The following is a 55141-nucleotide window of genomic DNA, read 5'->3' on the forward strand; positions in this document are numbered from 1 at the left end:
CGAGCGCATCCCGCTGGGCCCGCTGCGGCCCGCGCTGCGCGCGGTCGAAGGCCCGGCCGGATTGGAAGCCGCGGTCCTCGCGCCGCCGCTTGCCGTCTACACCGCGGTGCTGCTCAGCGACACCGCAACCCCGACGTGGAACGCCGCCTACAAAGACCTGCCGTTCGTGTTCGCGAGCTCGGCCACCCTGGCCGCGTCGGGATTGGCGATGATCACCACCCCGGTTGCCGAGGCCGGGCCCGCCCGCACCCTGGCCGTCATCGGGGCGGTGAGCGATCTGGTCTCCGCCAGGTTCACCGAACACCGGATGGACCCGGTGACCAGGGAACCGCTGCACCACGGCAGGCCGGGCCGGCTGCTGGCGTGGAGCGAACGGCTCGCGGCGGCAGGCGGTTTGGGCGCATTGCTCGGCGGGAAACACCGCGGCGTCGCCGCCCTGTCCGGGATGGCGCTGCTGACGGCCTCGGCGATGCTGCGGTTCGGGTTCTTCGAGGCGGGGCTGGAGTCCACGCGCGACCCCCGCTACACGATCGAGCCGCAGAAGCGCAGGCTGGCGGCCCGCCGGGCGGCGGGCGTCACGGGAGACTCCATCACCACCGCGGATTAGCCGTTTGCGCCTGCGAGCGTCCGCGAACCGAGCCAGGCTGCGAGTTTCGGCACCGGTTTTCGCAGTGTGGTTGGGCTCGCGAACGTAAGGCGTTACGTCCGCGAACGCGTGGGTATCCAGTCGGCTATGACGAATTTTGGCTACACTTTGATGACCGAGCAGAGTGGACCCAAAGACCTTGTGCGGCATGCAGTTTCAGCCGAAGATCGCGGGTTCGACTTCGAGGTGTGCAGTGACCATTTCTCGCCCTGGCTGGTGTCGCAGGGGCACGCGCCGAACGCCTGGGCGGTACTGGGCGCGGTGGCGCACGCCACCGAACGGGTGGACCTGTACACCTACGTGACCTGCCCGACGATGCGGTATCACCCCGCGATCGTCGCGCAGCAGGCCGCCACCGTGCAGATCCTGTCCGACGGCCGGTTCACCCTCGGCCTGGGCAGCGGCGAGAACCTCAACGAACACGTCGTCGGCAGGGGCTGGCCCACCGTCGAGCGTCGGCAGGACATGCTGCGCGAAGCCATCAAGATCATCCGGGAGCTGTTCGGCGGCGAGCTGGTGAACTGGCGCGGCGAGTACTTCCAGGTGGACTCGGCGCGGCTGTGGGACGTGCCGGACGTCCCGATCGGCATCGGGGTCGCGATGTCCGGGGCGAAGGGCGTCGAGAGGTTCGCCAGGCTGGCCGAACACCTGATAGCCGTGGAGCCCGACGCGGACCTCGTCCGCGAGTGGCACGCCGCGCGCCAGGCCGCCAACCTCGCCGGCGGCGGGCGGGTGGTCGGCCAGATCCCGGTGTCGTGGGATCCCGACCGGGATGCCGCCATCCAGCGCGCGCACGACCAGTTCCGCTGGTTCGGCGGGGGCTGGAAGGTCAACGCCGACCTGCCGACTCCGGCCGGTTTCGCCGGCGCCACCCAGTTCGTGCGGCCCGAAGACGTCGCCGAGTCGATCCCCTGCGGCCCCGACCTGGACGCGATCGTCGAGGCGGTCCGACCCTACTGGGAGGCCGGGTTCACCGACATCGCGCTGGTCCAGATCGGCGGCGAGACGCAGGACCTCTTCCTCAAAGAGGCCGCCCAGCCTTTGCTCGACGCGCTGCGCGACGCGGCCGGTTGATCACAAGTTTGGGCCGTTTCTACCCGGGTATCCGACAGCCAACGTGGGCTTCGGGCGACCACCGGGCAGTTTGACGCATCAACAGGGGCTTAGGGCCGGGGCGGGCGGGAGGCCCGCAAATCTGCTGTGCAGCAGCCATTTTGCGCGCGATTGCGCCCAGCCCGACAAGGGAGTCGACAATGAACGATCGATCCGGCAACACCACGGCGCCGCTGGTAAAGGCGCTCGCCGGCACCAGCTTCGGCCTGGGTCTGGCCGAGCTGGTGGCGCCCCAAAAGGTTGCTGCGATCGCCGGCGTGGACGACACGCGGCTGTCCCGCCGGGTCATCCGCGCGCTGGGGGCCCGCGAATGCGGCCACGGCGCCGCGTTGTCGGTCGGCTCGGACCGGCTGGTCTGGACGCGGGTGGCCGGTGATGTCCTGGATGTGGCGTTGCTGCTGGCCGGGGTGGCCGCGCGGGGCCGCGGGCGCCGGCGCCGGGGCGCGATTTCGGCGGCCGTCCTCGGTGGCGTCGGCGCGGTCGACCTCTACGCCGCGCTGCGCGCCACCCGCGACGGCGGCGCCCGCCACGCCAACGGCGCGCGCAACCGAACCGTGCGCGCCGCGGTCACGGTCCGGCGCCCACCCGAGGACGTGTACCGCTTCTGGCGCGACCTGGAGAACCTGCCCAGCTTCATGCACCACCTGCAATCGGTCACCGCCGGCGACGACGGCAGATCACACTGGGTGGCCAGCGCCCCGGTCGGGCAGCCGGTGCAATGGGATGCGCAGATCACCGAGGATCGACCCGGCGAGCGGATCGCGTGGCAGTCGCTGCCCGGTTCGGGGATCCAAAACGGCGGCAGCGTCGAGTTCACGCCCGCCACCAACGGCGACGGGACCGAGGTCCGGGTCCGGATCGGCTACCAGATGCCGGGCGGTGCCGTCGGCAAGGCCGCCGCCACCCTGCTCGGCGAATCGCCCGACCAGCAGGTCAACGACGACCTGCGGCGGTTCAAGCAAATCCTGGAGACGGGCCAGGTGCTGCGCTCGGACGGCTCGCCGGAAGGCACCGCCGCGGCCCGGCAGCTGCATCAGCAGCCCGCCCAGCCGAACGGTCACAACGGAAAAGGAGCCACCGCATGAAGGCCACGATCTGGGCAGGACGCAACAGCGTTGAGGTGAAATCGGTTCCGGACCCGACGATTCTCAACGAGCGCGACGCCATCGTGCGCGTCACCTCGACGGCGATCTGCGGTTCGGACCTGCACCTCTACGACGGCTACATCCCGACCGTCAAGCACGGGGACGTGCTGGGCCACGAGTTCATGGGCGAGGTCGTCGAGGTCGGCAAGGCGGTGCCCAACCTCGCCGTCGGCGACCGGGTGGTGGTGCCGTTCCCGATCGCGTGCGGGGCATGCTCGGCCTGCGAACGCGACCTGTATTCGCTGTGCGAGAACTCGAACCCGAACGCGGGCATCGCCGAGAAGTTCATGGGTCATTCCCCGGCGGGGCTCTTCGGGTATTCGCACATGCTCGGTGGATTCGCCGGCGGCCAAGCGGAATACGCCCGCGTGCCGTTCGCCGACGTGGGGCCGCTCAAGGTTGAGGACGACCTCACCGACGATCAAGTGTTGTTCTTGTCGGACATCTTGCCGACGGGCTACATGGGCGCCGAGATGTGCGACATCCAACCCGGCCAGGTCGTGGCGGTGTGGGGCGCCGGTCCGGTGGGGCTGTTCGCGATCATGAGCGCGTTCCTGCTGGGCGCATCGAAGGTCATCGCTATTGACCGGGTGCCCTATCGGCTCGAGCTGGCCGAAAAGATCGGCGCGACAACGCTCAACTTCGACGAAACGCCGGTTCTCGAGGGGCTTCAGGACATCACCGCCGGGCGGGGCCCGGATCACTGTGTCGATGCGGTCGGAATGGAGGCGCGCAACGGGTCCACTCCGGTGGACGCCTACGATCGGGTAAAGCAGGCGATGCGGCTGGAAACCGAACGCCCGCATGCACTTCGGGAAGCAGCGATGAGTTGCCGCAACGGCGGCACCATTTCGATCGTCGGGGTTTACGGCGGCCTGATGGACAAGTTTCCCATCGGGGCGATCATGAACCGGTCGCTGACCATCAAGACGGGCCAATGCCACGTGCAGCGCTATATGCGGCCCCTCCTGGAACGGATCCGGAGCGGCGACATCGACCCGACCGTCATCATCACCCACCATCTCGGGCTCGATCAGGCGCCGCACGGCTACGAGATCTTCAAACACAAGCAGGACGGCTGCACAAAAGTCGTCCTCCATCCGTGAAGGAGGTATCGCGATGTCAAATGAGTTGCAAGGGACAAAGGTTGCCATCCTGGCGGCGGACGGCGTAGAGAAGGTGGAACTGGAGCAGCCACGCGCGGCCCTGGAGGAAGCCGGCGCCGAGGTCGAGGTGCTGTCGTTGAAGCCGGGCGAAATCCAGGCTCGCGACCACGATCTCGAGCCCGCGGGTACCTTCCCCGTCGACCGCGCGGTGTCGGACGCGTCGGTGAGCGACTTCGGCGGCCTGGTACTCCCGGGCGGCACGGTGAACCCGGACAAGTTGCGTCTGGACGAGGCCGCGGTCAAGTTCGTCCGCGACTTCGTCGTTTCCGGCAAGCCGGTCGCCGCAATCTGCCACGGACCGTGGACGTTGGTGGAGGCCGGCGTGGCCGTCGGGCGCACGCTGACCTCCTATCCCAGCATCCGCACCGACCTGCGTAACGCCGGCGCCCACGTGGTGGACGAAGAGGTGGTGGTTGACGGCAACCTGATCACCAGCCGCTCACCATCGGACCTGCCGGCGTTTTGCGAGACCATCGTCAAGCAATTCGCCCACGGCAGTGCGGGATAGCCACCGCACCGTTTTAACCCGCAAGTTTGCGGGCATTACACAGGTCAGGCCGTGATCGCCACGGCGATCTCTGTCAGGCTGAGCGAAAGGCCTACGTTGACAACAACCTATCCCGAGCCCGCGATCTCGGTTGCGCACAATGTGTATCGGCCCCAAGAGGATTCCCGATTGCTGGTCGACGCAATGCACCACACCGCCCTCATTCCGGGGCGACGGGTCCTCGACCTTTGTACGGGTAGCGGATTCGTCGCGATCGCCGCGGCCGAGATGGGCTGTGCCAGCGTGACCGCCTGCGACACCTGCCCCCACGCCGTGCGTTGTTCGCGCGGTAACGCCGCCCTGGCCGGCGTGGAGGTGGACGTCCGCCTGGGATCGTGGACCGAAGCCGTCGACTGGGCGCCGTTCGACGTGGTGGTGGCGAATCCCCCTTATGTTCCGGCCCCGCCCCCCGGCGTCGCCGAGCCCGGCGGCGCGATTGCCGGACCCGCGTGGGCCTGGGACGCGGGTCCCGACGGGCGTCTGGTTCTGGATCCGCTGTGCGAGTCGGCGCCAAAGTTGTTGTGCGACGGCGGATCCCTGCTGCTGGTGCACTCGGCGCTCGCCGGCGTCCAACAATCCCTGGACCGCTTGAAATGGGCCGGCCTGAGGGCCGAAGTCATGGCGTCCAAGTGGATTCCGTTCGGGCCCGTCATGTCGGCCCGGGCCAATTGGCTGGAGGAGACCGGGCTGATCCCGCGCGGGCGCCGGGAAGAGGAACTCGTGGTGATCCGGGCGGACAAGCCATGAGCACCACGCGGGTACAGGTGGTGGCCGGAGGACCCGTACTGGTATCCGGGCCGGTACGGGTGGAGACTCCCGGCGGCGACGTCGTCGAGTCCGACCGATTCATGGTGGCGATCTGCACCTGCCGGCGCAGCGACGATTATCCGTTGTGCGACACCAGCCATCGCCGCTGCCGCGGCGTCAAGAAGCAGACGAATTAGTCCAGGGTCCTGCGCAACGACGTCTGGCCCTGCTTCCACGCCCCGATGAGCTTGTCCGCCAAGCGGTTTTCCACCGCCGCGTGCGCACGGATCCCGAAGACGACATCGGAGTCGAGGTGCGGTTCCCGCGCCACGAGGTCGCCGACGACGTCGATACGTACCACCTGTTCGTGCACCGCGTCGGCCTCGACGTGCTCGCTGTAGAAGCCGACGCAGGCCGGCGGCGCATCCATCCTCTGCAAGGCCTGCACCATTCGCCGCGATCCCGGCGGCGAGGTGATCTCCGTCGACGCGAAATGCCCGATCGCGGCGCCCCGCAGCCGACGGTGCAACCCGAACAGCGACATGAGATTCACCACGGCCAGTGCCTCGGCTGGGACGGCGTCGAGGTAGCCCAGATAGGTCGCGTCCAGACCGGCCGCCGTCAACAGGTCCGCGAAGAGTTGCTGGTGCAGGCGCGGGCCCTGGCCTGCGCCGTACTCGTCGAACTCGACGGCGACGAACGCGGCCTTGGCGGTGCCCATCAACCGCGGGATCGCCCACGCGTGCGGGTCGCCCTCTTTGAGGTGATACAGCGACCGGTGCACGAAGTATTCGCGCATCTGCTGCCAGGTTCCCGAGTCGCGCAGGAAATACGACGGCCCGTCACCATCGGCGGGCTCGATGGAAATCGCCTCCATCTCGGCTTGCGCCGTTTGGCCGGGGTCGATGGGACCGACATCGCGTCGCACCCCCGCCAGGAACACGCGTTCCAGTTCCCCGCGCAACCGCAGCAGCGCGGGATTCCACTCCCAGGCGGGGTCGACGCCCGCGAAACCGCGGTAGTGCAGCTCGTAGCACATGCACAAGGCGAGCTGAAGATCCAGGCCGAAGGGGTCGGAGTCCCGCACGGACGCGCCGATGCGGGTGAGGTTGTCGTGTGCGGGGGTTCCGGCCAGCGCGCGGTGGACGGCCGTCGACAGCGGTCCATGCGCCGCCGGCAGGGCAGGCTCGACCGTGATTGATGCGCGAGTCACGCCGATGACTACCCGAGAATCGGGCCAGGCAAACGGAGGCCCCTCACCCCGGGGATTCCGGAATTCGGAAGGTGTTCTCGATGGTTGTGCCGTCCGGGCTGTTGCGCACTTGCATCGTGTCGCTGAGCGCCCGCATCAACACCAGACCGCGCCCGCTGTTGCCCGGGTCGGCGGCCGGCGTCTTCCACGAACCGTCGTCGGTCACCCGCGTCCCGATTCGGCCATCGGTCAATTCCGCTTCGAGCAGCATCGTCCCGACCCGGTGTCCGCGGTAGGCGTGCTCGACGCAGTTGGTGCACGCCTCGTTGACGACCAGCACGATGTCGGCGGCCAGCGCGTTCGGAACCTCGGCGGCGCGCAGCCACGCGGCCAGCCGGTGCCGGACGTCGACCAATTGTTCGGCGACGGCCGCGCTTTCGATGCGCAGTCGCGTCGGCCGATGCCGGTATATCACCATGGCGACGTCGTCGTCATACCCCGATGCCGGGGCCAGCGCGCGGACCACGGTCTGTGGGACGGCCTCCAGAGGCAGCTTCGTCGTCTCGAGCAAAACGTCTGCGGCGCGGGCGATTCCGATGTCGATCGACTCGTGTTTGCGCTCGACCAGGCCGTCCGTATACAGCATCAGTGTCGAGCCCGCCGGCAGCACCCGGGATGCTTGCGGCCGCGGCTCCTCCCGGCGCACCGCGAGCGGCACCGAGGCGGCGTCAGTCACCACCGTTGTGGTCGCGGGCCGCGGGCCGGCGACCATCGCGGGCATGTGGCCGGCGTTGCTGTATTCCAGGACGCCGGTCTCGGTGTCCAGGATCGCGAGAAAGACCGTGGTGCAGTAGGCATTCGGGATGAGCGACGCCGCCAGGTCGAGCTGTTCGAGCACGAGCGCCGGCTGGGCGCCGTTGATCAACAGCGCGCGCGCCGAACTGCGTAGCTGGCCCATCACCGCGGCCGCCGGCAGGCCGCGGCCAACGCAGTCGCCGACGACGATGCCGATGCGGTTGCCGCCGATCGGCAGCACGTCATACCAGTCGCCCCCGATTTCCAAGGGCAGAACGGCCGGCTCATAGCACACGGCGAAGCCGGCGGGCAGCTGCACCGCGGGCAGCATGGCGCGTTGCAGGGTCAGCGAGGTTTCGCGCGCGCTCTCGAACTGGCGCACGTGCTGCATGGCCAGGCTCAGGTGGCCGACGAGCACCGTGACCAGCAGCCGGTCCTCGGCGCTGATCCAACGGGGTGTGAGCAGCTCCAGCCAGAGCGCGAGGTCTCCCGTGTTGGACAGCACCGCCACTAATCCCTGTGCCTTGCCGGGATTCTCGGGCCTGTCCACCGTCTTCGCCGTCAGCGGCAGCTGGTGGCGTGCGTCCTGGAACGTGTCGCGCAGCCAGGGATCCAGTTCGCGCCAGGAGGATTCGGCGGGTTCGCCCGCCACCTGAACGGTCGGTTCGCCCCCGCCTGCGGGCCACGAGACGGCGATCACCCGCTTGACGTCGATCGCCGTGCGGCATTCGTCGAGGGTGATCGACAGCAGCTCTGACACGCTCTTGGCCACGGCCACCGCTGTCGCGAGCCGCAGCACGGCGCTCTCGCGGGCGGCGAACGCGCGCTCCGCGGTGATGTCCCGGATTGTGCCCACGTAGACGTCCCGGTCGCTGCCGGCCTCCTTGACCGCGTTGATGCTGACCATCACCCACGCGAGATGTCCGTCCCGATGCCGAATCGGGGTTTCGTACGCGGCGCTGCCGTTGCTGCGGACCAGGGACTGCTGCTCACGCGCGGTCTTCCTGTCGACCAGCCACGGGTGCGGCCACCGATATGGGAGCCCGTCGGCGGGATAACCGAGGATCTCGATGAAGGCGTTGTTCACTTCCACCACGGAGCCCTCGTGGTCGGCGACGAAAAAGCCCTCCTGCAGCGAATTCACCAGCGCCGTACGGAATTTGTCGCGATCGGCCAACCCCTCGGCCCGGGCCCGCTCTTGCGCGAAGCGCCTGGTGCCGTCGAGGAATCCGCGGGTCGCGACGTCCAGGGGGGCCAGGGTCTGCAACAGGAATTCCAGGGCGATGGGCGCCTCGACTTGATAGTCCTGACAGGTGTCGAGAACCAGCCGAACGTGGTGCTCGATGATTTCGAGCACGCTGATGTCTTCCTCGAGGGCGCGGCGGCCGAGCTCGTGGCCGACGGTCAGGACGTCCTCGTCGCGCGACTCCAGGTAGGCGCGCAGGGCGGCGCGGTACTGCGCGTGGAAGTCGTGGTTGCCGTTCATGTCGATGCTCCCCGGTGCCGCGCGGCCAGCACCATGGCATCGTCGGTTTCCTTGGCGTGCTTGGCCAGGAGTCCTTCGGCGATGACGACGGCGGAAGCCGCGAAGTCGATGTGCTCCAAGTAATCCTCGGCGATGCCGTCGGTCGTCATCACGAGCAGGTCACCGGGGCGGATCGAAACCACCTGGGCGGGCCTGATTTCAGGCATTCGGTAGCCGACGATTCCCCCGGTGAGGCGCGCGCTGGATCGGATCTGGATGCCGGTCGGGGCCTTGGCCACCAGCTCCGCGGTGACGTTGCCCACCCCCGTCCACGACAGCGTGCCGGCCGCAAAATCCACCCGGGCCAGGGTCATCGCGACTCCTCGGGTGCCGTCCAACACGCGGTGGCAGAGCTGCATCAAAACCTCGAGGCGCTCGGAACTCGAGCGCTTGACCACGTCGACGGCGCGCAGCGCGGCCGACGCGGCGTCCGGGCCATGGCCGAGGCCGTCCACCACGCCGAACAGCGCGCCGGCACCGTCGAGGTCGACCGCGATACCGCGGTCGCCGGAGGTGAACTCGCTGGGCATCGGGCGGCCCGCCCTCGCCCACTCGATCGGCCCGAAGCGCCCATTCTCATGCACGGCCGGGGACCCACTTCCACATCTCGATCACCGTTCCACGGCCGAGCGTCGAGTCCACGACCAAGCGGTCCATCAGGCGGCGGGCGCCGGGCAGACCCATCCCCAGTCCGCGACCGGTCGAGTAGCCGTCCTCCATCGCGCGCTCGATGTCGGCGATGCCCGGCCCGTCGTCCTCCGCGCGCACCACCAGGGCCGTGCGCCCGTCCCGTTCGGCCACGGCGATCCGGACGGCCCCGCGCCCCGCGTAGCTGGTGATGTTGCGGGCTATTTCGGAGATCGCCGTGGCGATCATGGTCACGTCGGTCAGCGAGAAGCCGAGATCGAGAGCGAGCTGGTGTCCGGCCTTGCGGGCGGCGACGATGTCGTCGGAGTTGCGGATGTCGACGACGATGTCACCCGCCACCATCGCGCCCGATCGTCGATTTCCCCACTCCGCCTTGGCGATTCAGCAGCGCGAGGCCCTCTTCGAGATCCAGTGCGGTGTTCATGTCGTCGAACTGCAGGCCCAATTGCACCATCGCGAAGGCCACTTCCGGTTGCAGACCCACGATCACCGTGTCCGCGCCGCGCAGCCGGGTCATGTGAGCGATGGTTCGCAGCGAGCGCGCGGCGAACGAGTCCATCACGTCGATGGCGGTGACGTCGACGATGATTCCCTGCGCGCGAAACCGGCTGACCCTTTCCATCAGGTCGAAGCGAAGGCGTTCGGCGTCGGAGTCGGTGAGCGCCGACTGCACCGAGGCGATCAGAATCGCGCCCTGTTTCAGGATCGGTACTGGCATGGGGGGCTCGTGCTAATGGCTGCTATCCGGTCTGCTCGCCGGTACGCGTGACTTCGTAACCGAGCAGCCGTTCGGCTTCTTCGATGCCACCCTGCAGGTCGCCGACGGCGTTCATCTTGGACAGGTCCAGCCCGATGGTGACCAGCGTCAGCGCGATTTCCGACGACAGGCCCGTGATGATCACGCTGGCGCCCATCAACCCCGACGCGTCGACCGTCTGCACCAGGTGGTTCGCCACCGTGGAGTCGATGGTGGGCACACCGGTGATGTCGATGACGACGACTTTCGCGCGGTTCGCGCGGATCGCCCGCAGCAGCTGTTCGGTGACCTGGCGGGCGCGCTGGCTGTCCAGTACGCCGATGATCGGCAGAATCAGCAGCTGCTCGCGCACCTGCAGCACCGGCGTCGACAGCTCGCGGATGGCCTCCTGCTGTTGGCGGATGATGCGCTCGCGTTCCTGCACGAATGACACGGCCACCGTGTTGGCGATGCGGTTGGCCGCCGGCTCGTATGCGTCGAGGACGCGGTTGAGCATCTCGAAGTCGGTCTGATACTTCTCGAACAGCGACCGCGCCAGCACGTCGCGGAGCAGCAGCACGATGCCGACGACCTCGTCGGTTTCCACGCCTCGGGGGATGATGCGTTCCGACAGGTCGCGCGCGTAGTCCTGCAGCGCCTCGACGCTACCGGTCTCGAGCACCTCGACGTAGCTGTCGTACACCGTCGTCGCCTCGGAGAAGATCTCCTCCGGGGTCATCGCGGTGAGCAGCTCGGCCTCGGTGATCCTGCGGGCCCACTCCTCGCGCAGGACGGTGCGGTTCTGGCGCAGGTGTTGGACCAGTTGGGGCAGTAGGCCCTCGCTGACCGTCTGCGCGGCGGTGCTGGTGGTCCCCAAATCCAACGGCGAATCTGACATCTGGCCTCCCATGTGCCGCGTCGCGCTCCGCAGTATGCCTATGGGGGAGACTAGCCTGGACAATCCCGCCCCAACTGTCGAGGGCATATTCTTCTCGCAGTTCGCATGGCAGGCTAGGCTTGCACCACACTCAAGGCCCGGGACAAAGGATCGCCATTGTCAGCTCCTGATTCGATTACCACGCTGGTTACCGACCACGATGGTGTGTCCGTGGTCAGCGTCAGCGGCGAAATCGATCTGGTCACCGCCCCGGCGCTCGAGCAGGCCATCAGCGCCGTGATCGCTGACGGCCCGACGGCACTGGTCATCGACCTTTCCGCGGTGGAGTTCCTCGGCTCGGTGGGTTTGAAGATCCTGGCCGCGACCTACGAAAAACTGGGCAAATCCATCGACTTCGGTGTCGTCGCGCGCGGGCCGGCGACCAGGCGGCCGATCCACCTCACCGGCCTGGACAAGACCTTCCCGCTGTACCCGACGCTGGACGACGCCTTGACAGCCGTCCGGGACGGCAACAGCACCCGCTGACGCGCCTTCGGGGCCCTATCGCATCAGCGAGAAGTTTTGCCAGAAGTTCGCCAGGCTCTCGGTGCCGCCGAAGAGCGTCGTGAAGTTGGTGGAGTCGACCAACACGATGTCGCCGGCCCGGCCCCCGTCGGGCGGCATCCAGATCAGGGCATTGAATTCGGTGTTGCCGGCCTCGGTGAAGGGATGTGGCCGCGTGGGGTCGATTCGTTGGCGCCCCAGCACGCGCAGGGCGGCACTTTCGGGCGCCGTCAATTCGTAGTGCGGCAGGTGGGGATGGAAGTTGAAGGTGGTGACTCGGTCCAGCAGCCCGGGCGCGTCGAGGTCGCGGACGCCCGTCAGCGGCGCGATCTGGCCGTCGGTGGCCGCCGGCCGCAGGCCCCACTTGTTGTAGACGGGTACGTCGAGGGCCTTCATCAGGGAGCGGGTGTATTGGCTGAAGCGCTGTTGGCGGGGGACCAGCGGGTCGCCGTGGTGCAGGAACTCCGTCTGGCGCTGTTTCGCGTCGTCGGTGAAGCCGACGTCGTGGTGCGGCGCCAATAGCAGGCAGGTGCCCTCGCGCTGCAGCCAGGCGCGAATCGCCTCGACCTCCTCGGGCCGCGCCTCTTCCTGCCCGAGCACGTGGTCGAGCCCGAAGACCATGAGGGTGTCGGTGTCGGCCAGCACCCGCTCGTCGATCGGTAGGTGATAGCCGGCCTGGTCGATGCGCTGGAATACCGCGACGGGGTGACCGGTCACCTCGCCGGCCAGTTGCTGGAAGTGCAGCGTCGAGCGGTGGAACAGCTCGAGCGTCCCGGCGATGCCCTGCAGGAAGTGCGCCTCGTCCCATTCCGTGGTCTCGTAGTTCGGCCAGGCCACCCGGCGGACCTCGGTCATCGTGGAGAACCGATTGTCCAGTGCGGCGGGATCGCGTTGGGCCTCCCAGGGGTAACTCCACGTCCAATAGATGCTGATGCGGCGGCGAGCCGGGGTGTGCGCTCGCGATACGTGGTTCTGGTTGTAGGTGCGTGCAGGTGCGCTCACGGTGTCCTCGCAAGGTACTTCAGGCCGTTGATGCCGGGAAGGAAGAAGTAGGCCCCGCCCGTGAGCGTGGTGAAGGCCGGCAGTCCCTTGAGAACTCGCCGGATCGGACGCTTCGGAATCTTGTATTCCAGTGTGCCGTCCTGTGTTCCGCAGATCGGGTCGCGTTCGTTGCCCAGCTCGTGAAAGTTACGATCATTGATCCACACGTTCTGCGCGAACTCGAACTGGCGGACCAGGCTGGCGCAGATGATGAACGCGGCGATGCCCCGGTCCGCGCCGTCGTCGTCGGCGCCCTGCCGAAGCGCCTCGCCGTAGGTGGCGCCGCGGCGGATCATGCGGCGCCGGTTCATGTTGACCGTCGTGTCGCGCGGATTCAGCCGTCGCGCATGGGATCCTAGCGGCACCGCGTACCCGAACGGGTCCATCTCCTTGTAGTTGAAGTCGTTGTTGCGCATGGGGTCCGCGCCGAGTTCGGGGTCGTCGCGCTCGGGCGACAGGACGAGCGGGGCGCCGCTGCGCCACCGTCCCATCAACTTGGCGGCTAGGAGCTCTTGCCCCTCCGGGGTCTGCGCCTGCGACGCCAGGTAATCGCGGAAGAGGCCGACATGCTCGCGCAGGCGCCGGTACGCCATGTAGCTGCCGTTGCGCGACAGTTCCTCGGGCTGCGGCAGTTTCGGGACGACGCCCTCCTCATCCGGGTAGCCGAGGATGAACTCGCCCGGCTTCAACGGCCCGCCGGATCCGGGTGTCGGCTCCTCGCCGCTTCCCTCGATCACCGGTTGCGACAACCGGTCCCGGAACCCGAAATGGTCATGGGCATAGTCGAAGGGTGGCGTCGCATTCAAGTCCAGGAAGGACAGGACGCGCACCCCCGGACACCGCGCGACGAGGTCGGCGTGCACCGCGGTGCAACGCCGGTGCTCGGCGTCGTTGCGCGCGAACAGGATCGCGATCGCGTGCAGGTCGTCACCGGCCAAACCACCCACCCAGTTGCGCGGGTGGTTGGATCCGGTGTCGCCCAAGATGTCGGCGCGCGCCGCCATGCCCTCGCGAAACTCGTCCGGGAAGGTGGCCAGCGAATCGTCGGGAACTCCCAACGCCCGCAGCCCATTCCAGGTGAAAGCGAGCGTAACCCACCGATCGCTGCTGTCCATCGTCCGCCGGACGTCCGCCGCCGACTGGGCCTTGTCCACCAGCTCGCCCAGCCACGCTCGTCCGCCCGCCGGACTGTCGAACGACAAGAATTCGTAGCGTCCCGTCATCGCCGGCGTGCGGGTCACCAGGATGTGCTGGATGTTTTCGAGGTCAAGCATTTACTGCATCTGATCGAGCATGGCGGAGAAGGCGGCCTTCAGGCGCAGCGCCTTTTTGATCTCGTCGGCGGTGACGTAGGGGTACTCGCCGTACTCCAGGAAGCTGGGGAACTGGTGCTCACGTACGAACTTGATGAAGGCGTCCGGGTTGGTCTGCCAATCCTCCGGGAATCCCTCGAGGTTGGTGAAGACGGTGGTGACGCCGGACTGCGAGAACAGCTTTATCGCGTCCTCGGTGTACTTGTCGAAATCGGTGTCGAAGATCCCTTGGTATTGGAAGTGCAGTCCGAAGCCGACGTCGAAAAGGACCCACCGCAGGTAGTGCAGGCGCAGCGGGGCCAACAGATCGGGCTGGGACTCTATCGCCGCCTGGATCGTCTTGCCGTATTCGCGGATCACGTCTTCGCGTCCGGGCTTGACCTTGGCGATGATTGAGAAGCCGTAACAGGCGGGCGTCCGTGGAAAGACGGGGCCGTACCGGCCGCGCTGCAGTTCGAAATATCCCTCCGCGGGGATCGCCATCGCGGCGGGTTTACTCCATTCGTGGTCGATGGTCGGCATCGTGTTCTCCCCGTCGGTCGGACCTGTCGGGTTGATTCTTCACCGCGGCCCGGCCCTTCGGAAGGTCGTTGGCCCGCAAATCAGTTCCGGTGGGATGATCGGTGTTATGGGTGACGACGTCGATCATCCGGAAGATGACCAGCAGTGGGATCGCAGCCAGCGCGGCGAGACCGAAATCGAACGGCTGGACCGCAATTGGAACAGCCTGCTGCAAGAGCTGCGCGTCGTGCAGACGGGCGTCCAGCTGCTCACCGGCTTCCTGTTGACGCTGCCGTTCCAGCAGCGCTTCGACGTTCTCGCCGAACCGATGCGGATCGTGTACCTGGCGACCGTCGGGTGTTCGGTGGGCGCGACGGTGCTACTCGTCGCCCCGGTCGGCATCCACCGGTTGCTGTTCCGGCGGCACCGCCTCCAGGTCCTGGTGTCGGCAGCGCACCGATGCGCCTTCGCCGGGCTCGGGCTGTTGGGCACCGCCCTGACCGGGGTGACGGTCATCGTTTTCGACTCGGTTGCCGGGCGCAGCGCCGGTCTCATAGCGGGAGCTTGTGCGCTGGTGCTGTTTGCGTTCTTTTGGTGGCTCTTACCGCTGTTGCTCCGCACGCGCGGTATGTAGCGCCCCGATCCGGGTGGAGTCCAGATGCTCGAGGAGATCTTGCGGATCCGTGAAAATCGGTGACGCGCCGGCCGACTCCAATTCGGCGCGGGAGATGCCGCCGCTCAAAAGTCCGATGCACGGCAGTCCCGCGGCCGCGGCGGCGTGGGCATCCCACACGGCGTCGCCGACGAACACGGCGTGGTCGGCGTCCACCCCGGCCCGGTCCAGCGCCACCTGCACGATGCCCGGGTCGGGTTTGGCGGTGTCGACATCGCGCGACGACGTCTTCTCGGTGATGACGTCGTCACAATCCAGCGTCTTGAGCAGGGTTTTCAGTTCGTCCTCGGGTGCCGAACTGGCCAGCACTACTTGCAGTCCGAGGGCGGCGACGCGCTGCAGCAGCTCCCGGGCGCCGGGCAAGGGGGCCAGCAGCGGGGTGGCCTCGCGGTAGTAGCGGCTGTGCCCGTTCGCTGAGCCGGTCCTGCACGTCGTCGGGCGCGTCATTGGACAGCGTGCGCACCAGCGTGTCGCCGTCCATGCCGATGCAGCGGTGGATCTGCCAGGCCGCGACCGGCATGCCTTCGGCGTCGAAGGCGCGCTGCCACGCGTAGACGTGCAGATAGTTGGAATCGACGAGGGTTCCGTCCACGTCGAACAGGACGGCGGGGGGTTTGCGCATTCGCGGGGCATACCCGCGGCGGGGCCAGCTGACACGAGCCGTCGTTTGGCCCATGGGGGCGGAGGGTAGACCTCGACGAGGCTTCGGCAGGATCCGCCATGCGAGCAGCGCTGGTACGAAAGCGCTTTCACGAGGAGAGAATTTGCGAACCCCGAAAAGTGACCCAGTTGACCACCACCGTACTTCTCGCCAGCATGCCGGCGAATCGTTGACGCACGCCGCCAATGCCCCCGGCCTCGCGTCGGCGGCCGTCGCCGTCGTCGCCTTGGTGATCGGCCTGTACGCGTTCGCGACCGGGCACCTCCTGGTTGGTTCGGTGGTCGTGCTGCTGGCCGCCGTGTCGGGTGCCGCGGGCGTGGCATGGCTGTTGCAGACGCACCGTAAGGTGCGCGCGGCCGAAGTGCGCTGGCAGGCAATGAATTCCGACGAGCCCGCACCGCCGCCCAGCAGTTGACCGTCGCCCGGCCGAGCCGCCGCCGAAATGTTTAATTTTCGGTCTGACCGGGCATAAGGGGCCCATGCTCGACACGTCCGCCCCGTTGCGTCCCACCATCGCGGGCCGCGTGGCTGCCGCCATCTGGGCGGTCGGTCTGGCGGTTGGCGTTCTTGCGCTGGTCACCGGGCACGCGGGAGCGGCGCTCCTAGCGCTGCTGCTCGCCGTCGTGGCGCCCTGGGTTGGCCTGGCTTTCGTATCGCGGAGCCAGCGCCGGGCCTTCAACGTCGCATTGTTTCTGCACGGCACGCGAGCCGACGGCTCCTTGGCGCACGCCAAGACGCCGATCCGCTGCTGAGTCGGCCCTCCACCGGCAAGGGAGGCGCCCAATTGTCGTCCGCGCAATTTTTTGAGCCGATTAGGTGTTATCGACACGTGATCGGGGTACCGACTCAGCCACGGGTGAGTACAGGCAAGTGCGTCAACCCGTCGTCCAGCAGGGAGGAACAGCCATGACGACCACCAGCGATTACGACGCACGCCGCATACCCGACGTCGAGACCCAGGATGCGTCCGCACTACGCGAACTCGCGGCCACCGGTACGCCCACCGCGGTTGTCGACGAGGACCCCAACGATGTGGTCTTCTTCGAGCTGCCTGGCGCGGACCTTTCCGGCGAGGAATTGTCGGTGACGGTGATACCGCAGCGCTCCGACGAATTCACGTGTTCGAGCTGTTTTCTAGTGCAGCACCGCAGCCGGTTGCGTCCTTCGAGCTCGGGTCTTCCGGTCTGCGCAGACTGCGCGTAACGCCATCGCGGGCGGCCTTGACCATCTAGGCCCGCCGTGTTTCGGTCGTCAGCGTGGCCTCGAGCCGTCCGCCCGGCCTGCCGGCACCGCGCATACTTCGGCCGCTGTTCGCCGCGGCGTATGCCGCCGCCTATCTTGTCGGCGGCGAGCGGCGGATGCTGCGGTTGATCCGCCGATACGGGCCGATCATGACCATGCCGGTGCTCAGCCTGGGCGACGTGGCGATCGTGTCCGACCCCGAACTGGTCAAGCAGGTCTTCACCGCACCGCCGGACGTGCTGCTCGGCGGTGAGGGCGTCGGACCGGCGGCTGCCATCTACGGCTCCGGGTCGATGTTCGTGCAGGAGGAACCGGAGCATCTGCGCCGGCGCAAGCTCTTGACGCCCCCACTGCACGGCGCCGCGCTGAGCAGTTACGTACCGATCATGCAGAACTGCGCCCGCGCGGCGATGCACAGCTGGCCCGTTGACCGCCCGTTCGAGATGCTGAAGGCGGCGCGCGCGCTGACGCTGGACGTGATCGTCAGGGTCACCTTCGGCGTCGACGATCCCGAGGAGGTCCGCCGGCTCGGCCGGCCCTTTGAGCGCCTGCTAAACCTCGGTGTCTCAGAGCAATTGACTGTGCGCTACGCGCTCCGTCACCTCGGCGCGTTGAGGGTGTGGCCGCAGCGGGCGCGGGCCAACGACGAGATCGACGGCGTCGTCATGCCGCTCATCGCGCGACGGCGAGAAGACCCCAGCCTGGGTGAGCAGCTCGACATCCTCTCGCTGCTGATGCGCGCCCGCGGCGACGACGGGGAACGGCTGTCCGACAGCGAGATTCGCGACGACCTGATCACCCTGATGCTGGCGGGTCACGAGACCACCGCGACGACGCTGGCCTGGGTCTTCGACCTGCTACTGCACCACCCCGACGTGCTACGACGGGTACAGACCGAAGCCCTGAGCGGTGAGGAGGCCTTTACGACCGCGGTAATCCACGAGACGCTGCGGGTCCGGCCGCCGGCGCCCTTCACGGCCCGCGTTGCGGCACAGCCGTTTCCGATCGGCGGCTACCTCGTCGAGGCCGGCACCCGGATCGTGGTCCACATCATCGCGATCAATCGCAACCCCCACACCTACGAGCACCCCAACGAGTTCCGCCCGGAGCGATTCCTCGGCACCCGGCCCGAGACCTACGCGTGGGTGCCGTTCGGGGGTGGCGTCAAACGGTGTCTGGGGGCCGCGTTCTCGATGCGCGAGCTCATCACCGTCCTGCATACGCTGCTGCGCGAGGGGGAGTTCAGCGCCGTCGACGACGAGTCGGAGCGGATCGTGCGGCGCTCCATCATGCTCGCACCCCGCAACGGCACCAGGGTCCGGTTCCGCCCTCTCGAGCCAGGTCGTGCGTGCCCCGACGCCTAGGGTGCCGCCGGCCGCTCAAAGCCGCCTCGGGATTTTGGCTTGTCGACGCCGTCTCCCAGGCGCAGGGCTCATACACTTGGCTCCGGACGGATCGGGGCGGGTTTCTCCAATTCTTTTGGGGCGGGGGATGATGAGATGACGTTGGCAGCCGTGCAAGGTGCCGCATCCGCTACGCCGTGGTGGCTTCCGCTGTTCACGGCCGGGGCGGGACTCGTGGGTACTCCGCTGGGCGGCCTGATCACATTCTTAACGTCGACGTCCGCCCACCGCCGCGAAGAAAAGGCAGAGCGCGAACGCCAAAGACGCGATCAGATGCGCGATGTTTCTGTCAGGTTCAGACAGGCCGTGTCCAAACAACGACTCGACAACGCCACGATTCAGGAGAGCGCTGAGGAACTCAAGGAGCTGATCGGTCGACTCTCGAATGGCGAGGACCCAGCTGGGGCGTTGGCGGCATTCAAGAAGCGGGGATTCGATCCGGATCGTTCGCGGGCTGGCGACGCCGCGTCGCAGCTGGAGCTGTTGAACGACGTTCTCCAGGCGATCGGGGCGGCGGAATCGACGTTATCGGAAGCGGGCGTAATCGTCGCCGAGATGCGTTTGCTGCTACCGAATCACATCGTCAGGCTGGCAGGATTGGCCGCTTCCGCGAACTTCACCCAACAGCTCTACGCGGCCCTTCCGATGGCGAATCGGATCCAGCCAAGCGATGTCAGCGCCGCAATGAACCGATTTATCAACGCGGTCCGCGCGGAGCTTGGTATGGATGAATTCCTGCCATTGAAGGTCAGGCTGGAGGATCTCGAGCAAAGGATAGGCGCGGCCGTCGACCCGGCGAGAGCCGACATCACCTCCTCGTAGCTAGCCTGCGCCGAATTGTCATAGCGATCCGATACTTTCGTCGCACGAGTCCACGCAGCCAATCCGAGGAGCAATGCAGATAGTCGCCGGGTCCTTGCTGCTGCTGGGGTTCGCCGTCCCTTGGTATTTCGCCCAGCACGCCACCGGCAGTGTCCCGGCGGGATTTTCGGCCGGTCTGGGCGGCCTCGCCCTGACCGTCGTCGCCCTGCTATGGCTCGGTGGTCGACGGGACCGCCACAGCGTCGGGCGGCAGCGACGGCGTGACCTGCGGTACGCGGCGTCGGACCTGGCGGCCATCGACCAGATGTCGGGCGTCGAGTTCGAGGAATTCGTTGCGGCACAGCTTCGGACGGTCGGGTGGAGCGTCGCGCACACCGCCAGCACGGGCGATTACGGTGTGGATCTGATCGCGAAGCGGGACGGCGCGTGCATGGCCGTCCAATGCAAAAGGCAGGCGAAGGCCGTCGGGGTGGCCGCCGTCCAGCAAGTGGTGGCCGGCGCCCTACACCACCGGTGCAACCAGACGGTCGTGGTGACGAATCAGGGGTTCACGAAGGCGGCCCGCCAGTTGGCGACCACGCACCGTTGCCGTCTGGTCGGGCGGGAGCAGGTGCAGATCTGGGCCCGGGCCGACCGTCGGCGGGTCCAATCCGAATTGGAAGGCTAGCCGCCGCGTGCCGTGATCTGCGCGCGCAGGCCAGGTTGTTCGAGTTCTATTCGGGCGTGGTCCATTTGGTCGTAGGCGTAGGTCACCATGGCTGCGGTGGTCATCGCCTCGCCCTTGTGGGCAAGCGATTCGTAGGTCTGGTCACCGAGGACTTCGAGGAGGTGGGCGGTCGTATGGCCAAGTTCGGGGTTCGCCGCTGTGGTGAGAGGACTGGAGGCGAATCCGGCGATGGTGGCCGCCGGCTCATGGCGTCCGAGCCGGTCGAAAACGGCAGCAAGGACGGCCAGGGGGAAACGGATCATGGTGGTGTTGCCTGCGTCGTGGAAATTGCGGACCGCAAGTGCAACATAGTCGAGCGCGGCGAGCGGGTCGCCGTAGTCGGCCTCAAGGCGGGACAGACTGCCTGCGATGCGGGTTTCGGTATTGCGATTGCCGCTCTCCTGGGCGATCACCAGACCTCGGCGCTGGGCGTCCAGCGCCGAGGCGGGATCAGCGTCGCCGAACGCGTAACCATAGGCATAGAGCGCAAACGAGAGCGCAGCCGGGTTGCCGGTCGCCTCGGCAACCTCGATCAGGCCATTCGCGGCGGCCCTCGCCTCCTCACCGCAACCCGCGACCGTCAGTGCGATGGTCAGGAATGCCCTGGTGATCCCATGGGTGTCGCGACCGAATGCGAGCCGCGCGCGGCACCACTCGACCTGCCGTTCGGGTTGGCCGAAGTGCAGGTAAGCAGCGCCGAGCGCGCCCTCGAGGCCGAACGGCACCTCGTCATGACGGCCGCTGGCGATCACCAGCTGGCCGGCGTCGCTGTAGCCAACTGCTGCGTCGATCCGTCCGGGCCACCAGCACGAAGACGCCATCGCATACAGGAACGCGAGTGTCGGATGATTGGCGGTACGGGCAGGCTCGATGAGCTCCTCGGCCCACCCTATGGGCTCGTAATTGTGCATCCAAAAGCCAAGCCATGCCGCCCATGTCGCGATGGTGGCGGCGACGTCGAGGTCACATTGGCCGCCGGCCCACCGAAACGCGGTGCGGAGATTGGCGAACTCCGTAGAGAACCAGGTGTACGCCTCGCGCTGCCGGGGGCTGTCCCACAGGGCCATGATGTCGGCTTCGCGCGCGGCGAAGTGGTGGGCATGTGCGGTCCGCGCCTCGGTGGCCTCGCCGCCCGCGGCGAGTTGTTCCTCGGCGAACTGGCGGATCGTCTCCAGCATCGTAAAGCGGGTCCGTCCGGCTGCCCTGTCGGCGACCAGCAGCGACTTGCGCACCAAGGCGTCCAACACATCCAGAATGGTGCATTCGTCGACATCACCCGATCCGGCCACCGCCCAGGCGCTTTGAAGGTCGAATCCTCCGGCGAACACCGAACACCTTGACAACAATGACTTTTCAACCTCAGTGAGCAGTTCATAGGACCATGCCACTGCGTGGTGCAGGGTTTGGTGGCGTGAGAGCCCGCGCCGCGAGCTGGCCAGGAGCCGCAACCGCTGATCGAGACGATCACACACCTCGATCGCGGTCATCGACGACATCCGCGAGGCCGCCAACTCAATGGCTAACGGGATGCCGTCGAGTCTGCGGCAGATTTCCACGACAGCCTCCGCCTCGCTGGGCTGGGCCAGCGAGAAGTCCGACACCACACTTTGCGCACGGTCGACGAAAAGGTTCACGGCGGCGGATTGGGTTCCGGAGTTGACATCCAGCGACGGGACACGCCATAACTGCTCTTCGCTGACTCCCAATCCTTCACGGCTTGTAGCGAGAATCGTTACGGTCGCCGAGGCGGCGAGGATCGCCTCGACCAGATCCGCCACACTGTCGACCACGTGCTCGCAGTTGTCGAACACCAGCAGCCGGACTCTCTCTTCCAACGCGGCGGCGACGCTGTCAGCCACGCTCTTCCCCGGCTGTTGGATGATGCCCAGCACGGCCGCTACCGCGTCAGGCACCGCCAGCGGATCGGCTACCGCGGCCAGCTCGAAAAACCAGACACCATCGGGAAATTCATCGTGCAGACGATCGGCGACCTCAAGCGCCAGGCGCGTCTTGCCGACCCCGCCCACCCCGGTCAACGTCATCAACCGATGAGCCTTCACCGCGGCTTGCACCTCGGCGAGCTCGGACTCGCGCCCAACGAAAGTGGTAGCTACAGCCCGCAAGTTTCCCGGACTCGCATCTGGTGCGCGCAACGACGGAAAGTCCGTGCGCAGGCCCTCTGCTCGGACCTGGAACACCTGAACTGGGGTCGCCAGATCACGCAACCGCCGCAGCCCGAGATCAACCAGATCAACTCCACTCACCAAAGCCGCGGTGGAGTCGGCCAAAAGGATCTGGCCGCCATGCCCGGCCGCCATCACCCGAGCTGCACGGTTGAGCACCGCGCCGAAGTAGTCCCCGTCGCGCGGCTCAGCTTCGCCGGTCGCCAGCCCGATCCGCACAGGCAACTTCAACGCCCTCTGAGCACCCACCGCGGCATTCACCGCGGATGTCGGTGATGCGAACGCCGCACACACCCCGTCCCCGGTGTGCTTGAACAACCAGCCGCCCTGCGCCTCGATGGTCTTGCGCAACACCTCGTCGTGCGCGGCGAGGGCGCTCCGCATCGCGTCCGCATCGGCCTCCCACCGACGGGTCGACCCCTCAACATCGGTGAACATAAACGTCACCACCCCCGAGGGAGCGGCGACCGCCGGATCAGCGGACACGCCAGCAGAATCTCACATCAGACAAGCCGCCACGATGCACATCGCGGGAGCGCGGTCGCGAGACGCCGTGGTTGATGTGCTCGACGGGCACCGCACCGCGGCGCTGCAACCCTCAACTGCCAACAGCGACAGTGAAACTGAAGGGGAAAACGTACCCGGTACGCTGCAGCAAACTACCTAACGCACTCAGCAAGCCTGTTACCAGGCCCTATGAGTCGGGGTGGCGGGATTTGAACCCACGGCCTCTTCGTCCCGAACGAAGCGCGCTACCAAGCTGCGCCACACCCCGCTTGAAGCCTCGACAGCCTATCGCACCGGCACGCCGGCTGGCCAAACCGCTGGCTACGGGCTAGACCACGCGCAGCTGTGCTCGAATTCAACCAGCGCCTCGCCGGGGCCGGCGGGATCGAGCCCCTGCGCGCTGACCCACTCGTCGCTGAAATAGGTGTCGGCGTAGCGGTCCCCGCTGTCGGCCAGCAGGGTGACCACCGACCCACTGCGGCCCTCGGAGACCATCTCGGCGATCAGCCCGAAACAGCCCCACAGGTTAGTGCCCGTCGACGGCCCCACCCGGCGCCCCAGGACGGCGCTGACGTGGCGGGCGGCGGCGATGGACGCCGCGTCGGGCACCGCGACCATGCGGTCGACCACGCCGGGCAGAAACGACGGCTCGACCCGCGGCCGGCCGATGCCCTCGATCCGCGACGAGGTGGGCATCACGATGCAATCGCGGTCCTCGGCGTAGGCGGGAAAGAACGCGGAGTTCTCCGGGTCGACGACGCACAACCGGGTCGCGTGCCGCCGGTAGCGGATGTAGCGGCCGATGGTCGCGCTGGTGCCGCCGGTGCCCGCGCCGACCACGATCCACTCCGGGACGGGGTGCTTCTCGTCGCGCATCTGCTCGTAGATCGACTCGGCGATGTTGTTGTTGCCGCGCCAGTCGGTGGCGCGCTCGGCGTTGGTGAACTGGTCCAGGTAGTGCCCGCCGGTGTCCCTGGCGACGCGCTCGGCCTCGGCGTACACCTGGCTCGAGTCCGTCACGAAATGGCAACGGCCGCCTTGTGATTCGATCAGCGCGATCTTGGCGGCGCTGGTCGACGCGGGCATCACCGCGACGAACGGCAGCCCCAACAGGGCGGCGAAGTAGGCCTCCGACACCGCCGTCGAACCCGAGGACGCCTCGACGACGGTGGTGCCCTCGCCGATCCAGCCGTTGCACAGCGCATACAAAAACAGCGAGCGCGCCAGCCGGTGCTTGAGGCTGCCGGTGATGTGCGTGCTCTCGTCCTTGAGATACAGCGCGACGTCCACCTCGCCGCCCCACGCCGACGGCAGGGGATAACGCAGCAGGTGGGTGTCGGCACTGCGCCGCGCGTCGGCCTGGATCAGCCGGATCGCATCGTCCGTCCAGCTTCGGGGCAGGGTGCGGACCGCGATCCGGGTCCGGTCGCTCAACGCACCGAAGCGGTCGGCTGTGAACGGCTCAGGTCGCTGGTGGAATCGCGGTCACCCATCGGGCTGGCGATCAGCGTCAGCAGGGTCGCCTCGGGCCTGCAGCAGAATCGCACGGGCGCGAACGGCGAGGTGCCGATCCCGGCGGAGACGTGCAGCGCCATGTTCGCCCCCCAGCGTGACGGTCCCTTGGCCCGCGAGCGGTCCAGGCCGCAGTTGGTCACCAGGGCGCCGTAGAACGGCAGACACAGCTGCCCGCCGTGCGTGTGACCGGCCATCACCAGTTGGTAGCCGTCGGCGGCGAAGCGATCCAGCACCCGCGGCTCCGGGGAGTGCGTCAAACCGAGCCGCAGGTTCGCGGCCGGGCTGGCCGGCCCCGCGATCGTGTCGTAGCGGTCCCGGTCTATGTGCGGGTCGTCCACGCCCGCGGCCGCGATGTGCAGCCCGGCCACCTCGAACTCGCGGCGGGTGTGCGTCAGGTCGAGCCAGCCGCGCTCGGTGAACGCCGCCCGCAGGTCCTGCCAGGGCAGCGGCTCGCCGCGGACCCGGTGCGACGGGTTGGTCAGGTAGTTCAGCGGGTTCTTCAGGCGGGGCCCGAAGTAGTCGTTGCTGCCGAAGACGAAGACGCCCGGCCGCGACAGCAGGTCGCCCAGCGTCTGCACCACCGCGGGCACCGCCTTGGGGTGCGCCAGGTTGTCGCCGGTGTTGACGACGAGGTCGGGCTCCCAGGCGGCCAGCTCGCGCAGCCAGGCCTGCTTGCGGCGCTGGTTGGGCGTCATGTGCAGGTCGCTGATGTGCAGCACCCGTAGCGGCGTGGAGCCCGGTGACAGGACGGGCATGGTTATCTCTCGCAGGACGAACGCGTTGCGCTCGACGAGCGAGGCGTAACCGATGCCGGCCAGGGTCGAGCCGAGCGCGACGGCGCCGGCGCGCATCAGTACGGGCAGCGGGGCAATCGGGCGAACGTCAGCCATGCAGGAAGCCTACTGCCGGTTGTGGTCTCGGGGCGTATAGCCTGCGCCACAAGTCCGTGTTGTCGGCCGGCTACGGAGGGGGCGGCGCCCCGGGCGGGGGCGGAGGCGCCAGCAGCGGAATCGTGATCGGCGGCAGGCCCGGGATCTCGACCACCTGCGACCCGACCACCGGTGGCGCGCCCTCGGGCGGTGGCGGTGGCGCCGGCGGGATGCCGTTGCTGACCTGGATCGTGATGATCGACCCCGGAATCGTCTGGCCGGACGGCGACGTTCCGACCACCTCGCCCGCCTTCGCGCTGCTGTTCACGGAGTTGGTCTGATCGGCGACCGGGAAACCGGCCTCCTTGATGCGCTGGCGGGCCGCGTCGACGTCCAGGCCGGTGACGGCCGGCACCCGGGACGCCGGGGAGCCCTCGACGTAGCGGGGATCCGTCGGCGGCAGCTTCACCTCGCCGAAGTTGTTCGCGATCGGTTTCATCGCGGTGAACCAGGTGCGCGCCGGCTCGTTCCCGCCGTAGAGGTCCCCCTCGCCGCAATGACGCAACGGGGCGGAGCACAAATCCGTCGGGTTGGGCGAGTCGTCGTAGATGTAGTTGGCCGCCGCGTAGTGGCTGGTGAAACCGACGAAAGCGGATGATCTGTGCGCCTCGGTGGTGCCGGTCTTCGCGGACACCGGCAGGTCCCAGCCCGCCGCGCCGGCCGAGCCGGCCGCCGTGCCGCTGCCCACGGCGTCCTTGCTCATCGCGTTGGCCATCGTGTTGGCCAGGCCCTCGGGCACCACCTGATCGCAGGTCTCGGTCGTCACGGAGACCTCGTTACCGTTGCGGTCGATCAGCTTGTCGATCGGGTTCGGCGGGCACCACACGCCGCCGGAGGCCAGGGTGGCCGCGACGTTGGACAACTCCAGCGCGTTCACCTCGATCGGGCCGAGGGTGAACGAGCCGATGTTTTGCCGCTTGACGAAGTCGGCCAGGCTCTCGTTGCTGTCACGGTTGTAGTCGCGCGCGGTGCCGGGATCGGCGTAGGACCGCAGCCCGAGCTTGATCGCCATGTCCACCGTCCGGGTCACGCCGACCTGCTGGATCAGCTTGGCGAACGCAGTGTTCGGCGAGGTGGCCAGCGCGTCGGTCACGTTCATGGAGCCCCGGTAGTTACCCGCGTTGACGACACACCAGGTGTCCTTCGGGCAACCCTTGGCCCCGCCGCTGCCCATGCCCTTGGCCTGGAACCGGCCCGGCACCTCGAGCGTGGCGTTGATGCCCATGCCCATGTCCAGCGCCGCGGCGGTGGTGAAGATCTTGAACACCGATCCGGCGCCGTCGCCGACGAGGGAGAACGGTTGCGGTCGCATCGTCTCGCCGGCGTCGAGGTTCAGGCCGTAAGTACGGTTGCTGGCCATCGCCATTACGTGGTGGGAGGTCTTACCCGGCTCGATGACGCTCATGACGCTCGAGATGCCCGGCAGGGTCGGACTCGCGAACTTGTCGATGGACGCCTTGACCGGAATCTGCACGTCCGGGTCCAACGTGGTGCGGATCAGGTAGCCGCCCCGGGCCACCTGTTCCTTACTGATCCCCGCGCGCGACAGGTACTCCTGGACGTAGTCGCAGAAGAAGGCGCGGTCGCCGGCCGCGATGCAGCCGCGAGGCAGCTCGTTGGGTTGGGGCAGCACACCCAGCGGCGTGGCCTTGGCGGCCCGCAGGGCGTCGGCCTCCTGGGGCAGGTTCTCGATCATGGTGTCGAGGACCAGGTTCCGTCGGGCCAGGGCGCCGTCGGGGTTGGTGTACGGGTTGAGCGCGCTGGTCGACTGCACCATGCCGGCGAGCAGGGCCGCCTGCTGCCAGTTCAGGTCCGAGGCGTTGATGCCGAAGTAGGTCTGGGCCGCGTCCTGCACGCCGAACGAACCGTTGCCGAACGACACCAGGTTCAGATAGCGCGTCAGGATCTCCGGCTTGGTGAAGGTCTTGTCCAGCGTGAGCGCCATCCGGATCTCGCGCAGCTTGCGCGCCGGGGTGGTTTCGACCGCCGCGCGCTTCTCGGCGTCGGTCTGGGCGGTCACCAGCAGCTGGTAGTTCTTGATGTACTGCTGTTCGATCGTCGAGCCGCCGCGGGTGTCGACGTCGCCGGAGGCATAGCCGGCCAGCCCCGTCAGGGTGCCCTTCCAGTCCACCCCGTTGTGGTCGGCGAAGCGCTTGTCCTCGATCGAGACGATCGCCAGTTTCATGGTGTTGGCGATCTTGTCGGTGGGCACCTCGAAGCGGCGCTGAGAGTAAAGCCACGCGATGACGTTGCCCTTCTTGTCGACCATCGTCGACACGGCGGGCACCTCTCCCTGCGTCAGCTGGGCGGACCCGTTGGCGACGACTTCAGAGGCCCGATTGGACATCAGCCCGATGCCGCCCGCGAGCGGAAACATCAACGCCGTGGCGACGACGCTGGCCAACAAACAGCACCCCGCGAGCTTGAGCACCGTGAGCGCGGCCGGGGGGCGGTCTGACATGCGTTCTAGGGTAGCCGCCCGCGCTCACCTGGCCACGCCACGAGTTGGCCCAAACCCCTCCCTTACCGTGACCAGCGAACTTACGATAGGGGTTGGCAGAAAATTAGCGCTTCCGTCACTGTTCAGCCACCGGGCTGAAGTGCGACGCGCGCCCATTCGCATTATCCTCTCCGTCAAGGCTGCACGCCCGTCCCAAAAAAAGCGTTATCAGACTGTTGCGCAATTGCCACCTGACCACCTAACTTAGACACACGGTGAGATTCAGATAACACCGATTTGCATGGTGTGGCGTAGATCGCAGCAGGGTCTGCACCCGAGGAGGGCGGCCGCGACAAGCGGTCGGAAGGAAGGGAACAGCTCGTGTCAGGTTCACGGCCGGCCGCACGTCGAACGAACATCGCGGCTGCTCAGGGCGTATTGCGCAGTGTCGACGCCGAGGAACGGATCGCATGGGTTTCCAAGGCGCTGTGTCGGACCACTGACCCCGATGAACTGTTCGTTCGAGGGGCCGCCCAGCGCAAGGCGGCGGTGATCTGCCGCCACTGCCCGGTGATGCAGGAGTGCGGGGCGGACGCGTTGGACAACAAGGTCGAGTTCGGCGTCTGGGGCGGCATGACCGAGCGCCAGCGCCGGGCCCTGCTCAAGCAGCATCCCGAGGTCGTGTCCTGGCAGGACTTCTTCGACAAGCGCCGCGGCCGCAGCGTCGGCTGACCCGGGATTTCCGACCAAGCCTCGGGCGGTCGGCAAACTAACGGTTCTGGAAATAACCGTTTTCATGATTACGTAACTGTTACAGCCCTAAGCGGGGCTATTAATTGGACTGTGTCTAATATACAACTGGTTCGTGTTGAATACGAGCTGGCTTGTGCCCAATAGAAATTCGACAGCAACGAGCCCGCGGGAGCCCACTGGGAATCGCTCGTGTCAAATAGCTTTCGTGAGCGTCTGACTGGCGTCCACTCAACAAATTGATGCGCTCACCGAGGGCTTGTTCTCAGCCGCTTGCCGCACGGGCCGCCTCGTCGCCGGGGGCGGTGATCTGATCGGCGAGCGCCCGCAGCGCGTCGAGATCCGAAACGTCGAACGGCAGCGACGGAACCCCGATGACCGGCACATGCGGGTGGGCTCCGGTGAAACGGGAGAGCAGCCTGACCTCGCGCTTGGCGGTTTGCGCCCGGTCGGCGTGGATCTTCAGTACGGCGGAAGCCAGCGCGGCGGCTTCGGACTCGGAGGCGTCCAGCGTCTCGCTTCCGTCGATCGCCCGCTCGACCGGCAGCGAGCACAGCGTCGGGTGGGTGCGGTTGAGGACCAGTCCCGCGAGCGGCATGCCCTCCTGCGACAGCCGGTCGACGAAGAAGGCCGCCTCGCGCAGCGCGTCGGGTTCGGCGGCCGACACCACGACGAACTGCGTGCCGCGCCTCTTCAGCAGCGAGTAGGTGCGATCGGCCTTTTCCCGCCAACCGCCGAAGGTCGATTCCAGTGACTGCACGAATGAACCGATGTCGCTGAGCAATTGTGAGCCCATGATCGTGGACATGCCCTTCATCGCCAAACCCATTGCGCCGGTGACCAATCGGCCGATGCCGCGACCGGGTGCGAGCAGCAGGCGCCAGAGCCGGCTATCCATGAAGCTGCCCAACCGTTTCGGCGCATCCAAAAAGTCCAGCGCGTTGCGCGACGGCGGGGTGTCCACGACGATGAGGTCCCAGCGGTCCTGGCTCAACAACTGGCCGAGCTTCTCCATCGCCATGTACTCCTGCGTGCCGGCAAGCGACGTGGCGACCGTCTGGTAGAACTGGTTGTTCAGCAACGCCTCTGCCCGCTCGGGGCCGGAGTACTGCATCACCATCTCGTCGAAGGTGCGGCGCATGTCGAGCATCATCGCGTGCAGCTCGCCGGGTACTTCGGGCGCCAGTGGCACCCGCTGCGGGGTGTTGCCGAGGTCGTTGACCCCGAGCGCCTGGGCCAGCCGCTTGGCCGGGTCGATCGTCAAAACGCATACCGTGCGGCCGTATTCGGCGGCGCGCAGCGCCATCGCGGCCGCGGTGGTTGTCTTTCCCACCCCGCCGGCGCCGCAGCACACCACCACGCGATTGGATCGGTCGGCCAGGATCGCGGCCATATCAAGGGTTTTCGTCGTGACGCTCATCGGACCCCCTGCTGCGCAAGCGTTTCCGACAGCTCATACAGGCTTCCGAGGTCGACGCCATCGGAGATCGCCGGCAGCTCCAGGCGCGGCACCTTCAACGCGTCGAGTTGCTGCGCCGTCTCGGCGCGTGCGGTGATCCGGGTCGCATGCTGAATGGTCTCGGTCAGCAGGCCCGCAAAGTCGGTGTCGCCGAGCTTGATTCCCGCCATCTCAAGGCCGGCCCGCACGGAGTCCGCGTCCACGTCCCCCTCGGCGGCCTTCGCCAGATCGCGCGGCTCCAGGAACGACGGGATGTTGCGGTTCACGATCACGCTGCCGATCGGCAGCTCCATCTCGGCGAGCTCCTCGATGGCCTCGAGCGTTTCCTGCACCGGCAGCGCCTCTAGCAGCGTGACCAGATGGATGGCGGTCTGATCGGAGTGCAACAGCTTCACCACACCCTCGGACTGCGAGTGCACCGGCCCACCCTTGGCCAGGTCGGACACCGCCTTGGTGACATCGAGGAAGCGCGCGATGCGGCCCGTCGGCGGCGCGTCGACGACCACCGCGTCATAGACCGGGTTCTTGGCCCCCTTTTCGAGGCGGACCACCGACTCCTTGATCTTCCCGGTGAGCAGCACGTCACGCAGGCCGGGCGCGATCGTCGTCGCGAACTCGATTGCGCCGATGCGTCGCATCGCCCGGCCCGCGATGCCCAGGTTGTAGAACATGTCCAGGTATTCCAGGAACGCGGCCTCGATGTCGATGGCCAGCGCGTTGACCTGCCCGCCGCGCTCGGCGGTGGCGATCTTGACCTCCTCGTAGGGCAGCGGCGGGACGTCGAACAGTTGCGCAATCCCTTGGCGGCCTTCGACTTCGACGAGCAGGACCTTGCGGCCGCCCGCCGCCAGCGTGAGGGCGAGCGCGGCCGCGACCGTCGACTTACCCGTCCCGCCCTTGCCGGTCACGAAATGTAAGCGCGCCCTCGACAAGCGTGCGGGCCAGCCGACGGAACTACCGCCGTTTCCAGTGGATGCCACCTTCGCATGCTAGCCCGGCCGCCGCACCGCCCTTGGGCTGGCCAGAGCCCTGGAAAGCTGACCGATAAGCTCGCGTCATGAGCCAACCCACCGCATGGGAATACGTCACGGTCCCGCTGCTGACGCACGCCACCAAACAGATCCTGGACCAGTGGGGCGCCGACGGCTGGGAGTTGGTGTCCGTGCTACCCGGGCCCACCGGCGAGCAGCACGTCGCATATTTAAAGCGCCCCAAGTAGAGATGAGCGCATCGGCCCGGCTCGGGCAGCTCGGCCTCACGCTTCCCGAGGTGGTTGCGCCGCTGGCCTCGTACGTTCCCGCGGTGCGGACCGGCAACCTGGTCTACACCTCGGGTCAGCTGCCGATGCGGGACGGGAAGCTCCCGCGGACCGGCAAGGTCGGCGCCGAGGTCAGCCCCGAGGACGCCAAGTCGCTGGCGCGGATCTGTGCGCTCAACGCGTTGGCGGCCGTGCATTCGCTGGTGGGCATCGACGCCGTTGCCCGGGTGGTCAAGGTCGTCGGGTTCGTCGCCTCGGCTCCGGGTTTCAACGGGCAGCCCAGCGTCATCAACGGCGCCTCCGACCTGCTCGGCGAGGTGTTCGGCGACCAAGGCGCCCACGCTCGCTCGGCGGTCGGGGTGTCCGAGCTGCCGCTGGATGCGCCGGTCGAAGTGGAGCTGATCGTGGAGGTCGGCTGACGGCCGTGACCGAGACCGCCGAGTCGCTGACCCATCCCGCATACGGCAGGCTGCGGGCGGTCACCGACACTGCCTCGGTGCTGTTGGCCGACAACCCGGGCCTGATGACGCTGGAGGGCACCAACACCTGGGTGCTGCGCGGCCCGGGCAGCGAGGAGCTGGTGATCGTGGATCCCGGCCCCGACGACGACGAGCACATCGCCCGGATCGCCGCGCTCGGCCGCATCGCGCTGGTACTGATCAGCCACCGGCACGGCGACCACACCGACGGCATCGACAAGCTGGTCGAGCTGACCGGGGCGACGGTCCGGTCCGCGGGCAGCGGATTCCTGCGCGGCCTCGGAGGTCACCTGATCGACGGCGAAGTGATCGACGCGGCCGGCCTCAAGATCAAGGTGATGGCGACGCCCGGCCACACCGCCGACTCGCTGTCGTTCCTGCTCGACGACGCCGTGCTGACCGCGGACACCGTGCTGGGCCGCGGCACCACCGTCATCGACAAGGAGGACGGCAGCCTGGCCGACTACCTCGAGTCGTTGCGGCGGCTACGCGGTTTGGGCCGGCGCACGGTGCTGCCCGGGCACGGCCCGCAGCTGGCCGACCTGGAATCCGTCGCGTCGGGCTACCTGACACACCGGCACGAACGCCTGGAGCAGGTGCGCGCCGCGCTGTGGGATCTCGGTAACGAGGCCACCACGCGCGAGATCGTCGAGTACGTCTATGTCGACGTCGACGAGAAGCTCTGGGACGTGGCCGAATGGTCGGTGCAGGCGCAACTGGACTACCTGCGCCGCGGGTGACGCGCGTCGAGGAACCTACCGGGCCCGCCTCGCGAGCCTCTCGGAGTCCGAGATCAGCACGCTCTTGCCCTCCAGGCGGATCCAGCCGCGGTGGGCAAAGTCGGCCAGGGCCTTGTTGACCGTTTCCCGCGATGCGCCCACCAGTTGGGCGATCTCCTCTTGGGTGAGGTCGTGGGTGACCCGCATCGCGCCACCCTCCTGGGTGCCGAACCGCTGGGCCAGCTGCAGCAGCTGCTTGGCCACCCGGCCGGGCACGTCGGTGAAGATGAGGTCGGCCAGGTTGTTGTTGGTCCGCCGCAGCCGTCGGGCAAGGACCCGCAGCAGCTGCTCGGCGATTTCCGGGCGATCCGCGATCCACGCCCGCAGCGCGTCGCGGTCCATCGACACGGCCCGAACTTCGGTGATGGTGGTCGCGCTGGAAGTCCGCGGGCCCGGGTCGAAGATCGACAACTCGCCGAACATGTCCGACGGGCCCATGATCGTCAGCAGATTCTCGCGGCCGTCCGGCGACCGCCGGCCGATTTTGACCTTCCCCGAAACGATGATGTACAGCCGGTCGCCCGGTTCCCCCTCGGCGAAAACCGTGTGCCCGCGCGGGAAGTCGACGGGTTGCAATTGCTTGGTCAGCGCGGTGACCGCGCCGGGCTCAACCCCTTGGAAGATTCCTGCCCTTGCCAGGATCTCGTCCACCGTTGCCTCTTCAGCTTCCAGTAGTGATACGGGCAGGCCAACCCTGCCCGTGTGACGTAAGTCTAGAGGTAGGCCAATTGTGTCCAACGTGCCACGCTACACACGATTGACGTGTCTAGTCCCCCTAAATTGCGGATTAACACGCGAACGGGTCCGTAGCGGCGCCGGTAGACCGGCCTCATCGCGGTCACCCGAGGCGGTGGCAAACACCGGCTTGGCGTGCCGCGGTCCGATCGCCGGTTGCGCCGGCGGTGCATCCGCGGGCCGCAGGGCCTGCCGCCGGTGCAGGTATTCCAGCGCCTCCGGCATGCCTTCGCGGGCCAGCGTGTGCACGTCGACGGCCTCGGCGTACTCGAGGAATTCGTCGACATCGGTCACCGAGACGGTGTCATTGGACAGGTCGGATTCCAGCCGCCCCAGACCGAACGTCACGAGCATCAACAGCCCGGGAACGCACGCCACCAGCAACCATGACACAGGGCAAGTAAACATGGCTTAGGTCTCAGCCAGATCACGAAATCAGTACTCTGTCGTAGGTGACAGCGGCAAAGGCATCCGGACGTTCGAAGTCAACGCCTTCCGCGCCCGACGATGTCGTCGCCGACCGCTGGTCCAAAGAGACGCGAGTGGGGTTGGTGCGACGGGCGCGGCGAATGAATCGCGCACTGGCGCAAGCGTTTCCGGACGCCCACTGCGAGCTGGACTTCACGACGCCGCTGGAGCTGACGGTGGCCACCATCCTCTCGGCGCAGAGCACCGACAAGCGGGTCAACCTGACCACGCCGGCGTTGTTCAAGCGGTACCGCTCCGCGCTGGATTATGCGCAAGCCGACCGCGACGAGCTGGAAAACCTCATCCGTCCCACCGGTTTCTTCCGCAACAAGGCGTCGTCGCTGATCGGCCTGGGGCAGGCCCTCGTCGAGCGGTTCGACGGCGAGGTGCCCTCGACGATGGCCGAGCTGGTCACCCTGCCCGGAGTGGGCCGCAAGACCGCCAACGTCATCCTCGGCAACGCCTTCGACATCCCGGGAATCACCGTCGACACCCATTTCTCGCGCTTGGTGCACAGATGGCGATGGACCATCGAGAAGGATCCGGTCAAGATCGAGCACGCGGTCGGCGAGCTGATCGAACGCCGGGAGTGGACCATGCTCAGCCACCGCGTCATCTTTCACGGCCGCCGGGTCTGCCACGCCCGCAAACCGGCGTGCGGCGCCTGCATCCTCGCCAAGGACTGCCCGTCCTTCGGATTGGGCCCCACCGAACCGCTGCTCGCCGCGCCGCTCGTCCAGGGCCCGGAAACCGAGCACCTGCTGGCCCTGGTGGGGCTCTAATACCGGGGCGCGCGACGGTGACCCGGACAACCCGGTGGACCATCGCGATCCTGGCGGTGGTGGCGGCGTTGATCGCGGCGCTGGTTGCTTCGCTGCACGACGACTCGGCGCCGAGCGCGACGACCCACGCGCCCGCCCCCCGCGAGCACCGCGACGCCGACACACCCGCCGCGCTGGCGGGTCCGCGCGAGCGCGCCAACCTACCGCCGTGTCCCGCCCCCGGCGGCGGCGCCGGCCCGGCGGCGCTGCGCGGCGTCACGGTGGAATGCGCCGCCGACGGTTCTGCCGTCGACGTCGCCCGCGCGCTGGCCGGGCACCGGGTGGTCCTCAACCTCTGGGCCTATTGGTGCGCGCCGTGCGCGGCCGAACTTCCCGCGATGGCCGAGTATCAGCGGCGGGTCGGGTCGGACGTGATGGTGGTGACGGTCCACCAGGACGAGAACGAGACGGCCGGGTTGCTGCGGTTGGCGGAGTTGGGTGTTCGGCTGCCGACGCTGCAGGACGGCCGTCGTCGGGTCGCTGCCGCGCTGCGTGTGGTAAATGTGATGCCTGCGACGGTCGTCCTCCGGCCGGACGGTAGCGTTGCGCAGATGCTGCCGCGGCCTTTCGCCAGTGCCGACGAGATCGCCGCTGCGGTCGGAAACGACGCGGGATAGGCAGATTGACTGGACTGAGGGAGGCGCCGGTGAGTTCAGCCATCCCGCTGATGCCCGACGTGTCTCCGCCTTGGTTGCGTCCGCTGGTGGACAACGTGGGTCAGATCCCCGAGGCGTACCGGCATCGGCTGCCGGCCGGCGTGCTGGCGATGGTGACCGCGTCCAAGGCGGCGGCATCGATGGCGTCATTACTCGGTGACGACCGGGAGGCGGCGGTGCTGGTGTTGTTCTCGGGTCCCGAGTCCGGCCCGGCCGACGGCGGTGTGCCCGACGATGCCGACCTGTTGCTGACCGTGCGGGCCTCGACATTGCGCCACCACGCGGGCCAGGCGGCCTTTCCGGGCGGCGCCTCCGATCCCGGCGACGACGGCCCGGTGGCCACCGCGCTGCGCGAGGCGCAGGAGGAGACCGGAATCGACGTCAGCCGGCTGCGTCCACTCGCCACGATGGAACGGACGTTCATCGCGCCGTCGCGGTTCCACGTCGTCCCCGTGCTGGCGTACTCGCCGGACCCGGGGCCGGTGGCCGTCGTCGACGAGACCGAAACAGCCATCGTGTCGCGGGTTCCGGTGCGCGCCTTCATCAATCCGGAGAACCGGCTGATGGTGTACCGGGGCAACCTCGGCCGTCGCTGGGCCGGGCCGGCGTTTCTGTTGAATCAGATGCTGGTGTGGGGATTCACCGGCCAGGTGATTTCCGCGGTGCTGGATGTCGCCGGCTGGGCCCGGCCCTGGGACACCACCAAGATCCTGGAGCTGGACGAGGCGATGGTGTTGGTAGGCGACAAGGGCGGCCCCCGTCGATGAACATGAATTCGATGACGCCGTCGCAGTGGCTCGACATCGCCGTGCTGGCAGTCGCTTTCATCGCGGCCATCTCGGGCTGGCGTTCGGGTGCGCTGGGCTCGCTGTTGTCGTTCGTCGGCGTGCTGCTCGGCGCCATCGCGGGCGTGCTGCTGGCGCCCCACATCGTCAGCCACATCGCCGCGCCCCGCGCCAAGCTGTTCACCGCGCTGTTCTTGATCCTCGCGCTGGTGGTCGTCGGTGAGGTCGCCGGCGTGGTGCTGGGGCGGGCCGTTCGCGGCGCGATCCACAGCCGCGCGATCCGAACCGTCGACTCGGTCATCGGCGTGGGCGTCCAGCTGGTGGTGGTGTTGACCGCGGCGTGGCTGCTGGCCACCCCGCTGACCCAGTCCAAGGACCAGCCCGAACTGGCCGCCGCGGTGCGGGGTTCGCGGGTGCTCGCGCAGGTCAACGAGGTCGCGCCGCCCTGGCTCAAGACGGTGCCCAAGCGCCTCTCGGCGCTGTTGAACACCTCCGGGCTGCCCGCGGTGCTCGAGCCGTTCAGCCGCACCCCGGTGATTCCGGTCGCGTCGCCCGATCCGGCCCTGGCCACCAACCCGGTGGTGACGAACGCCGCGCCGAGCGTGGTCAAGGTGCGCAGCCTGGCGCCGAGCTGCCAAAAGGTGTTGGAGGGCAGCGGATTCGTGGTCGCCCCCGATCGGGTGATGACCAACGCGCACGTGGTGGCCGGGTCCAACAGCGTCCAGATCTACGCCAGCGGCAGCCCCCTCGACGCGACCGTGGTCTCCTACGACCCGTCGGTCGACATCGCGATCCTGGCCGTCCCCAACCTGCCGCCGCAGCCGTTGGCGTTCGCCCAGGGCGAGGCGAAAAGCGGCGAAAGTGTTGTGGTGCTGGGCTATCCGGGCGGCGGCAACTTCACCGCCACCCCGGCCCGGATCCGTGAGGCCATCAGGCTCAGCGGACCCGACATCTACCGGGATCCGGCGCCGGTCACCCGCGACGTGTACACCATCAGAGCCAGTGTGGAGCAAGGCAATTCGGGCGGTCCGTTGATCGACCTCAACGGCCGCGTGCTCGGCGTCGTGTTCGGCGCCGCCGTCGACGACCCCGACACCGGCTTCGTGTTGACCGCCGACGAGGTGTCCAGCCAGCTCTCCAAGATCGGCGACACCCAGCAGGTCGCCACCGGGTCCTGCGTCAGCTGACGGGACGCCCGTACACCAGCTCGAGGAACTTCATCAGGTGCCGGTTGATTTCCTCGGGTGCCTCTTCGTGGCTGAAATGTCCTGCGCCGGCGATGGATACGTAGCGACCCTGGGGGGCGTAGCGCTGGGTGCGGTCCACCGGGTCGGCGAGCACGTACGGGTCGGCGTCACCGCGCAGATGCAGCAGCGGCAGGCCCAGCTGCCGGCTCATCGATTTCATGAACCGCCGGCCCTCGCCGCGCAGCTGGCTGCGCACCGCCCAGCGCTGGTATTCCAGCGCGGAGTGCGCGGCCGCCGGTATGCGGATGGCCGTCCGCATGTGCCGGACGGTCTGTGAAAAATCTTCGGACGCAACCCATTTGGGGCAGCTCCGGCTCCGGACGAGGCGCTCGATCTCCGCTGCGTCGTGCCGGGTCAGCAGCCGCTCCGGCCAGATGGGCAGCTGGTATTGCAGCAACGTCGGCAGCAGGGCGTAGCCCTGGTCGCGCCGGGTCAGGGTGGAGCGCCGCAGCGCCGCCGGGTGCGGCGAGCTGATCAGCGCGATGGCGCGCACCAGCCGCGAATGCAGCAGCGCGGTGGCCCAGCAGGCCAGCCCGCCGTCGGCGTGGCCGACCAGCGTCGCCGACGAGTGTCCCAGCGCGCGGATGAGCCCGGCGGTGTCGCCGGCCAGCGTCCAGCCGTCGTAGCCGCGGGGCGGTTTGTCGCTGCCGCCGTAGCCGCGCAGATCGACCGCGACCACGCGCGCCCCGGTCAGCCCGCGTAGCTGATGCCGCCAGGACCACCAGAACGATCCGAAACCGTGCAGCAGCATCACCAACGGGCGCGCGGTGGCCGGCTGCGCCGGCGGAACGCCGTCACCTTGCCCGTCGGGCAGGGCTTCGACGACGTGGAATCGAATCCCGTTGGCGTGCACGTCGAGGTGCCGCCACGGCCCGTCGATGCGGGTGACCGACGGATCTGGTGCCGGCATCTACCAACCCGAGGGGTCCGCGGGCTTCTCGTGCCTGCCGCCGGACTCGGGGAGTTCCTTCGGGCCCGTGGCGGCCTTCTCGTGACCGGGGGTGAGCGCGGTGCGCGTCTCCTTGACCGATTCGATGGTCTGGCGCGGGCCGCGGATGCGGCGGACCTTCAGGAAGCCCAGCAAGCCGAGGACGGCGCCGACGACCACCATGATGCCGAACACGATCAGGAACGCCACCCAGCGCCACAGCCATTCGTCGAGCAGCTCGGCGAGGAAGAAAAAGAAGAAGAACGTGGAGTAGAACAGCACCACCAACGCGGCGATGAAATAGACGCTGCCGGTCAGGCCCTTCTTGACGTCCCGGGTGATCTCGGATCGGGCCAGTTCGACCTCGGCGCGGACCAGGGTGGACATCTGCGCTGTGGCGTCTTTGATCAGGTCACCGATCGACGGCTCGGCCGGCCTGGCGTGCGGGTCGGCCAACGGGATCGTGGTCAGCGTGCTGGGCACACCGTTATTGCGATCGTCTTTGCTCACGGACCGTCCTCTCGGTTCTCTCGTCGCGGTTCATGTTGCCATGCGGTGCGGTGGCAGACGAGGCCAGCTGAAGCGCCGCGGAATGGCGGCCGACTGCGCCGTCGTCGCTGGCGAATCCGCCATCCTGGCCGACTAGACTGACCAGGCCGCTCAGGATGTCGGACCGCTCGATGGGGGTGTTGCTTTGCAGACGGCCTACCGTTGCTACAAGGCGGCGATGGTGGCCGTGCTGGTCGCCCTGATGAGCGTCCCGGCCAAGGCGGCCGCCGACGACCGGGTCCCGATGGGCGGCGGGGCCGGCATCGTCATCAACGGGGACACGCTGTGCACGCTGACAACGATCGGCACCGACACCGCCGGGGAGTTGATCGGCTTCACCTCGGCGCACTGCGGGGGTCCCGGCGCGCAGGTCGCGGCCGAGGCCGCCCAGGATCGAGGGCCGGTGGGGGTGATGGTCGCGGGCAACGACAATTTGGATTACGCGGTGATCAAGTTCGATCCGGCCAAGGTGGCCCCGGTGGCCAACTACAACGGCTTTGTGATCAGCGGCATCGGTCCGGATCCGACGTTCGGGCAGGTCGCCTGCAAGCAGGGCCGCACGACCGGCAACTCCTGCGGCGTCACCTGGGGGCCGGGTCAGGACCCGGGCACCATCGTCATGCAGGTGTGCGGCCAGCCCGGCGACTCGGGGGCGCCGGTGACCGTCAACAACCTGCTGGTCGGCATGATTCACGGCGCGTTCAGCGACAACCTGCCGACGTGCATCATCAAATACATCCCCCTGCATACCCCGGCGGTGGTGCAGTCGTTCAACGCCGACCTCGCCGACATCAACGCCAAGCACCGCGCCGGCGCGGGATTCGTGCCGCTGCCGGGTTGACGCTCGCGAGCGGTTGGGCGCCGGCCCCGGTGCGGGCTACTTGGCCGACCTGATCGCGTCGAACACGCCGGGATCGAGCAGCGTCGACGTGTCACCCAACTCGCGTTTCTCGGCGACGTCGCGCAACAGCCGGCGCATGATCTTGCCGCTGCGGGTCTTGGGCAGTTCGGGCACCACGTGGATCTCGCGCGGCTTGGCGATGGGGGAGATCTCCCGGGCCACCTCGGCGCGCAGCTCGTCGACGATCCCGTCGTGCACTTGGTACTCGGCGCACAAGACGACGAACGCGCAGACGGCTTGGCCCGTGGTCTCGTCGGTCTTCGCGACCACCGCCGCCTCGGCCACTCCGTGGTGGCCGACGAGCGCCGACTCCAATTCGGCGCTCGAGAGCCGGTGCCCCGACACGTTCATCACGTCGTCGATGCGGCCCACCACCCAGATGGCGCCGTCGCGGTCGTAATAGGCGCTGTCGCCGGCGAAGTACCAGCCCTGCTCGGCGAATCTGGACCAGTAGGTCTCGATGTAGCGCTCCGGATCGCCCCAGATGCCGCGCAGCATCGAGGGCCACGGCTGGTCCAAAACCAAGTAACCGGTGATGTGTTCGCCGTGATGGACGGCGGGCGTCAGGTGTTCGCCGTGGTCGTCGACGATGCTCGCGGAGATGCCCGGCAATGCCCTCATCGCCGAACCCGGTTTGGCCGCGGTGACCCCGGGCAGCGGGGAGATCATCGCGGCGCCCGTTTCGGTCTGCCACCAGGTGTCGACGATGGGCAGGCTGTCGGCGCCGATCACCATGCGGTACCAGCGCCACGCCTCGGGGTTGATCGGTTCGCCCACCGTGCCCAGCACTCGCAGGCTGGACAGGTCGTGCGCGTCGGGGATCTCGCGCCCCCACTTCATGAACGTCCGGATGAGCGTGGGCGCGGTGTAATAAATTGTCACCCCGTACTTTTCGATGATCTCGAAATGCCGGTGTTGGGTCGGCGAGTCGGGCGTTCCCTCGTACAGAACCTCGGTGACCCCGTTGGACAGCGGGCCGTAGACACCGTAGGTGTGTCCGGTGACCCAGCCGATGTCGGCGGTGCACCAATAGACGTCGCTCTCGGGTTTGACGTCGAAGACGTAGTAGTGCGTGTAGGAGGCTTGGGTCAGGTAGCCGCCGCTGGTGTGCACGATGCCCTTGGGCTTGCCGGTGGTGCCCGAGGTGTAGAGCAGGAACAGCGGCTGTTCGGCGTCGAACGCCTCGGGGGTGTGTTCGTCGGAGGCGGCGTCGACGACATCGTGCCACCACAGGTCGCGGTCGTCGTTCCAGGACACGTCAATTCCGGTGCGCCGCACCACCAGAACGCGCTCGACCGAGCTATCCGGATCCGAGACCGCCTCGTCGGCCGCCTCCTTCAGCGGCGCCGGCTTGCCGCGGCGGAACTGCCCGTCGGTGGTGATCACCAGCTTGGCCTGGGCGTCGGCGATGCGGGCCCGCAGCGCCTTGGCGGTGAAACCGGCGAACACGACGCTGTGCATGACGCCCAGGCGCGCGCAGGCCAACATCGCGACGACGGCCTCGGGGACCAAGGGCATGTAGATGGCGACGCGGTCGCCGGCGACCAGGCCGAGGTCGGTCAGCGCGTTGGCCGCTTTGCACACCTGTTTCTGCAGATCGGCATAGGTCAGGCTGCGGCTGTCGCCGGGCTCGCCCTCCCAGTGGATGGCGACGCGATCCCCGTGTCCGGCCTCCACATGGCGGTCCACGCAGTTGTAGGCGACGTTGAGCTTGCCGTCGGCGAACCATTTGGCGAAGGGCGCCTCCGACCAGTCCAGGATTTCGGTGAACGGTGTCGACCACGAGAGCCGGTTGGCCTGCTTGGCCCAAAACGCCAGCCGGTCCTGCTCGGCCTCGCGGTACAGCTCCTCACCCGCGTTGGCCTGCTCGGCGAACTGCGCCGACGGCGGATAAGACGTCGGTCCCTCGGTGTGGGTGGCGGTCACTGGATTCCTCCTAGCGTCGAGGCTCGTCAACCGTCAGTGAGCCTAGACCTTCCAGATGAAAAGCCGCCGCCCGATCCGGGGTCAAACACGCCCGCATGCCGCATAATCACCGATGTGCCGGGACTGCACACGCGGCGACGAGCCCTCAGCTTCGCCGCGGCCGCAACGGCTTACGCGGCGGCGACGATGTCGGGGTCACCCGCGTGGGCCGAGCCGTCCGACGCCATCGACCAGCCGACGCCGTGCTGGTCGGAGCAGGTCGCCGTCAGCGCTTCCCCGACGCAGGCCGCCGTCGGACACCGCGGCGTGACGCTGCTGTTCGCCCTCGCCGGTGGCGCGGACCCCTGCACGCTCACCGGTTACCCGAGCGTCGACTCGGGCAGCGGCGGGCCGCCCATCCACGGCCAGCCGACGCCGCGCGGCTACCTGGGCGGGTTGCCCGCCGGCGCCGACGACCCGCCGACGGTCACGCTGTCGCTGTCGACGCAGGGCCAGGCGGTCGTGGAGGGCGTCGCCGTGGACGCCGACGGCAAGCCGTGCCCCGGCTACACCGACCTGGCCGTCAGCCCTCCGGCCATCCTGCAGGTGTTCACCGTGCCGGCCGCCATCGACGCGTGCCGGCTGGAGGTCCATCCCGTCACCGCGGGTTGATGGCGGTCAGGCGCCGACCCGTGCCAGGCAGTAGACGCGCGGCGGCACCGGATAAGCGATGGCCTTGTCGCCGGTCGCGCACCGTGCGGTGTCCGTGCTGCCGTCGAAGCGCTGAACGACTCGGTCCAGCGAGGGCTGGGGCTCGGCGCAGTCGTCCGGCCTCATCGTCAGGTTTTCGGCGCCGTTGGTCAGCTGGTAGCAGCGGCCCTGCTGGAGGTTGAGCGCGAAGCACAGGATGGCGGAGTCGTCGGTGTATCGGCTGTAGACGGAGTTATCGCGTTTGCCGTCCGGGCAGTTCGCCGTGGGGCTGCCCTTGTAGGCGAGTTGATAGGTGTTCGCCGGGTTCGCGCAGTCGTTGGCCGGGCTGGAACTGAAAGTCCTTGCGAGAAACTCGTTTTGGTCGATGCACTGGCCCACCGGCATGGACTTGTCGGTGTCGAACAGGCTCCGCTTGTTCAGTCGCACGAGGTTTCCCGCGATTCCGAGCGCACCCAGGGTGAGCAGCACGGCACCGACGACGATCAGCGTGGTGGTCCACTTCGCGGGCCGGGACTGCGGCGAATCCGGGGGGCCGGCGGTGACGGCCCGCGCGCTGCGCGCGCGTAACCCGATTATCAGACAGACCACACCGATCGCCGGAACGCCCAACACCGCCGCCAGATATCCGACCTGAACGCCGACTTCGTGCGAGGTCACAGCGTCATCCTAGCCGCGACGCGGTGCGCCGGTTCGCCATCGCCGACCAGGCGCGCCCGTTCGGTTCGGGGGCGCCGCAGGCCTTAGGGTCGCTGGCATGCGTCGGATGCGGGCCGCGCTGGCCGTCCTTGCCGCCGGGATGCTGGCGGCCGGGACGCTGGCCGGCTGCGGCGGCGGCATGCTCAGCCCCGATCTGGTGGTGGTCAACAGTGGGGAGCCACCGAGCCCGTTGATTCCGACCGGTACCACCGACAGCCTGGGCGGGCGGATCCTCGATCGGCTGTTCGCCGGCCTGGTGTCCTACGATGCCGCCGGCAAACCTTCGCCAGAAGTGGCGCAGTCGATCGAGACCACCGACAACATCAACTACCGGATCCTGCTCAAACCGGACTGGAAGTTCACCGACGGCTCACCGGTGACGGCCCACTCGTTCGTCGACGCGTGGAATTACGGCGCGCTGAGCACCAATGCCCAACTGCAGCAAGACTTCTTCAGCCCGATCGACGGGTTCGATGAGGTAGCCGGTGCCGATGCAAAGCTGACCACCATGTCCGGGCTGCGGGTGGTCAACGATCTCGAGTTCAGCGTGCGGCTCAAGGCGCCGACCGTCGACTTCGTGCTGCGGCTGGGCCATAGCGCGTTCTATCCATTGCCGGACAGAGCATTTCGGGACATGGCGGCGTTCGGACGCAACCCGGTCGGCGACGGCCCATACCAGCTTTCCGACGGGCCCGACGGGCCGGCGTGGGAGCACAACGTGAAAATCGACCTGCGGCCCAACCCCGGCTACCACGGCAACCGCAAACCGCACAACAAGGGCCTGAGGTTCGAGTTCTACGGCAACCTGGACACCGCCTACGCAGACCTGCTGTCCGGCAATCTGGATGTCCTGGACACGATTCCGTCGAGTGCGCTGACGATCTACAAGCGTGATCTGGGCGGTAACTTCGCCAGTGGTCCCGTCGCGGTGAGCCAGTCGCTCGACACGCCGCTGCGGCTACCCCACTTCGGCGGCGAGGAGGGCCGGCTGCGCCGGTTGGCGTTGTCGGCGGCCATCAACCGCCCGCAGATCTGCCAGCAGATCTTCAACGGAACCCGCAGCCCGGCGCGCGATTTCACCGCCCGATCCCTGCCGGGGTTCGATCCGAATATCCCGGGCAACGACGCGTTGGACTTCAACCCCGAACGGGCCAGGCAGCTCTGGGCGCAGGCCAATGCGATCTCGCCGTGGAGCGGCCGCTACCTGATCGCCTACAACGCCGACAGCGGCCATCAGGAGTGGGTGGACGCGGTCGCCAACAGCATCAAGAACGTGCTGGGCATCGATGCCGCCGGCGCGCCGCACCCCACCTTCGCAGGATACCGCACCCTGATCACCAACCACACGATCGACACCGCGTTCCGTGCTGGCTGGATCGGGGACTATCCGTCGATGATCGAGTTCCTCGCCCCGCTGTACGCGACCGGTGCGGGATCCAACGACGTCGGATACTCCAGCCGCGAATTCGACGCCGCGCTGGCCGCCGCCGAGGCCGCGCCCAGCCTGCCGGAGGCGGACACGCTGGCCAACGCCGCACAGCGAATCCTGCTGCACGACATGCCGGCCGTGCCGCTCTGGTATTACATCGCCGTGCTGGGCTGGTCGTCGGCGGTGCGGGGCGTCACGGTGACATGGAACGGGATGCCCGACTACGAGAACATCGTCAAGGCCTGAAATGGGTTGGTACATAGCGCGCCGGATCGCCGTCATGGTGCCGGTTTTCCTCGGCGCCACGCTGCTGATCTACGGCATGGTCTTCCTGCTACCGGGTGACCCGGTGGCCGCGATCGCCGGGGATCGGCCGCTGACTCCCGCGGTGGCCGCCGCGCTGCGCGCCCGTTATCACCTCGACGATCCCTTCCTGGTCCAGTACCTGCGCTACCTGGGCGGTATCTTCCGCGGCGACCTGGGCCGCGCCTACTCCGGGTTGCCGGTCAGTTCGGTTCTGGCACACGCCTTTCCGGTGACCATCCGGCTGGCGCTGATCGCCCTTGTGGTGGAGGCGGTGCTGGGGATCGGCTTCGGTGCGATCGCAGGCTTGCGCCAAGGGGGGATCTTCGACGCCACGGTGCTCATCACCGGGCTGATCATCATCGCGATCCCGATTTTCGTGCTGGGCTTTTTGGCGCAGTTCGTGTTCGGCGTGCGGTTGGGGATCGCGCCCGTCACCGTCGGCGAACGGGCGACATTCGGGCGACTGCTATTGCCCGGGATCGTGTTGGGCGCCGTGTCATTCGCCTACGTCGTGCGGTTGACCCGTTCCTCGGTGGCCGCGAACGCGCACGCGGACTACGTCCGCACCGCCACCGCCAAGGGGTTGTCGCGGCCCCGTGTGGTGACGGTGCACATCCTGCGAAACTCGCTGATCCCGGTGGTGACCTTCCTGGGCGCGGATCTGGGCGCGTTGATGGGCGGGGCCATTGTGACCGAGGGCATCTTCAACATCCACGGCGTCGGCGGTGTGCTGTATCAGGCGGTCACCCGGCAGGAGGCGCCGACGGTGGTGTCCATCGTGACGGTGTTGGTGCTGATCTATCTGGTCACCAACCTGCTGGTGGACCTGCTGTACGCGGCCCTGGACCCAAGGATCCGCTATGGATGAGCACTCCGGCTTCTGGGGCGAGACCTGGCGCAAGCTGCGCCGGCGGCCGAAGTTCGTCGCCGCCGGTGCCCTGATCCTGTTCGTCGTTGTGGTGGCGGCGTTTCCGTCGTTGTTCACCGGGGTCGACCCCAGCTATGCCGATCCCGCCCAGAGCCTGCTCGGCCCGTCGTCGGCGCATTGGTTCGGCACCGATCTGCAGGGCCACGACATCTACGCGCGCACCGTCTACGGAGCGCGCGCCTCGGTCTCCGTCGGGCTGGGCGCCACGCTGCTGGTTTTCGTCGTCGGCGGGGCGGTGGGGGCGCTGGCCGGCTTTTACGGCGGCTGGGTCGACGCGGTGGTCTCCCGGGTCACCGACGTGTTCTTCGGATTGCCGCTGCTGTTGGCCGCCATCGTGCTGATGCAGGTCTTGCACCACCGCACGGTGTGGACGGTGATCGCCATCCTGGCCCTGTTCGGCTGGCCGCAGGTGGCGAGGATCGCCCGCGGTGCGGTGCTCGAGGTCCGCGCCAGTGATTATGTGCTGGCTGCGAAGGCGTTGGGGCTGAGCAGGTTTCAGACCTTGTTGCGCCACGCGGTGCCCAACGCGCTGGGCCCGGTGATCGCGGTGGCGACCATCGCGCTGGGCATCTTCATCGTCACGGAGGCGACCCTGTCCTACCTCGGGGTCGGGCTGCCGACGACGGTGGTGTCGTGGGGTGGCGACATCAACGTCGCGCAAACCCGGCTGCGGGCCGGCTCGCCCATTTTGTTCTATCCGGCCAGCGCGCTGGCGATTACGGTGCTGGCGTTCATGATGATGGGTGACGCCCTGCGCGACGCCCTCGATCCGGCGTCGCGGGCGCTGCGCGCATGAACACGCAAGGCGCGCCGCTGCTCTCGGTCGAGGGCCTGGAGGTCCGGTTCGGAGCGAACGCGCCCGTTGTGTGCGGCGTGGACCTGACCGTGCTGCGCGGTCAGACCGTCGCGGTGGTCGGCGAATCCGGATCCGGGAAATCCACGACGGCCGCCGCGATCCTTGGCCTGCTCCCGCCCGGCGGCCGAATCTCGGCCGGCCGCATCGTGTTCGACGGCCGGGACATCACTGGTGCCGACCACCGGCTGTTGCGCTCGATCAGGGGCCGCGCCATCGGCTACGTGCCCCAAGATCCGATGACCAACCTCAACCCCGTGTGGAAGGTGGGTTTCCAGATCCGGGAAGCGTTGCGGGCGAACACCGATACCCGCGAGACGCGGCGCCGCGCGGTCGAGTTGCTGGCCGAGGCGGGCATGCCGGATCCGGTCAAACAGGCCGGCCGGTATCCCCATCAGCTGTCCGGCGGCATGTGCCAGCGCGCGCTGATCGCGATCGGGCTGGCCGGACGGCCCAAGCTGCTCATCGCCGATGAGCCGACGTCTGCGCTCGACGTCACCGTGCAACGGCAGGTGCTCGACCACTTGCAGGGGCTCACCGACCAACTCGGCACTGCGCTGCTGCTCATCACCCACGACCTGGCGCTCGCCGCGGAACGGGCCGAGTCGGTGATCGTCGTCCACCGCGGCGTGGTAGTGGAATCCGGTGCGGCGCAAGCCATCCTGCGGGAGCCTCGACACGAATACACCCGACGGCTGGTGGCCGCCGCCCCGTCACTGACCTCCGGCCCGTCCCGCGCCCGCGACCCGAAGGGATCCGCCGAAGACATCCTCGTCGCCTCGGAACTGACCAAGGTCTACCGGGAGTCGCGCGGAGTGCCCTGGCGGCGGGCGGAGTTTCGCGCCGTCGACGCCGTGTCGTTTCGGCTGCGCCGCGCGAGCACCCTGGCGATCGCGGGCGAGTCGGGGTCGGGAAAGTCGACGCTGGCGCGGATGGTGCTGGGTCTGTTGCGACCCACCTCGGGCTCCGTGGTTTTCGACGGCACCCGGATCGACGACGGGTTGGACCGCGAAACGGCGCTGGCGTTTCGCCGGCGCGTGCAGCCGGTGTTCCAAAACCCGTACAGCAGTTTGGATCCCATGTATTCGGTGTTTCGCGCCGTCGAGGAGCCGCTGCGGATCCACCGCGTCGGTGACCGTAGGCAGCGCGAGCGGGCGGTGCGCGAGCTCGTCGACCACGTCGCATTGCCGTCGTCCGTGTTGCGCCGGTTACCCCGCGAACTGTCGGGCGGCCAACGGCAGCGGGTGGCGATCGCGCGGGCGCTGGCGCTGCGGCCGGAGGTGCTGGTGTGCGACGAGGCCGTTTCGGCGCTCGACGTGCTCGTGCAGGCACAAATCCTCGACCTGCTGGCCGACCTGCAGGCCGAGTTGGGCCTGACCTACCTGTTCATCAGCCACGACCTGGCGGTCATCCGGCAGATCGCCGACGACGTCCTGGTGATGCGGGCCGGCCGGGTGGTCGAGCAGGCGCCCACCGAGGAGCTGTTTACCCGGCCCGCCCACGAGTACACCCGCCGGTTGTTGGAGGCCATTCCCCGTCCCCGATAGGTTGGCAACCTGTGACCGCTGACCCCCTGGCCCCGCTGCTGGCACTCCCCGGCGTCGCCGAGGCCAGCGACCGGGCCCGCGACGCGCTGGGCCGCGCCCATCGCCACCCGGCCAACCTGCGGCGCTGGCCGGTGACGGCCGCCGAAGCCGCGTTGCGCGCGGCGCGCGCGTCCTCGGTGCTCGATGGCGGTCCGGTGCGGCTGGACGATCTGGCGGACGCCGCGCAGGTCAGCGAGCCGGTTTTCGGCGGGGCGCTGCGGGTGGCCCAGGCGCTGGAGGGCGGGGGAGGGCCGCTGGTCGGGATCTGGCAGCGCGCGCCGTTGCAGGCGCTGGCCCGCCTGCACGTGCTCGCGGCGGCCGATCAGGTCGACGAAGATCGGCTCGGGCGTCCTCGGGCCGACGCCGAGGTTGGGCCGCGGCTGGAGTTGCTGGCGGAATTGGTGATGGGCCGTACGTCCGCGCCGGCGCCGGTGGTGGCCGCCGTCGCGCACGGAGAGCTGATGACCCTCAAGCCGTTCGGCAGCGCCGACGGCGTGGTGGCGCGAGCCGTGTCGCGGCTGGTGACCATCGCCAGCGGGCTGGACCCGCACGGGTTGGGCGTGCCCGAGGTCAGTTGGATGCGGCAGCCGGCCGACTACCGCGACGCCGCACGCGGATTCGCCGGCGGCACACCGGACGGTGTCGGTGCCTGGCTGGTGCTGTGTTGCCGGGCGCTGCAGGCGGGCGCGCAGGAGGCTTTGTCGATCGCCGAATCGCTGCCGAATCGATAGCCGACAGCGCACAAATCGGCGGCGCGGAATTTGTTGCACAAATGTAAAGCGGGCGACGTCCCGAATTATTCGGTCCGCCGCCCGCTAGCACGGAGCTCGGTTACCAAGCGTGCATTTCTGGGCTGCGTGGGTTGGCCTCGGCGATCTTGCGATGCTGCCGGCTGCAACCCCACCCAAAGGGCCGTCGACGCCTTTCACTTTTCGCAATTACGCAGGCCCGCAACACTTCTGCCATTATCGCGGCTATGACTCCGCGTGGGTGCCGGGTTCCGTGCTGGGCGCCAGGTGCGGGAGAACGATCCTTCTCTTCCGGATCGACCTTGGCCTCACCGGGCTTCCGTGGTTCCTTTGTACTACTAGTCCCCTAGCACATCAAGGCCTAAAGACGAAGCAAAAATCTATTGCCCGAATTGCATGTTTGCTGCGCGGCTAAAAGGCGAAGCGGCGCAGCAACGAGTAGGTGACCGCGCCGGCGGCGAGCGCGGTGACGCCAACTGCGGCGGTGGTCGCGATCGCGGCGCCCGAGGGTGCCGTGATCCGGTCGCGCAGGGACACCGGGCGGGAAAACATCAACACGGGCCAACCGCGCTCGGCGGCTTCTTTGCGCAAGGCGCGGTCCGGATTGACCACGCTGGGGTGGCCGACGGTCTCGAGCATCGGCAGGTCGGTGATCGAGTCGGAATACGCGTAGCAGTGCTCCAGTGGGTAGCCCTCGCGCGCGGCCAGCTCGCGGATCGCTTGCACCTTGCCTTCGCCGTAGCAGTAGAACGCGATCTCGCCGGTGTACTTGCCGTCGTCGACGACCATCCGGGTCGCCATCGCATGCGTGGCGCCGAGCGCCCGGGCGATGGGCGCCACGATCTCCTCCCCGGAAGCCGAGACGACGACGACGTCGCGACCGCAGAGTTTGTGCGCGGCGATGAGGTCCGCGGCTTCCGCGAACACCAGCGGGGTGACGATGTCGTGCAGCGTCTCGTTGACGATCGACTTGACCTGTTCCACGTCCCAACCGGCGACCATGTTCGTCATGTGGATGCGCATCCGGTCCATCTGGTCATGATCAGCACCGGAGAGCAGATAGATGAATTGGGCGTAGCTGGACTTGAGCACGGCGCGGCGGTTGAGCAGTCCCTGGTTGAAGAAGGGTTTGCTGAAAGCCAGCGTGCTGGACTTGGCGATGATGGTTTTGTCCAGGTCGAAGAAGGCGGCTGTGCGGGCGCGAGGAGCGGTGGTTGCAGGTGTTTCCGGTGAGGTTTGCTGCCGCGCGGCCGAGTCGGAGACGGTCACCGATCCAGCATAGGTCGGCGGTCCGACGGCGCCCTGGAGTTAGGCCCAAAACGGCCGCTCATGAAGGGCCCAAGAACATACTCTCGGTATTTTTGCGGCTCAACGCACCTTTCGTAAGAGCAACTACTTGCGTTAGTGCGGACTGTCATGTGTATAGTAAGCATTACTCGGCCTGAGCCGAGGGTGCATCAGCCCGACCCCCCGGGGCTGATACACGACGACCCTCGCCTCCTCCCCCCCTGGCGGGGGTCGTCCCTTTTCTGGGGTAAGTTTTCCCGCCGCAATAGGGCGTCGACGCATCGGCCGCCGGGCGTTGCGGGAAAGCGTCCCACCCGCCCCCGGCTGAGCTCCCGGGCGACGCGTTTGTACACACTCGCGTCTCTATCCCCAAATCCGGCTTTGGGACTGGTGTGCCAAGGTCACGGCCCCGCAAGGTGGGTTGGTGACGAGCAACATCCGCCCGAAAGCGGCGGCTTCATCGGGCGTGCTGGCGGTGCTGGCGGACCCGGAGTTGCGCGACGAACTGGATCGGGTGGCCGCCGCGGTCGGCGTTCGGGTGGTCCACGCCGGCGGGTCCGCGGTGGGCCGGAAGGCATGGTCGGCCGCCGCCGCGGTGGTGCTGGACGAGTCGGCGGCGGAGCGGTGCGGGCGGGCGGCGCTGCCGAGGCGCGCCCATGTCAGCGTCCTGACCATCGCCGAACCCTCGACAGCGACCTGGGCGGCGGCCGTCGCGGTCGGCGCCGAACACGTTCTAAAGCTGCCCGACCAAGAACGCGAGTTGATCGGCGAGCTCGCTGAGGCCGGCGAGGCCGCGCGCGACGACGCCCCGCGCGGCGCAGTCGTCGCCGTCATCGGGGGCTGCGGCGGAGCCGGCGCGTCGGTGCTCTCGGTCGCCGTCGCGCAGGCCGCCGGCGACGCCCTGCTGATCGACCTCGACCCGTGGGGCGGCGGCATCGACTTGCTGGTGGGAGCCGAGAGCACACCCGGGGTGCGCTGGCCCGACCTGGCGCTGCAGGGTGGCCGGCTCAACTGGCCGGCCGTGCGCGAGGCGCTGCCGCGGCACGGCGGAATCAGCCTGCTGTCCGGCACCCGCCGCGGGTCCGAGGTGGGCGGCGCGGCGGTGGACGCCGTCGTCGACGCCGGGCGCCGCGGCGGCGTCACCGTGGTCTGCGACCTTCCCCGCCGTCTCACCGACGCAACGCAGGCCGCGCTGGACGCCGCCGACCTGGTCGTCGTGGTCACCCGCTGCGACGTGCGCGCTTGCGCGGCGGCCGCGGCCATGGGCCCGACGCTCGCCGCGATCAATCCCAATCTCGGGTTGGTCGTGCGGGGCCCCTCGCCGGGCGGATTGCGGGCGGCCGAGATCGCCGACGTCACCGGCCTGCCGCTGCTCGCGTCGATCAGGGCTGAGCCCCAACTGGTCCGGCAGCTGGAGCGCGGCGGCCTGCGGTTGGGCCGCCGCGGTCCGCTCACCGCGGCGGCCCGCCGGGTGCTCGCGCTGCTGCCCGCGGGGCGGAGGGGGCTGGCGGCGTGAGTGGCTCGCTGATCGAGCGGGTGCGCGAGCGATTGGCAGCCGAATCGGTACCGCTGCGGCCCAGCGTGGTGGCCGCCGCGATCCGGGCCGAGTCCGGCGGGATGCTCGGCGATACCGAGGTCCTGGCCAACCTGCGCCTGCTGGAAACCGAGCTGACCGGTGCCGGCATCCTCGAACCGCTGTTGTGCGCGGACGGCACCACCGACGTCCTGGTGACCGCGCCCGACGCGGTCTGGGTCGACGATGGAAACGGGTTGCGGCGCAGCGGCATTCGTTTTGCCGACGAGGCGGCGGTGCGGCGCCTGGCGCAGCGGCTGGCGCTGGCCGCCGGCCGGCGCCTCGACGACGCCCAGCCCTGGGTGGACGGCCAGCTGACCGGCATCGGCGCCGGCGGGTTCGCGGTGCGGTTGCACGCCGTGTTGCCGCCCGTCGCGGCCGGCGGCACCTGCCTGTCGCTGCGCGTATTGCGCCCGGCCACTCAGGATTTGGCGGCCCTGACCGCGGCGGGCGCGATCGATCCGCGGGCCGGTGCGCTGATCGGCGACATCATCGCCGCACGGTTGGCGTTCCTGGTGAGCGGAGGCACCGGCGCCGGCAAGACCACCCTGCTCGCCGCGATGTTGGGCGCCGTGCCGGCGGCCGAACGGATCGTCTGCGTCGAGGACGCCGCCGAGCTCGCCCCCCGGCATCCGCATCTGGTCAAGCTGGTCGCGCGCTGCCCCAACGTCGAAGGCGTCGGCGAGGTCCCGGTGCGTGAACTCGTCCGGCAGGCGTTGCGGATGCGGCCCGACCGCATCGTGGTCGGCGAGGTCAGGGGCCCCGAGGTGGTCGATTTGCTGGCGGCGCTGAACACCGGCCACGACGGCGGCGCGGGCACGGTGCACGCCAACAATCCGGGCGAGGTTCCCGCCCGGCTGGAGGCGCTGGGCGCGCTCGGCGGCCTGGGCAGAGCGGCGCTGCACAGTCAGCTGGCCGCGGCGGTGCAGGTGCTGCTGCACGTCACTCGGGACCGGACCGGTCGCCGTCGGCTCGGCGAGATCGCCGTGCTGCGCCAGGTCGACGGGCAGGTGCGGGCGGTCACCGTGTGGCACGCGGACCGGGGCATGACCGACGACGCGGGGGACCTGCATCGCCTGCTGCGCGGCCGGATGCCGGCATGAACGGCCTCGCGGTTGGTGCGCTGCTGTTATCCCTTGCGCTGCTGGTGCTTCCGTCGTCGTCGCGGCGCCGGCTGCCGAGGCCGGCGCGGGTTCGCCGGCGCCCGGCCGCTGGGGGCGCGGTTGCCTGCGTCGCCTTCGCGCTTGCCGCGGCCGCCGTCATGCTGCTGCCCTGGACGGCGGTCCTCGCCGCAGGGGTGATCGGCGCGACGGTGATCGTGCGTGACCGACGTCGCCGCCGGATCCGCCGAGCCCTGGACGAGGGCCGAGCCCTGGAAACCGCGCTCGACGTACTGGTCGGCGAGCTGCGGGTGGGCGCGCACCCGGTGCACGCATTCCAGGTCGCCGCCGAGGAAACCGTTGGGGCGGTCGGCACGTCGCTGCGGGCGGTCGCGGCGCGGGCCCGATTGGGCGCGGACGTCACGGCCGGCCTGCGGGCCGCGGGAGGATCGTCGACGCTGCCCGCGCAGTGGGATCGGCTCGCGGTGTGCTGGCAGCTGGCCAGCGACCAGGGGCTGGCGATCGCCACCCTGATGCGCGCCGCGCAGCGCGATATTGCTGAGCGGCAACGCTTTTCGGCGAGGGTGGCCTCGGGCATGGCCGGGGCGCGGGCCACGGCGACGATACTGGCGGCCCTGCCGGTGCTCGGTGTGCTGTTGGGTCAGTTGATCGGGGCGCGACCGCTGAGCTTTCTGCTGGACGGGCACGCCGGGGGCTGGCTGCTGGTGATCGGTTCGATGCTGTCCTGCGGGGGGCTGCTGTGGTCGGACCGCATCACGGATCGGGTCGGCGCATGACCACCGCGCTGCTGCTCGCCGCTGCGCTGTGGATCGGCCCCGGCCCCTCGGCGGTCCGGGCGCGTGCCGGAATACGGACCGGCGGCCAATTTCGGGGGAGGTCGCCGCGCGGCGGCCCGGACCCGCTTGCGGTCGCCTCCAGCCTCGACGTGCTGGCCGTATGCCTGGAAGCCGGCATGGCGGTGTCGACGGCAGCGGCCGCGACCGCCCCGTCCGCACCGCCGAGGCTGGCCGGGGTGTTGCGCCGCGCCGCGGACATGTTGGCGCTGGGCGCCGATCCCGCTGTGGCATGGGCGGTTCCGCCGACCGGGTCAGTCGACCCGCAAATCGATGCCCTGCTGCGGCTGGCGCGGCGTTCGGCCGCGTCGGGCGCGGCGCTGGCCCGCGGCGTCGCCGAGTTGGCCGATCAATCCCGCCACGAGGCCGCGCACGCGGCGACCGCGGCCGCCGAGCGGGCCGGGGTGCTGATCGCCGGGCCGCTCGGGCTCTGTTTCTTGCCGGCATTCGTCTGCCTGGGCATCGTCCCGGTGGTCGCGGGGCTGGCCGGTGACGTCCTGCAATCGGGCCTGCTGTGACAGAAAGGGAAGGCATTGATGGTCAACAAGTTTCGCGCGCTCCTGGCGCGGGTGGTCGTGCTGGCGACAGACGAGTCGGGCATGTCGACGGTCGAATACGCTATCGGCACCATCGCCGCGGCCGCGTTCGGCGCGATCCTCTACACCGTGGTTACCGGCGACTCGATCGTCTCGGCGCTGACGAACATCATCGGTCGCGCGCTGAACACCAAGGTCTAGCGGGCTGTGCGGGCGCGAGCACCGTTGAGGCGGCGCTGGCGATCGCCACGCTGGTCGTGGTGCTGGTGCTGTGCCTGGCTGGGGTCACCGCGGTGTCGATGCAGGTGCGCTGCGTCGACGCCGCCCGCGAGGCGGCCCGGCTGGCCGCGCGCGGCGACGAGCGTTCGGCCCTCGACGCCGCCCGGCGGATCGCGCCCGTGGGGTCGCGGGTCCAGGTGCGCCGCGACGGCGATTTCCTGGTGGCCACCGTGGTGGCGCGCTCGAACCTGTTGCCCTCGTTGGACATTGCCGCCAAGGCGGTCTCGGCGGCCGAGCCCAGCCGATGATCGCGGCTCAGCGACGGTACTCGCCGCTGCGATGGTCGCGGTGGTCCTGTCTGTCACCGGTGCCGGCGCCTACCTCGGCTCGGTGGTGGTGGCGCGCCACCGCGCGCAGTCGGCGGCCGACCTGGCGGCGTTGGCGGGGGCCGCACGGCTGCCTGCCGGGCCCGCGGTGGCCTGCTTCCGAGCGGCGCTGGTGGCGCGCGAGACGCAGATCGACAGGGTGCGCTGTGGGGTCGACGAACTCGACGTCGTCGTGACGGTCGAGGTCCGTGTCGCCTTCGCCGGCGCTGCGCGGGCCGTCGCCCGGGCTGGCCCGTCGAGCAGGTTAGTCGGCCACCCATAGGACGCCAGGGCCGCCGTCTCGGGTACTGCGGGGGCTTCGCGGTCGGAGCCTGCTAGTTACGCCTTCCCGTCGCTCCCGTTGTTGCCGAGCAGCAGCCCGCCCGTGCCGCCGGTACCGGCCGTGCCGCCGGCTTTCCCGGCGTTACCACCGTTACCGCCGTCGCCGATCAACACGGCGTTGCCGCCATTCCCGCCTGTGCCGGCAGTCGCGCCTCCGAATCCGCCGGCGCCGCCGTCACCGCCGCTGCCGCTCGCGCCGGCCTTGCCGCCCATGCCCCCGTTGCCACCGGTGCCGGTGTTGGCGTTGTTG

At 68.4% G+C, this 55141-nt stretch carries 59 protein-coding genes, 1 tRNA gene and 1 pseudogene (1 of these 61 cut by a window edge); 37 read left to right on the top strand and 24 right to left on the bottom strand.

Annotation, left to right across the window (positions count from 1 at the left end; translation table 11 throughout):
* The 7 genes from nrfD to AC5Y4S_RS21695 all read left to right on the top strand — a co-directional run.
* Positions 1 to 607 carry the 3' portion of an NrfD/PsrC family molybdoenzyme membrane anchor subunit gene (gene nrfD, locus AC5Y4S_RS21665; protein ID WP_500034701.1) on the top strand. The gene continues 479 nt to the left of window position 1, outside the view, so 607 of the gene's 1086 nt are visible here — the last part of the coding sequence; its start codon lies off the left edge, out of view; the stop codon is at positions 605 to 607.
* Between the two features lie 126 nt (positions 608 to 733).
* Positions 734 to 1720, top strand: a complete 987-nt coding sequence (locus tag AC5Y4S_RS21670) for an LLM class F420-dependent oxidoreductase (RefSeq protein ID WP_500034702.1) — start codon at positions 734 to 736, stop codon at positions 1718 to 1720.
* Between the two features lie 179 nt (positions 1721 to 1899).
* Entirely contained in the window at positions 1900 to 2844 is a 945-nt protein-coding gene (locus AC5Y4S_RS21675; RefSeq protein WP_500034703.1) for an SRPBCC family protein, read from the top strand.
* Positions 2841 to 4010, top strand: a complete 1170-nt coding sequence (locus AC5Y4S_RS21680) for a zinc-dependent alcohol dehydrogenase (RefSeq protein ID WP_500034704.1) — start codon at positions 2841 to 2843, stop codon at positions 4008 to 4010. The genes AC5Y4S_RS21675 and AC5Y4S_RS21680 overlap by 4 nt, the downstream gene beginning before the upstream one ends.
* 13 nt (positions 4011 to 4023) lie before the next feature.
* Positions 4024 to 4578 carry a type 1 glutamine amidotransferase domain-containing protein gene (locus tag AC5Y4S_RS21685; RefSeq protein WP_500034705.1) on the top strand — a complete coding sequence of 185 codons (555 nt, stop codon included), beginning with the start codon at positions 4024 to 4026 and terminating at the stop codon, positions 4576 to 4578.
* Positions 4579 to 4674: 96 nt separating this feature from the next.
* Positions 4675 to 5364: a HemK2/MTQ2 family protein methyltransferase gene (locus tag AC5Y4S_RS21690; protein ID WP_500034706.1), complete on the top strand. Its 690-nt coding sequence runs from the start codon at positions 4675 to 4677 to the stop codon at positions 5362 to 5364.
* A complete protein-coding gene (locus AC5Y4S_RS21695; RefSeq protein WP_500034707.1) occupies positions 5361 to 5561 on the top strand; it encodes a CDGSH iron-sulfur domain-containing protein in 201 nt (66 codons plus the stop codon). The genes AC5Y4S_RS21690 and AC5Y4S_RS21695 overlap by 4 nt, the downstream gene beginning before the upstream one ends.
* Here the strand turns inward: AC5Y4S_RS21695 and AC5Y4S_RS21700 are convergent.
* The 6 genes from AC5Y4S_RS21700 to AC5Y4S_RS21725 are packed head-to-tail and all read right to left on the bottom strand — an operon-like array spanning position 5558 to position 11158.
* On the bottom strand, positions 5558 to 6577 hold the full coding sequence (locus AC5Y4S_RS21700; RefSeq protein ID WP_500034708.1) for an iron-containing redox enzyme family protein: 1020 nt from the start codon (positions 6575 to 6577) through the stop codon (positions 5558 to 5560). The genes AC5Y4S_RS21695 and AC5Y4S_RS21700 overlap by 4 nt on opposite strands.
* 43 nt (positions 6578 to 6620) lie before the next feature.
* Positions 6621 to 8837 carry a SpoIIE family protein phosphatase gene (locus AC5Y4S_RS21705; protein WP_500034709.1) on the bottom strand — a complete coding sequence of 739 codons (2217 nt, stop codon included), beginning with the start codon at positions 8835 to 8837 and terminating at the stop codon, positions 6621 to 6623.
* On the bottom strand, positions 8834 to 9406 hold the full coding sequence (locus tag AC5Y4S_RS21710; protein ID WP_500034993.1) for a SpoIIE family protein phosphatase: 573 nt from the start codon (positions 9404 to 9406) through the stop codon (positions 8834 to 8836). Before AC5Y4S_RS21710 ends, AC5Y4S_RS21705 begins: the two co-directional genes overlap by 4 nt.
* A 46-nt stretch (positions 9407 to 9452) precedes the next feature.
* Positions 9453 to 9863, bottom strand: a complete 411-nt coding sequence (locus tag AC5Y4S_RS21715) for an anti-sigma regulatory factor (protein WP_500034994.1) — start codon at positions 9861 to 9863, stop codon at positions 9453 to 9455.
* Entirely contained in the window at positions 9853 to 10242 is a 390-nt protein-coding gene (locus AC5Y4S_RS21720) for an STAS domain-containing protein (RefSeq protein ID WP_067157499.1), read from the bottom strand. The genes AC5Y4S_RS21715 and AC5Y4S_RS21720 overlap by 11 nt, the downstream gene beginning before the upstream one ends.
* A 22-nt stretch (positions 10243 to 10264) precedes the next feature.
* Positions 10265 to 11158 (bottom strand): STAS domain-containing protein, encoded by an 894-nt coding sequence (locus tag AC5Y4S_RS21725; protein ID WP_068101831.1) that lies wholly within the window; start codon positions 11156 to 11158, stop codon positions 10265 to 10267.
* A 156-nt stretch (positions 11159 to 11314) separates the two neighbouring features.
* Here AC5Y4S_RS21725 and AC5Y4S_RS21730 point away from each other — a divergent pair, with 156 nt between their 5' ends.
* Positions 11315 to 11683 (top strand): STAS domain-containing protein, encoded by a 369-nt coding sequence (locus tag AC5Y4S_RS21730; RefSeq protein ID WP_500034710.1) that lies wholly within the window; start codon positions 11315 to 11317, stop codon positions 11681 to 11683.
* Positions 11684 to 11698: 15 nt separating this feature from the next.
* On the opposite strand, the gene AC5Y4S_RS21735 is transcribed toward AC5Y4S_RS21730, so the two are convergent.
* From AC5Y4S_RS21735 to AC5Y4S_RS21745, 3 genes are read right to left on the bottom strand one after another with little or no spacing between them, the layout of a single operon-like run.
* Complete coding sequence (locus AC5Y4S_RS21735) at positions 11699 to 12703, bottom strand: hypothetical protein (RefSeq protein ID WP_500034711.1); 1005 nt, start codon at positions 12701 to 12703, stop codon at positions 11699 to 11701.
* Positions 12700 to 14016, bottom strand: a complete 1317-nt coding sequence (locus AC5Y4S_RS21740; protein ID WP_500034712.1) for a Dyp-type peroxidase — start codon at positions 14014 to 14016, stop codon at positions 12700 to 12702. Before AC5Y4S_RS21740 ends, AC5Y4S_RS21735 begins: the two co-directional genes overlap by 4 nt.
* Positions 14017 to 14577: a hypothetical protein gene (locus AC5Y4S_RS21745; RefSeq protein WP_500034713.1), complete on the bottom strand. Its 561-nt coding sequence runs from the start codon at positions 14575 to 14577 to the stop codon at positions 14017 to 14019.
* Between the two features lie 106 nt (positions 14578 to 14683).
* Here AC5Y4S_RS21745 and AC5Y4S_RS21750 point away from each other — a divergent pair, with 106 nt between their 5' ends.
* Positions 14684 to 15190, top strand: coding sequence for a DUF6328 family protein (locus AC5Y4S_RS21750; protein ID WP_500034714.1), 507 nt, complete (start codon positions 14684 to 14686; stop codon positions 15188 to 15190).
* Here AC5Y4S_RS21750 and AC5Y4S_RS21755 read toward each other — a convergent pair.
* Positions 15158 to 15851, bottom strand: a pseudogene (locus AC5Y4S_RS21755) (HAD family hydrolase). The gene AC5Y4S_RS21750 and the pseudogene AC5Y4S_RS21755 overlap by 33 nt on opposite strands.
* Positions 15852 to 16059: 208 nt before the next feature.
* Between AC5Y4S_RS21755 and AC5Y4S_RS21760 the strand changes: the two are divergent.
* From AC5Y4S_RS21760 to AC5Y4S_RS21785, 6 genes are all read left to right on the top strand, one after another.
* Positions 16060 to 16305, top strand: a complete 246-nt coding sequence (locus AC5Y4S_RS21760; protein ID WP_500034715.1) for a hypothetical protein — start codon at positions 16060 to 16062, stop codon at positions 16303 to 16305.
* Positions 16306 to 16369: 64 nt separating this feature from the next.
* Positions 16370 to 16642 (top strand): hypothetical protein, encoded by a 273-nt coding sequence (locus AC5Y4S_RS21765; protein WP_500034716.1) that lies wholly within the window; start codon positions 16370 to 16372, stop codon positions 16640 to 16642.
* Between the two features lie 154 nt (positions 16643 to 16796).
* On the top strand, positions 16797 to 17093 hold the full coding sequence (locus AC5Y4S_RS21770; protein ID WP_085189260.1) for a DUF4193 domain-containing protein: 297 nt from the start codon (positions 16797 to 16799) through the stop codon (positions 17091 to 17093).
* A gap of 53 nt (positions 17094 to 17146) precedes the next feature.
* Entirely contained in the window at positions 17147 to 18496 is a 1350-nt protein-coding gene (locus AC5Y4S_RS21775) for a cytochrome P450 (protein WP_500034717.1), read from the top strand.
* 135 nt (positions 18497 to 18631) lie between these two features.
* Positions 18632 to 19357, top strand: coding sequence for a hypothetical protein (locus tag AC5Y4S_RS21780; protein ID WP_500034718.1), 726 nt, complete (start codon positions 18632 to 18634; stop codon positions 19355 to 19357).
* A gap of 73 nt (positions 19358 to 19430) precedes the next feature.
* On the top strand, positions 19431 to 20024 hold the full coding sequence (locus AC5Y4S_RS21785) for a restriction endonuclease (RefSeq protein WP_500034719.1): 594 nt from the start codon (positions 19431 to 19433) through the stop codon (positions 20022 to 20024).
* Here AC5Y4S_RS21785 and AC5Y4S_RS21790 read toward each other — a convergent pair.
* From AC5Y4S_RS21790 to ponA2, 5 genes are all read right to left on the bottom strand, one after another.
* The gene (locus tag AC5Y4S_RS21790; RefSeq protein WP_500034720.1) at positions 20021 to 22732 is read right to left on the bottom strand and encodes an ATP-binding protein; all 2712 of its coding nucleotides are present in this window, start codon (positions 22730 to 22732) and stop codon (positions 20021 to 20023) included. The genes AC5Y4S_RS21785 and AC5Y4S_RS21790 overlap by 4 nt on opposite strands.
* 215 nt (positions 22733 to 22947) lie before the next feature.
* Positions 22948 to 23021: transfer RNA gene (locus tag AC5Y4S_RS21795), tRNA-Pro, on the bottom strand.
* Between the two features lie 53 nt (positions 23022 to 23074).
* Positions 23075 to 24187, bottom strand: a complete 1113-nt coding sequence (gene cds1, locus AC5Y4S_RS21800; protein WP_500034721.1) for an L-cysteine desulfhydrase Cds1 — start codon at positions 24185 to 24187, stop codon at positions 23075 to 23077.
* Positions 24184 to 25158: a metallophosphoesterase gene (locus tag AC5Y4S_RS21805; protein ID WP_500034722.1), complete on the bottom strand. Its 975-nt coding sequence runs from the start codon at positions 25156 to 25158 to the stop codon at positions 24184 to 24186. Before AC5Y4S_RS21805 ends, cds1 begins: the two co-directional genes overlap by 4 nt.
* 70 nt (positions 25159 to 25228) lie before the next feature.
* Complete coding sequence (ponA2, locus tag AC5Y4S_RS21810) at positions 25229 to 27658, bottom strand: transglycosylase/D,D-transpeptidase PonA2 (protein ID WP_500034723.1); 2430 nt, start codon at positions 27656 to 27658, stop codon at positions 25229 to 25231.
* Between the two features lie 360 nt (positions 27659 to 28018).
* Here ponA2 and AC5Y4S_RS21815 point away from each other — a divergent pair, with 360 nt between their 5' ends.
* Entirely contained in the window at positions 28019 to 28369 is a 351-nt protein-coding gene (locus AC5Y4S_RS21815; RefSeq protein ID WP_066938055.1) for a WhiB family transcriptional regulator, read from the top strand.
* 283 nt (positions 28370 to 28652) lie between these two features.
* Here AC5Y4S_RS21815 and bagB read toward each other — a convergent pair whose 3' ends face one another.
* Together bagB and bagA are read right to left on the bottom strand one after the other, a co-directional pair.
* A complete protein-coding gene (gene bagB / locus AC5Y4S_RS21820) occupies positions 28653 to 29807 on the bottom strand; it encodes an ATPase BagB (protein ID WP_500034724.1) in 1155 nt (384 codons plus the stop codon).
* A complete protein-coding gene (bagA, locus tag AC5Y4S_RS21825) occupies positions 29804 to 30826 on the bottom strand; it encodes an ATPase BagA (RefSeq protein WP_500034725.1) in 1023 nt (340 codons plus the stop codon). The genes bagB and bagA overlap by 4 nt, the downstream gene beginning before the upstream one ends.
* 77 nt (positions 30827 to 30903) lie before the next feature.
* Between bagA and sp36 the strand changes: the two genes are divergently transcribed.
* Genes sp36 through AC5Y4S_RS21840 form a run of 3 tightly spaced genes read left to right on the top strand, consistent with a single transcriptional unit; the run spans position 30904 to position 32323 of the window.
* On the top strand, positions 30904 to 31065 hold the full coding sequence (sp36, locus tag AC5Y4S_RS21830) for a Sp36 family protein (RefSeq protein WP_007166633.1): 162 nt from the start codon (positions 30904 to 30906) through the stop codon (positions 31063 to 31065).
* Positions 31066 to 31067: 2 nt separating this feature from the next.
* Positions 31068 to 31523: a RidA family protein gene (locus AC5Y4S_RS21835; RefSeq protein WP_500034726.1), complete on the top strand. Its 456-nt coding sequence runs from the start codon at positions 31068 to 31070 to the stop codon at positions 31521 to 31523.
* Positions 31524 to 31528: 5 nt separating this feature from the next.
* A complete protein-coding gene (locus tag AC5Y4S_RS21840) occupies positions 31529 to 32323 on the top strand; it encodes an MBL fold metallo-hydrolase (RefSeq protein WP_500034727.1) in 795 nt (264 codons plus the stop codon).
* Positions 32324 to 32338: 15 nt separating this feature from the next.
* Here the strand turns inward: AC5Y4S_RS21840 and crp are convergent, their stop codons facing one another.
* Positions 32339 to 33013 (bottom strand): cAMP-activated global transcriptional regulator CRP, encoded by a 675-nt coding sequence (crp, locus tag AC5Y4S_RS21845; RefSeq protein ID WP_036465140.1) that lies wholly within the window; start codon positions 33011 to 33013, stop codon positions 32339 to 32341.
* A 96-nt stretch (positions 33014 to 33109) separates the two neighbouring features.
* Positions 33110 to 33505: a hypothetical protein gene (locus tag AC5Y4S_RS21850; protein WP_500034728.1), complete on the bottom strand. Its 396-nt coding sequence runs from the start codon at positions 33503 to 33505 to the stop codon at positions 33110 to 33112.
* A 161-nt stretch (positions 33506 to 33666) separates the two neighbouring features.
* Here AC5Y4S_RS21850 and nth point away from each other — a divergent pair, with 161 nt between their 5' ends.
* The 4 genes from nth to marP are packed head-to-tail and all read left to right on the top strand — an operon-like array spanning position 33667 to position 37014.
* A complete protein-coding gene (nth, locus tag AC5Y4S_RS21855; RefSeq protein ID WP_068126144.1) occupies positions 33667 to 34347 on the top strand; it encodes an endonuclease III in 681 nt (226 codons plus the stop codon).
* 17 nt (positions 34348 to 34364) lie between these two features.
* Positions 34365 to 35003 carry a TlpA family protein disulfide reductase gene (locus AC5Y4S_RS21860; RefSeq protein ID WP_500034729.1) on the top strand — a complete coding sequence of 213 codons (639 nt, stop codon included), beginning with the start codon at positions 34365 to 34367 and terminating at the stop codon, positions 35001 to 35003.
* A 50-nt stretch (positions 35004 to 35053) separates the two neighbouring features.
* The gene (locus AC5Y4S_RS21865; RefSeq protein WP_500034995.1) at positions 35054 to 35809 is read left to right on the top strand and encodes an NUDIX hydrolase; all 756 of its coding nucleotides are present in this window, start codon (positions 35054 to 35056) and stop codon (positions 35807 to 35809) included.
* A gap of 11 nt (positions 35810 to 35820) precedes the next feature.
* Positions 35821 to 37014: an acid resistance serine protease MarP gene (gene marP, locus AC5Y4S_RS21870; RefSeq protein ID WP_500034730.1), complete on the top strand. Its 1194-nt coding sequence runs from the start codon at positions 35821 to 35823 to the stop codon at positions 37012 to 37014.
* On the opposite strand, the gene AC5Y4S_RS21875 is transcribed toward marP, so the two are convergent.
* Both AC5Y4S_RS21875 and AC5Y4S_RS21880 read right to left on the bottom strand, forming a co-directional pair.
* The gene (locus AC5Y4S_RS21875) at positions 37007 to 37984 is read right to left on the bottom strand and encodes an alpha/beta fold hydrolase (RefSeq protein WP_500034731.1); all 978 of its coding nucleotides are present in this window, start codon (positions 37982 to 37984) and stop codon (positions 37007 to 37009) included. The genes marP and AC5Y4S_RS21875 overlap by 8 nt on opposite strands.
* The gene (locus tag AC5Y4S_RS21880; protein WP_500034732.1) at positions 37985 to 38512 is read right to left on the bottom strand and encodes a phage holin family protein; all 528 of its coding nucleotides are present in this window, start codon (positions 38510 to 38512) and stop codon (positions 37985 to 37987) included.
* A 184-nt stretch (positions 38513 to 38696) separates the two neighbouring features.
* Here AC5Y4S_RS21880 and AC5Y4S_RS21885 point away from each other — a divergent pair, with 184 nt between their 5' ends.
* A complete protein-coding gene (locus tag AC5Y4S_RS21885; RefSeq protein WP_500034733.1) occupies positions 38697 to 39392 on the top strand; it encodes a S1 family peptidase in 696 nt (231 codons plus the stop codon).
* A gap of 36 nt (positions 39393 to 39428) precedes the next feature.
* Here AC5Y4S_RS21885 and acs read toward each other — a convergent pair whose 3' ends face one another.
* The gene (gene acs / locus AC5Y4S_RS21890; RefSeq protein ID WP_500034734.1) at positions 39429 to 41378 is read right to left on the bottom strand and encodes an acetate--CoA ligase; all 1950 of its coding nucleotides are present in this window, start codon (positions 41376 to 41378) and stop codon (positions 39429 to 39431) included.
* Positions 41379 to 41564: 186 nt separating this feature from the next.
* On the opposite strand from acs, the gene AC5Y4S_RS21895 reads away from it, so the two are divergent.
* Entirely contained in the window at positions 41565 to 42029 is a 465-nt protein-coding gene (locus AC5Y4S_RS21895; protein WP_500034996.1) for a DUF4232 domain-containing protein, read from the top strand.
* Between the two features lie 6 nt (positions 42030 to 42035).
* On the opposite strand, the gene AC5Y4S_RS21900 is transcribed toward AC5Y4S_RS21895, so the two are convergent.
* A complete protein-coding gene (locus AC5Y4S_RS21900; protein WP_500034735.1) occupies positions 42036 to 42725 on the bottom strand; it encodes a hypothetical protein in 690 nt (229 codons plus the stop codon).
* 97 nt (positions 42726 to 42822) lie between these two features.
* Here AC5Y4S_RS21900 and AC5Y4S_RS21905 point away from each other — a divergent pair, with 97 nt between their 5' ends.
* Genes AC5Y4S_RS21905 through AC5Y4S_RS21925 form a run of 5 tightly spaced genes read left to right on the top strand, consistent with a single transcriptional unit; the run spans position 42823 to position 48597 of the window.
* Positions 42823 to 44439, top strand: a complete 1617-nt coding sequence (locus tag AC5Y4S_RS21905) for a peptide ABC transporter substrate-binding protein (protein ID WP_500034736.1) — start codon at positions 42823 to 42825, stop codon at positions 44437 to 44439.
* Position 44440: 1 nt separating this feature from the next.
* Positions 44441 to 45367: an ABC transporter permease gene (locus AC5Y4S_RS21910; protein ID WP_500034737.1), complete on the top strand. Its 927-nt coding sequence runs from the start codon at positions 44441 to 44443 to the stop codon at positions 45365 to 45367.
* On the top strand, positions 45360 to 46223 hold the full coding sequence (locus AC5Y4S_RS21915; RefSeq protein WP_500034738.1) for an ABC transporter permease: 864 nt from the start codon (positions 45360 to 45362) through the stop codon (positions 46221 to 46223). The genes AC5Y4S_RS21910 and AC5Y4S_RS21915 overlap by 8 nt, the downstream gene beginning before the upstream one ends.
* Complete coding sequence (locus tag AC5Y4S_RS21920; RefSeq protein ID WP_500034739.1) at positions 46220 to 47827, top strand: dipeptide ABC transporter ATP-binding protein; 1608 nt, start codon at positions 46220 to 46222, stop codon at positions 47825 to 47827. The genes AC5Y4S_RS21915 and AC5Y4S_RS21920 overlap by 4 nt, the downstream gene beginning before the upstream one ends.
* 11 nt (positions 47828 to 47838) lie before the next feature.
* Positions 47839 to 48597, top strand: a complete 759-nt coding sequence (locus AC5Y4S_RS21925) for an oxidoreductase (protein ID WP_500034740.1) — start codon at positions 47839 to 47841, stop codon at positions 48595 to 48597.
* Between the two features lie 429 nt (positions 48598 to 49026).
* Here the strand turns inward: AC5Y4S_RS21925 and AC5Y4S_RS21930 are convergent, their stop codons facing one another.
* Entirely contained in the window at positions 49027 to 49884 is an 858-nt protein-coding gene (locus AC5Y4S_RS21930; RefSeq protein ID WP_500034741.1) for an HAD-IB family hydrolase, read from the bottom strand.
* Between the two features lie 493 nt (positions 49885 to 50377).
* Here AC5Y4S_RS21930 and ssd point away from each other — a divergent pair, with 493 nt between their 5' ends.
* From ssd to AC5Y4S_RS21965, 7 genes are read left to right on the top strand one after another with little or no spacing between them, the layout of a single operon-like run.
* Positions 50378 to 51418, top strand: a complete 1041-nt coding sequence (ssd, locus tag AC5Y4S_RS21935; RefSeq protein WP_500034997.1) for a septum site-determining protein Ssd — start codon at positions 50378 to 50380, stop codon at positions 51416 to 51418.
* Positions 51415 to 52578, top strand: coding sequence for a TadA family conjugal transfer-associated ATPase (locus AC5Y4S_RS21940; protein WP_500034742.1), 1164 nt, complete (start codon positions 51415 to 51417; stop codon positions 52576 to 52578). The genes ssd and AC5Y4S_RS21940 overlap by 4 nt, the downstream gene beginning before the upstream one ends.
* The gene (locus AC5Y4S_RS21945; RefSeq protein WP_500034743.1) at positions 52575 to 53372 is read left to right on the top strand and encodes a type II secretion system F family protein; all 798 of its coding nucleotides are present in this window, start codon (positions 52575 to 52577) and stop codon (positions 53370 to 53372) included. The genes AC5Y4S_RS21940 and AC5Y4S_RS21945 overlap by 4 nt, the downstream gene beginning before the upstream one ends.
* On the top strand, positions 53369 to 53947 hold the full coding sequence (locus AC5Y4S_RS21950; RefSeq protein ID WP_500034744.1) for a type II secretion system F family protein: 579 nt from the start codon (positions 53369 to 53371) through the stop codon (positions 53945 to 53947). The genes AC5Y4S_RS21945 and AC5Y4S_RS21950 overlap by 4 nt, the downstream gene beginning before the upstream one ends.
* 18 nt (positions 53948 to 53965) lie before the next feature.
* Positions 53966 to 54166 carry a DUF4244 domain-containing protein gene (locus AC5Y4S_RS21955; RefSeq protein ID WP_068108717.1) on the top strand — a complete coding sequence of 67 codons (201 nt, stop codon included), beginning with the start codon at positions 53966 to 53968 and terminating at the stop codon, positions 54164 to 54166.
* Between the two features lie 35 nt (positions 54167 to 54201).
* Positions 54202 to 54492, top strand: coding sequence for a TadE family type IV pilus minor pilin (locus AC5Y4S_RS21960; protein WP_500034998.1), 291 nt, complete (start codon positions 54202 to 54204; stop codon positions 54490 to 54492).
* Between the two features lie 31 nt (positions 54493 to 54523).
* Positions 54524 to 54832: an Rv3654c family TadE-like protein gene (locus tag AC5Y4S_RS21965; RefSeq protein WP_500034745.1), complete on the top strand. Its 309-nt coding sequence runs from the start codon at positions 54524 to 54526 to the stop codon at positions 54830 to 54832.
* Positions 54833 to 55141 lie beyond the last annotated feature (309 nt).

Source organism: Mycobacterium sp. NGS64, assembly GCF_059812245.1.

What these genes read in the sequence shown, in the direction of transcription:
- AC5Y4S_RS21670 (WP_500034702.1), top strand. Translation starts at nt 734, where the DNA reads ATGACGAATTTTGGCTACACTTTGATGACCGAGCAGAGTGGACCCAAA.
- AC5Y4S_RS21675 (WP_500034703.1), top strand. Translation starts at nt 1,900, where the DNA reads ATGAACGATCGATCCGGCAACACCACGGCGCCGCTGGTAAAGGCGCTC.
- AC5Y4S_RS21680 (WP_500034704.1), top strand. Translation starts at nt 2,841, where the DNA reads ATGAAGGCCACGATCTGGGCAGGACGCAACAGCGTTGAGGTGAAATCG.
- AC5Y4S_RS21685 (WP_500034705.1), top strand. Translation starts at nt 4,024, where the DNA reads ATGTCAAATGAGTTGCAAGGGACAAAGGTTGCCATCCTGGCGGCGGAC.
- AC5Y4S_RS21695 (WP_500034707.1), top strand. Translation starts at nt 5,361, where the DNA reads ATGAGCACCACGCGGGTACAGGTGGTGGCCGGAGGACCCGTACTGGTA.
- AC5Y4S_RS21705 (WP_500034709.1), bottom strand. Translation starts at nt 8,837, where the DNA reads ATGAACGGCAACCACGACTTCCACGCGCAGTACCGCGCCGCCCTGCGC.
- AC5Y4S_RS21710 (WP_500034993.1), bottom strand. Translation starts at nt 9,406, where the DNA reads ATGCCCAGCGAGTTCACCTCCGGCGACCGCGGTATCGCGGTCGACCTC.
- AC5Y4S_RS21720 (WP_067157499.1), bottom strand. Translation starts at nt 10,242, where the DNA reads ATGCCAGTACCGATCCTGAAACAGGGCGCGATTCTGATCGCCTCGGTG.
- AC5Y4S_RS21725 (WP_068101831.1), bottom strand. Translation starts at nt 11,158, where the DNA reads ATGTCAGATTCGCCGTTGGATTTGGGGACCACCAGCACCGCCGCGCAG.
- AC5Y4S_RS21740 (WP_500034712.1), bottom strand. Translation starts at nt 14,016, where the DNA reads ATGCTTGACCTCGAAAACATCCAGCACATCCTGGTGACCCGCACGCCG.
- AC5Y4S_RS21745 (WP_500034713.1), bottom strand. Translation starts at nt 14,577, where the DNA reads ATGCCGACCATCGACCACGAATGGAGTAAACCCGCCGCGATGGCGATC.
- AC5Y4S_RS21750 (WP_500034714.1), top strand. Translation starts at nt 14,684, where the DNA reads ATGGGTGACGACGTCGATCATCCGGAAGATGACCAGCAGTGGGATCGC.
- AC5Y4S_RS21765 (WP_500034716.1), top strand. Translation starts at nt 16,370, where the DNA reads ATGCTCGACACGTCCGCCCCGTTGCGTCCCACCATCGCGGGCCGCGTG.
- AC5Y4S_RS21770 (WP_085189260.1), top strand. Translation starts at nt 16,797, where the DNA reads ATGACGACCACCAGCGATTACGACGCACGCCGCATACCCGACGTCGAG.
- AC5Y4S_RS21780 (WP_500034718.1), top strand. Translation starts at nt 18,632, where the DNA reads ATGACGTTGGCAGCCGTGCAAGGTGCCGCATCCGCTACGCCGTGGTGG.
- AC5Y4S_RS21785 (WP_500034719.1), top strand. Translation starts at nt 19,431, where the DNA reads ATGCAGATAGTCGCCGGGTCCTTGCTGCTGCTGGGGTTCGCCGTCCCT.
- AC5Y4S_RS21805 (WP_500034722.1), bottom strand. Translation starts at nt 25,158, where the DNA reads ATGGCTGACGTTCGCCCGATTGCCCCGCTGCCCGTACTGATGCGCGCC.
- ponA2 (WP_500034723.1), bottom strand. Translation starts at nt 27,658, where the DNA reads ATGTCAGACCGCCCCCCGGCCGCGCTCACGGTGCTCAAGCTCGCGGGG.
- bagB (WP_500034724.1), bottom strand. Translation starts at nt 29,807, where the DNA reads ATGAGCGTCACGACGAAAACCCTTGATATGGCCGCGATCCTGGCCGAC.
- sp36 (WP_007166633.1), top strand. Translation starts at nt 30,904, where the DNA reads ATGAGCCAACCCACCGCATGGGAATACGTCACGGTCCCGCTGCTGACG.
- AC5Y4S_RS21835 (WP_500034726.1), top strand. Translation starts at nt 31,068, where the DNA reads ATGAGCGCATCGGCCCGGCTCGGGCAGCTCGGCCTCACGCTTCCCGAG.
- AC5Y4S_RS21850 (WP_500034728.1), bottom strand. Translation starts at nt 33,505, where the DNA reads ATGTTTACTTGCCCTGTGTCATGGTTGCTGGTGGCGTGCGTTCCCGGG.
- nth (WP_068126144.1), top strand. Translation starts at nt 33,667, where the DNA reads ATGAATCGCGCACTGGCGCAAGCGTTTCCGGACGCCCACTGCGAGCTG.
- AC5Y4S_RS21865 (WP_500034995.1), top strand. Translation starts at nt 35,054, where the DNA reads ATGCCCGACGTGTCTCCGCCTTGGTTGCGTCCGCTGGTGGACAACGTG.
- marP (WP_500034730.1), top strand. Translation starts at nt 35,821, where the DNA reads ATGACGCCGTCGCAGTGGCTCGACATCGCCGTGCTGGCAGTCGCTTTC.
- AC5Y4S_RS21875 (WP_500034731.1), bottom strand. Translation starts at nt 37,984, where the DNA reads ATGCCGGCACCAGATCCGTCGGTCACCCGCATCGACGGGCCGTGGCGG.
- AC5Y4S_RS21895 (WP_500034996.1), top strand. Translation starts at nt 41,565, where the DNA reads ATGTCGGGGTCACCCGCGTGGGCCGAGCCGTCCGACGCCATCGACCAG.
- AC5Y4S_RS21905 (WP_500034736.1), top strand. Translation starts at nt 42,823, where the DNA reads ATGCGTCGGATGCGGGCCGCGCTGGCCGTCCTTGCCGCCGGGATGCTG.
- AC5Y4S_RS21910 (WP_500034737.1), top strand. Translation starts at nt 44,441, where the DNA reads ATGGGTTGGTACATAGCGCGCCGGATCGCCGTCATGGTGCCGGTTTTC.
- AC5Y4S_RS21915 (WP_500034738.1), top strand. Translation starts at nt 45,360, where the DNA reads ATGGATGAGCACTCCGGCTTCTGGGGCGAGACCTGGCGCAAGCTGCGC.
- AC5Y4S_RS21920 (WP_500034739.1), top strand. Translation starts at nt 46,220, where the DNA reads ATGAACACGCAAGGCGCGCCGCTGCTCTCGGTCGAGGGCCTGGAGGTC.
- AC5Y4S_RS21945 (WP_500034743.1), top strand. Translation starts at nt 52,575, where the DNA reads ATGAACGGCCTCGCGGTTGGTGCGCTGCTGTTATCCCTTGCGCTGCTG.
- AC5Y4S_RS21950 (WP_500034744.1), top strand. Translation starts at nt 53,369, where the DNA reads ATGACCACCGCGCTGCTGCTCGCCGCTGCGCTGTGGATCGGCCCCGGC.
- AC5Y4S_RS21955 (WP_068108717.1), top strand. Translation starts at nt 53,966, where the DNA reads ATGGTCAACAAGTTTCGCGCGCTCCTGGCGCGGGTGGTCGTGCTGGCG.
- AC5Y4S_RS21965 (WP_500034745.1), top strand. Translation starts at nt 54,524, where the DNA reads ATGGTCGCGGTGGTCCTGTCTGTCACCGGTGCCGGCGCCTACCTCGGC.